Origin of the sequence: Brevibacterium sp. CT2-23B (assembly GCF_013168765.1) — a bacterium.
Classification (GTDB): domain Bacteria; phylum Actinomycetota; class Actinomycetes; order Actinomycetales; family Brevibacteriaceae; genus Brevibacterium; species Brevibacterium sediminis.
This window is the reverse complement of sequence record NZ_JABBYK010000007.1, coordinates 57,425-114,247: the sequence shown is the minus strand read 5'-3', so window position 1 is coordinate 114,247 and position 56,823 is coordinate 57,425. Positions and strand designations below refer to the sequence as shown.

General features: G+C 62.7%; 56 protein-coding genes (2 of these 56 only partly in view). 19 read left to right on the top strand and 37 right to left on the bottom strand.

Features of this window, described 5'->3' with window-relative positions:
• Positions 1–1,016, top strand: partial view of an amino acid permease gene (locus HIM68_RS17235; RefSeq protein ID WP_172174566.1) — the 3' portion only. Its footprint begins 511 nt before the window's first position; the window shows 1,016 of its 1,527 coding nt (coding positions 512–1,527); its start codon lies off the left edge, out of view; the stop codon is at positions 1,014–1,016.
• A 51-nt stretch (positions 1,017–1,067) separates the two neighbouring features.
• Here HIM68_RS17235 and HIM68_RS17230 read toward each other — a convergent pair whose 3' ends face one another.
• Entirely contained in the window at positions 1,068–3,083 is a 2,016-nt protein-coding gene (locus tag HIM68_RS17230; protein WP_172174563.1) for an AarF/UbiB family protein, read from the bottom strand.
• Between the two features lie 157 nt (positions 3,084–3,240).
• The gene (locus tag HIM68_RS17225) at positions 3,241–4,080 is read right to left on the bottom strand and encodes a sugar-binding transcriptional regulator (RefSeq protein WP_172174560.1); all 840 of its coding nucleotides are present in this window, start codon (positions 4,078–4,080) and stop codon (positions 3,241–3,243) included.
• Between the two features lie 234 nt (positions 4,081–4,314).
• Here HIM68_RS17225 and HIM68_RS17220 point away from each other — a divergent pair, with 234 nt between their 5' ends.
• The 4 genes from HIM68_RS17220 to HIM68_RS17205 are packed head-to-tail and all read left to right on the top strand — an operon-like array spanning position 4,315 to position 8,915.
• Complete coding sequence (locus tag HIM68_RS17220; protein ID WP_172174557.1) at positions 4,315–5,649, top strand: MFS transporter; 1,335 nt, start codon at positions 4,315–4,317, stop codon at positions 5,647–5,649.
• A 5-nt stretch (positions 5,650–5,654) separates the two neighbouring features.
• The gene (locus HIM68_RS17215) at positions 5,655–7,202 is read left to right on the top strand and encodes an FGGY-family carbohydrate kinase (RefSeq protein WP_172174554.1); all 1,548 of its coding nucleotides are present in this window, start codon (positions 5,655–5,657) and stop codon (positions 7,200–7,202) included.
• A 41-nt stretch (positions 7,203–7,243) separates the two neighbouring features.
• The gene (locus tag HIM68_RS17210; RefSeq protein WP_172174551.1) at positions 7,244–8,242 is read left to right on the top strand and encodes an NAD(P)-dependent oxidoreductase; all 999 of its coding nucleotides are present in this window, start codon (positions 7,244–7,246) and stop codon (positions 8,240–8,242) included.
• A 37-nt stretch (positions 8,243–8,279) separates the two neighbouring features.
• Positions 8,280–8,915 carry a class II aldolase/adducin family protein gene (locus tag HIM68_RS17205; RefSeq protein WP_172174548.1) on the top strand — a complete coding sequence of 212 codons (636 nt, stop codon included), beginning with the start codon at positions 8,280–8,282 and terminating at the stop codon, positions 8,913–8,915.
• Between the two features lie 112 nt (positions 8,916–9,027).
• Here HIM68_RS17205 and dctP read toward each other — a convergent pair whose 3' ends face one another.
• The 4 genes from dctP to HIM68_RS17185 form a co-directional block, all read right to left on the bottom strand.
• On the bottom strand, positions 9,028–10,305 hold the full coding sequence (dctP, locus tag HIM68_RS17200) for a TRAP transporter substrate-binding protein DctP (RefSeq protein ID WP_172174545.1): 1,278 nt from the start codon (positions 10,303–10,305) through the stop codon (positions 9,028–9,030).
• A 141-nt stretch (positions 10,306–10,446) separates the two neighbouring features.
• Positions 10,447–12,054: a TRAP transporter large permease gene (locus HIM68_RS17195; RefSeq protein ID WP_172174542.1), complete on the bottom strand. Its 1,608-nt coding sequence runs from the start codon at positions 12,052–12,054 to the stop codon at positions 10,447–10,449.
• Positions 12,051–12,545 (bottom strand): TRAP transporter small permease, encoded by a 495-nt coding sequence (locus tag HIM68_RS17190; RefSeq protein WP_172174540.1) that lies wholly within the window; start codon positions 12,543–12,545, stop codon positions 12,051–12,053. Before HIM68_RS17190 ends, HIM68_RS17195 begins: the two co-directional genes overlap by 4 nt.
• Entirely contained in the window at positions 12,545–13,483 is a 939-nt protein-coding gene (locus HIM68_RS17185) for a LysR family transcriptional regulator (RefSeq protein WP_172174537.1), read from the bottom strand. The genes HIM68_RS17190 and HIM68_RS17185 overlap by 1 nt, the downstream gene beginning before the upstream one ends.
• A gap of 110 nt (positions 13,484–13,593) precedes the next feature.
• Between HIM68_RS17185 and HIM68_RS17180 the strand changes: the two genes are divergently transcribed.
• Complete coding sequence (locus HIM68_RS17180; RefSeq protein WP_172174534.1) at positions 13,594–14,307, top strand: aspartate/glutamate racemase family protein; 714 nt, start codon at positions 13,594–13,596, stop codon at positions 14,305–14,307.
• A 107-nt stretch (positions 14,308–14,414) separates the two neighbouring features.
• Positions 14,415–14,783: a hypothetical protein gene (locus tag HIM68_RS17175; protein ID WP_172174531.1), complete on the top strand. Its 369-nt coding sequence runs from the start codon at positions 14,415–14,417 to the stop codon at positions 14,781–14,783.
• On the opposite strand, the gene HIM68_RS17170 is transcribed toward HIM68_RS17175, so the two are convergent.
• From HIM68_RS17170 to pabB, 3 genes are all read right to left on the bottom strand, one after another.
• Positions 14,767–15,552, bottom strand: coding sequence for a hypothetical protein (locus HIM68_RS17170; RefSeq protein ID WP_172174528.1), 786 nt, complete (start codon positions 15,550–15,552; stop codon positions 14,767–14,769). The genes HIM68_RS17175 and HIM68_RS17170 overlap by 17 nt on opposite strands.
• A 61-nt stretch (positions 15,553–15,613) precedes the next feature.
• Positions 15,614–16,393, bottom strand: a complete 780-nt coding sequence (locus tag HIM68_RS17165; protein ID WP_253904042.1) for an aminotransferase class IV — start codon at positions 16,391–16,393, stop codon at positions 15,614–15,616.
• A gap of 71 nt (positions 16,394–16,464) precedes the next feature.
• A complete protein-coding gene (gene pabB / locus HIM68_RS17160; RefSeq protein WP_367647574.1) occupies positions 16,465–18,891 on the bottom strand; it encodes an aminodeoxychorismate synthase component I in 2,427 nt (808 codons plus the stop codon).
• Between the two features lie 149 nt (positions 18,892–19,040).
• Here pabB and HIM68_RS17155 point away from each other — a divergent pair, with 149 nt between their 5' ends.
• Positions 19,041–19,223, top strand: a complete 183-nt coding sequence (locus HIM68_RS17155) for a hypothetical protein (RefSeq protein ID WP_172174522.1) — start codon at positions 19,041–19,043, stop codon at positions 19,221–19,223.
• Between the two features lie 75 nt (positions 19,224–19,298).
• On the opposite strand, the gene HIM68_RS17150 is transcribed toward HIM68_RS17155, so the two are convergent.
• The 3 genes from HIM68_RS17150 to pheS all read right to left on the bottom strand — a co-directional run bounded on the left by HIM68_RS17150 (position 19,299) and on the right by pheS (position 23,990).
• Complete coding sequence (locus tag HIM68_RS17150) at positions 19,299–20,180, bottom strand: SDR family oxidoreductase (protein ID WP_172174519.1); 882 nt, start codon at positions 20,178–20,180, stop codon at positions 19,299–19,301.
• A gap of 179 nt (positions 20,181–20,359) precedes the next feature.
• Positions 20,360–22,945 (bottom strand): phenylalanine--tRNA ligase subunit beta, encoded by a 2,586-nt coding sequence (gene pheT, locus HIM68_RS17145; RefSeq protein WP_172174516.1) that lies wholly within the window; start codon positions 22,943–22,945, stop codon positions 20,360–20,362.
• Position 22,946: 1 nt separating this feature from the next.
• Complete coding sequence (gene pheS, locus HIM68_RS17140; protein WP_172174513.1) at positions 22,947–23,990, bottom strand: phenylalanine--tRNA ligase subunit alpha; 1,044 nt, start codon at positions 23,988–23,990, stop codon at positions 22,947–22,949.
• Between the two features lie 473 nt (positions 23,991–24,463).
• Here pheS and HIM68_RS17135 point away from each other — a divergent pair, with 473 nt between their 5' ends.
• The 5 genes from HIM68_RS17135 to HIM68_RS17115 all read left to right on the top strand — a co-directional run bounded on the left by HIM68_RS17135 (position 24,464) and on the right by HIM68_RS17115 (position 30,651).
• Positions 24,464–25,813 carry a lyase family protein gene (locus tag HIM68_RS17135; RefSeq protein ID WP_172174510.1) on the top strand — a complete coding sequence of 450 codons (1,350 nt, stop codon included), beginning with the start codon at positions 24,464–24,466 and terminating at the stop codon, positions 25,811–25,813.
• 2 nt (positions 25,814–25,815) lie between these two features.
• On the top strand, positions 25,816–27,372 hold the full coding sequence (locus HIM68_RS17130; protein ID WP_172174507.1) for a DASS family sodium-coupled anion symporter: 1,557 nt from the start codon (positions 25,816–25,818) through the stop codon (positions 27,370–27,372).
• A 65-nt stretch (positions 27,373–27,437) separates the two neighbouring features.
• On the top strand, positions 27,438–28,454 hold the full coding sequence (locus HIM68_RS17125) for a LacI family DNA-binding transcriptional regulator (protein WP_172174487.1): 1,017 nt from the start codon (positions 27,438–27,440) through the stop codon (positions 28,452–28,454).
• Between the two features lie 102 nt (positions 28,455–28,556).
• Entirely contained in the window at positions 28,557–30,188 is a 1,632-nt protein-coding gene (locus HIM68_RS17120; RefSeq protein ID WP_172174484.1) for an acetolactate synthase large subunit, read from the top strand.
• A gap of 46 nt (positions 30,189–30,234) precedes the next feature.
• The gene (locus tag HIM68_RS17115; RefSeq protein ID WP_172174481.1) at positions 30,235–30,651 is read left to right on the top strand and encodes a hypothetical protein; all 417 of its coding nucleotides are present in this window, start codon (positions 30,235–30,237) and stop codon (positions 30,649–30,651) included.
• Here HIM68_RS17115 and HIM68_RS17110 read toward each other — a convergent pair.
• From HIM68_RS17110 to HIM68_RS17100, 3 genes are all read right to left on the bottom strand, one after another.
• Complete coding sequence (locus HIM68_RS17110) at positions 30,648–31,397, bottom strand: DUF429 domain-containing protein (protein WP_172174478.1); 750 nt, start codon at positions 31,395–31,397, stop codon at positions 30,648–30,650. The genes HIM68_RS17115 and HIM68_RS17110 overlap by 4 nt on opposite strands.
• Positions 31,398–31,485: 88 nt before the next feature.
• Positions 31,486–32,388 (bottom strand): polysaccharide deacetylase, encoded by a 903-nt coding sequence (locus HIM68_RS17105; RefSeq protein ID WP_172174475.1) that lies wholly within the window; start codon positions 32,386–32,388, stop codon positions 31,486–31,488.
• A 151-nt stretch (positions 32,389–32,539) separates the two neighbouring features.
• Positions 32,540–33,199: a pentapeptide repeat-containing protein gene (locus HIM68_RS17100; RefSeq protein WP_172174472.1), complete on the bottom strand. Its 660-nt coding sequence runs from the start codon at positions 33,197–33,199 to the stop codon at positions 32,540–32,542.
• Between the two features lie 84 nt (positions 33,200–33,283).
• Between HIM68_RS17100 and HIM68_RS17095 the strand changes: the two genes are divergently transcribed.
• On the top strand, positions 33,284–33,655 hold the full coding sequence (locus HIM68_RS17095; RefSeq protein WP_172174469.1) for a hypothetical protein: 372 nt from the start codon (positions 33,284–33,286) through the stop codon (positions 33,653–33,655).
• A 38-nt stretch (positions 33,656–33,693) separates the two neighbouring features.
• On the top strand, positions 33,694–34,113 hold the full coding sequence (locus HIM68_RS17090) for a VOC family protein (RefSeq protein WP_172174466.1): 420 nt from the start codon (positions 33,694–33,696) through the stop codon (positions 34,111–34,113).
• Positions 34,114–34,180: 67 nt separating this feature from the next.
• Here the strand turns inward: HIM68_RS17090 and HIM68_RS17085 are convergent, their stop codons facing one another.
• The 5 genes from HIM68_RS17085 to infC form a co-directional block, all read right to left on the bottom strand.
• The gene (locus HIM68_RS17085) at positions 34,181–34,468 is read right to left on the bottom strand and encodes a hypothetical protein (protein WP_172174463.1); all 288 of its coding nucleotides are present in this window, start codon (positions 34,466–34,468) and stop codon (positions 34,181–34,183) included.
• A gap of 148 nt (positions 34,469–34,616) precedes the next feature.
• A complete protein-coding gene (locus tag HIM68_RS17080) occupies positions 34,617–35,438 on the bottom strand; it encodes an RNA methyltransferase (RefSeq protein WP_172174460.1) in 822 nt (273 codons plus the stop codon).
• Between the two features lie 190 nt (positions 35,439–35,628).
• The gene (gene rplT, locus HIM68_RS17075) at positions 35,629–36,018 is read right to left on the bottom strand and encodes a 50S ribosomal protein L20 (protein WP_025779787.1); all 390 of its coding nucleotides are present in this window, start codon (positions 36,016–36,018) and stop codon (positions 35,629–35,631) included.
• A gap of 128 nt (positions 36,019–36,146) precedes the next feature.
• Positions 36,147–36,353, bottom strand: coding sequence for a 50S ribosomal protein L35 (gene rpmI, locus HIM68_RS17070; RefSeq protein ID WP_039206667.1), 207 nt, complete (start codon positions 36,351–36,353; stop codon positions 36,147–36,149).
• 100 nt (positions 36,354–36,453) lie between these two features.
• Entirely contained in the window at positions 36,454–37,068 is a 615-nt protein-coding gene (infC, locus tag HIM68_RS17065) for a translation initiation factor IF-3 (protein ID WP_367647576.1), read from the bottom strand.
• 315 nt (positions 37,069–37,383) lie between these two features.
• Here infC and HIM68_RS17060 point away from each other — a divergent pair, with 315 nt between their 5' ends.
• Positions 37,384–37,755: a DUF1844 domain-containing protein gene (locus HIM68_RS17060; RefSeq protein ID WP_039206663.1), complete on the top strand. Its 372-nt coding sequence runs from the start codon at positions 37,384–37,386 to the stop codon at positions 37,753–37,755.
• A 110-nt stretch (positions 37,756–37,865) separates the two neighbouring features.
• Here HIM68_RS17060 and HIM68_RS17055 read toward each other — a convergent pair whose 3' ends face one another.
• Positions 37,866–38,546, bottom strand: coding sequence for a TetR/AcrR family transcriptional regulator (locus tag HIM68_RS17055; RefSeq protein WP_172174457.1), 681 nt, complete (start codon positions 38,544–38,546; stop codon positions 37,866–37,868).
• Between the two features lie 135 nt (positions 38,547–38,681).
• Between HIM68_RS17055 and HIM68_RS17050 the strand changes: the two genes are divergently transcribed.
• Positions 38,682–39,689 (top strand): NAD-dependent epimerase/dehydratase family protein, encoded by a 1,008-nt coding sequence (locus HIM68_RS17050; protein ID WP_172174454.1) that lies wholly within the window; start codon positions 38,682–38,684, stop codon positions 39,687–39,689.
• Positions 39,690–39,761: 72 nt separating this feature from the next.
• Here HIM68_RS17050 and HIM68_RS17045 read toward each other — a convergent pair whose 3' ends face one another.
• From HIM68_RS17045 to HIM68_RS17000, 10 genes are all read right to left on the bottom strand, one after another.
• The gene (locus HIM68_RS17045; protein ID WP_172174451.1) at positions 39,762–40,136 is read right to left on the bottom strand and encodes a VOC family protein; all 375 of its coding nucleotides are present in this window, start codon (positions 40,134–40,136) and stop codon (positions 39,762–39,764) included.
• Between the two features lie 13 nt (positions 40,137–40,149).
• Positions 40,150–41,799, bottom strand: a complete 1,650-nt coding sequence (locus tag HIM68_RS17040; protein ID WP_172174448.1) for an AbgT family transporter — start codon at positions 41,797–41,799, stop codon at positions 40,150–40,152.
• A gap of 49 nt (positions 41,800–41,848) precedes the next feature.
• The gene (locus HIM68_RS17035; RefSeq protein ID WP_172174445.1) at positions 41,849–43,195 is read right to left on the bottom strand and encodes a M20 family metallopeptidase; all 1,347 of its coding nucleotides are present in this window, start codon (positions 43,193–43,195) and stop codon (positions 41,849–41,851) included.
• A 46-nt stretch (positions 43,196–43,241) separates the two neighbouring features.
• Complete coding sequence (locus HIM68_RS17030) at positions 43,242–44,078, bottom strand: SseB family protein (protein WP_172174442.1); 837 nt, start codon at positions 44,076–44,078, stop codon at positions 43,242–43,244.
• 4 nt (positions 44,079–44,082) lie between these two features.
• A complete protein-coding gene (priA, locus tag HIM68_RS17025) occupies positions 44,083–44,820 on the bottom strand; it encodes a bifunctional 1-(5-phosphoribosyl)-5-((5-phosphoribosylamino)methylideneamino)imidazole-4-carboxamide isomerase/phosphoribosylanthranilate isomerase PriA (RefSeq protein WP_139470134.1) in 738 nt (245 codons plus the stop codon).
• Between the two features lie 58 nt (positions 44,821–44,878).
• The gene (gene hisH / locus HIM68_RS17020) at positions 44,879–45,553 is read right to left on the bottom strand and encodes an imidazole glycerol phosphate synthase subunit HisH (protein ID WP_172174439.1); all 675 of its coding nucleotides are present in this window, start codon (positions 45,551–45,553) and stop codon (positions 44,879–44,881) included.
• The gene (locus HIM68_RS17015; protein WP_139470129.1) at positions 45,550–46,152 is read right to left on the bottom strand and encodes a hypothetical protein; all 603 of its coding nucleotides are present in this window, start codon (positions 46,150–46,152) and stop codon (positions 45,550–45,552) included. Before HIM68_RS17015 ends, hisH begins: the two co-directional genes overlap by 4 nt.
• Positions 46,149–46,745, bottom strand: coding sequence for an imidazoleglycerol-phosphate dehydratase HisB (hisB, locus tag HIM68_RS17010; protein WP_172174436.1), 597 nt, complete (start codon positions 46,743–46,745; stop codon positions 46,149–46,151). Before hisB ends, HIM68_RS17015 begins: the two co-directional genes overlap by 4 nt.
• Complete coding sequence (locus tag HIM68_RS17005) at positions 46,742–47,920, bottom strand: histidinol-phosphate transaminase (protein WP_367647573.1); 1,179 nt, start codon at positions 47,918–47,920, stop codon at positions 46,742–46,744. The genes hisB and HIM68_RS17005 overlap by 4 nt, the downstream gene beginning before the upstream one ends.
• Before the next feature lie 138 nt (positions 47,921–48,058).
• Positions 48,059–48,397 (bottom strand): LysM peptidoglycan-binding domain-containing protein, encoded by a 339-nt coding sequence (locus tag HIM68_RS17000; RefSeq protein WP_062244074.1) that lies wholly within the window; start codon positions 48,395–48,397, stop codon positions 48,059–48,061.
• A gap of 234 nt (positions 48,398–48,631) precedes the next feature.
• Here HIM68_RS17000 and lexA point away from each other — a divergent pair, with 234 nt between their 5' ends.
• Entirely contained in the window at positions 48,632–49,387 is a 756-nt protein-coding gene (gene lexA / locus HIM68_RS16995; protein WP_092012603.1) for a transcriptional repressor LexA, read from the top strand.
• Between the two features lie 66 nt (positions 49,388–49,453).
• On the opposite strand, the gene HIM68_RS16990 is transcribed toward lexA, so the two are convergent.
• Complete coding sequence (locus HIM68_RS16990) at positions 49,454–51,424, bottom strand: ATP-dependent DNA helicase (protein ID WP_172174430.1); 1,971 nt, start codon at positions 51,422–51,424, stop codon at positions 49,454–49,456.
• The gene (gene hflX / locus HIM68_RS16985; protein ID WP_172174427.1) at positions 51,421–52,893 is read right to left on the bottom strand and encodes a GTPase HflX; all 1,473 of its coding nucleotides are present in this window, start codon (positions 52,891–52,893) and stop codon (positions 51,421–51,423) included. The genes HIM68_RS16990 and hflX overlap by 4 nt, the downstream gene beginning before the upstream one ends.
• 129 nt (positions 52,894–53,022) lie before the next feature.
• Between hflX and HIM68_RS16980 the strand changes: the two genes are divergently transcribed.
• Positions 53,023–53,637, top strand: a complete 615-nt coding sequence (locus HIM68_RS16980; RefSeq protein ID WP_172174424.1) for a methyltransferase — start codon at positions 53,023–53,025, stop codon at positions 53,635–53,637.
• Between the two features lie 2 nt (positions 53,638–53,639).
• Here the strand turns inward: HIM68_RS16980 and dapF are convergent, their stop codons facing one another.
• From dapF to miaB, 4 genes are all read right to left on the bottom strand, one after another.
• Entirely contained in the window at positions 53,640–54,629 is a 990-nt protein-coding gene (gene dapF, locus HIM68_RS16975) for a diaminopimelate epimerase (protein ID WP_172174422.1), read from the bottom strand.
• 75 nt (positions 54,630–54,704) lie between these two features.
• Positions 54,705–55,625 (bottom strand): tRNA (adenosine(37)-N6)-dimethylallyltransferase MiaA, encoded by a 921-nt coding sequence (miaA, locus tag HIM68_RS16970; RefSeq protein WP_172174420.1) that lies wholly within the window; start codon positions 55,623–55,625, stop codon positions 54,705–54,707.
• 6 nt (positions 55,626–55,631) lie between these two features.
• A complete protein-coding gene (locus HIM68_RS16965) occupies positions 55,632–56,297 on the bottom strand; it encodes a hypothetical protein (protein ID WP_172174417.1) in 666 nt (221 codons plus the stop codon).
• A gap of 1 nt (position 56,298) precedes the next feature.
• On the bottom strand, positions 56,299–56,823 hold the end of the coding sequence (gene miaB / locus HIM68_RS16960) for a tRNA (N6-isopentenyl adenosine(37)-C2)-methylthiotransferase MiaB (protein WP_172174414.1). Its footprint extends 972 nt past the window's final position; only the last 525 of its 1,497 coding nucleotides appear in the window; the start codon falls outside the window, past its right edge; the stop codon is at positions 56,299–56,301.

The window sequence follows — 56,823 nt, the reverse complement described above, 5'->3', positions numbered from 1 at the left end:
AATACTGGTTCGCGATGATCAAGGTCGTTGCGATCACCGCGTTCATCCTCGTTGCTGTCATCTACATCTCGGGGCTGATCAACGGTGCCGACGGCCGACCCTTCGCCGATGGACTCGCGAACTGGACGGCCGGTGCCGATGGCGAACATGGAGGCGGCTGGGCCGGCTTCGCACCGCTGGGCATCATCGGCATGCTCATCGCGGTGGTGCCCGCCACCGGCTTCTTCTCCGGAGCCGAGATTGCGACGATGGCTGCAGCAGAGGCCGAGGATCCTGAGAACTCGGTCAGGAAGTCCACGCGGTCGGTGATCTACCGCGTGCTGCTGTTCTATGTCGGTTCCATGCTCGTCATCCTCACGATCACTCCATGGTCGAAGAAGACCGAGATCGCGGGCAATATCGTCGGCTGGCTCTCGGCCGATGCGCACGGCCCCTACGCCGGGACTCTGATCACGATGGGGATCACATGGGCCGGGATCGCGATCAATATCCTCGCCATCGTCGCTGTGCTCTCATCGATCAACTCGGCACTCTATGTCACCGGTCGGACGATGTTCGCCCTGACTCGCCAAGGCCATGCGCCGAAGGCGCTGACGACACTGTCGAAGACCGGTGTGCCGCGCCGCGCCGTCCTGCTGGCAACGGTGCTCGGGTATCTCGCCGTCCTCATCGATCATCTCGTCGGGGGCGGAGTCGTCCTCGATATCCTGCTGCATTCCTATGGGGCGCTTGCTCTCGTCGTCTATGCGTTCATCGCCGCATCGCAGATTCGCATGCGTCGGCGGATGGAGAAGAAGGGCGAAGTCATCAAGATGAAGATGTGGCTCTTCCCATATGCTTCGTACTTCGCACTGTTTGCGATGATCGCCGTCATTCTCGCGATGGCGATCCTGCCCAGCACCCGGCTCGACTTCACATACTCGATGGGCTCGCTCGCCGTCATCGCGATCGCCTACGAGTTCAATAAGCGGTATCGCAAGAAGCACGGAGTGCGCGAGCACCAGGTCGACATCTGATGAGGTCGAATGGGCCGGCCCACCCGGCTCACTCTGTGAGTCGGTGGCCGACTACCCCAAGCCTTCCCACGTCATCCTCTGCCGAAGCGCTGGGGCGAGGACCAGGGCGGCGATAACGCTGCCGGCCAGCAACATCCACGCCCCGAAGTACGTGAAGAGCTTGAGTTCGGGAGCCAGAGGCGGACCGAAGTCCGCGGCCATGAGGATCACTCCGCCAAGGATTAGTGCAGTCGAGACGATCACTTGGATGAACTGCTCGACAGTGGAGACAAGCAGATTCTTGATGGTCGCAATATTCAGGCCGCTCGTGCCGACGTCGAGCGTGCCGTCCTGCAGATGCCCGGCAATGCGAGAAATCTGCCCGGGCAGTTCGGCGATCTGTGGTGCAGTTGCCGCTGCGTAGAGGGCCATTTCGTGTCGGTCGACTCCCAGTCCCCCGACCTCGCGCAGCAGTGTCTTGCCGTTCTGAGTCACCAGCGCCAGCAGGTTGAGTTCGGGCACCAGCCGGGTGATTGATCCTTCGAGGGTGCTGATGGCACGGAATGCCGTCGCCACGGAGGCCGGCATAGGGAATCCGAAATCGACGACGAAATCGATGAGTTCGCCGAACAGCGCCGCCGACGTCGAGCCAGGTGCCCCGTCTCCGTACTTGAGCATAATCTGCCCGATCTCACGCTGCAGCTCCCGCAGGTTCACCTCGCTCGGCGTACCGAGCAACTCGAGGATTGCGGCAGTTGCCGCTTGCGAGTTCTGCGAGTCGAAGGCCATGAGCAGCAAAGCGATTGCTCGGCGGTCGCGTTTATCGATGCGGCCAACGGCACCGAAGTCGACGAGGCCGGCACGACCCGCGCTCGAAACGACGATGTTTCCGGGATGGAGGTCAGCGTGGAAGATGCCCTTACCGAGCACCTGACGGACGACCATGAGGAAGAGGTCCTGGGCGATCTCTCTGCGCGCGATCTCGGAGAGGTGGTCGACCACCTCGGCGCCGTGCGACAGAGGGGAACCCTCAACGAGATCCATGACAATGACGAACTCGCCGGAGAGTTCCTTGTACACGTGAGGGATGTGAACGACCGAGTCGGTCTTCGTCGTCGACCGGCCGGTCTCATCCGCGAGGCGAAGAGCCTCGATGTGCGCGAGCTCCCCACGGTAGTCGAGCTCGCCCTGCAGGGAATCGACGAAGCTGCGGGCGAGCTTCGCGATGCCGATCTTCTTCGCCCAGTCGGTAGTGCGATCGAGACGGTCGGCCAGGGTGAGAACGATATCGCAGTCGGCGCGGACCTGTTTGCGGATCTTCGGCCGCTGCACCTTGACCGCGACGACGCGGCCCTCCCAGGTCACGGCGCGGTGGACCTGTGCGACGGAGGCACCTGCGAAGGGCCTCTCATCGAACTCGGCGAACACCTCGGCGACGGGACGGCCCCATTCAGCTTCGAGTTGGTCTTTCACCTCGGCGAAGGGAACGGGCTTCACCCCGGCTTGGAGGGTGGAGAACTCCTCGACGAATTCGTGCGGGATCATGTCACCGCGGGTGGCGATGAACTGGCCGAGCTTGATGAATGTGACCCCCGAGGCGGCCAGGGCGTCACGGGTAGTGGCGGCGATCTCGCGGAGGGAGACGCGCAGGGTCGGGATTCGGGGTCGGAGGTAGCGGGAAAGGCCGAATTTGATGAGGATCTTCTGGATCTGAGCCAAGCGGTTGACACGGCGGTACCAGGTGGGGATCTTTGGTGCGTTGCGGATGAGTGAGCTCAGGGTGCCCGAGGGCATGATGAGTTCGATCGCGAGCAGGACGAACATCTGGATGACGATGAACCAGGCGAAGAGCAGCAGGAAGACCATGATGGCGGGGAAGCTCATCGACAGGTTCGGGTATTGGTCGGATTCGGAGATGCCGAGGAGTTTGTATGCCTGGAGGGTGATGGGCCAGATGGAGAGGCCCATGATGAGGGAGACGATGGTGTTGCGTGCGGCTCCGGTGCCGGTGAGCATCATCCGCCGGACGAGGAATCCGACGATGAGCGCGCTGAGGACACCCAGTCCGATGGTGTAGAGGATCGTCACCCGTCAGCCCTTCCCACTTGCGATACGTTCCGCGACCAGCCTAGTTGAACCGCTGCTTCAGACCCACGATATGCTCAGACTCAAGGCGTTCTGTCATCTATACCTGCTGCCCGGCTCTCGAGTGCGTCGGCCAATCTGTCCCTTTCACGACTGCCGCTCAGTCCGACTTTTCGAGAAGTGCCTGTGCACACGATAGGTCGGTCACAAGATAATTGACCATTCCTGAGACCAAGACAGCGCGAACGGCTGCCACTTTTGCTTGGCCTCCTGCAATTGCCAGTCGATTTGAAATTCTCCTCATTTGCGCAAGAGACAGCCCAATCACCCGACTGTCTAAGTCTTCGACGGCCGGCTCCCCCGAGGAGTCAAAGAAGCGGGCAGAAATATCACCTACTGCACTAGACCGTGCGATCTCCTCGAGATCGGGTTCACTGGTCTGCTGACGGAACACTGGTGCGACCTGATCAGCAGAACCCACGCCTACAATCAACAGATCAGCTCGCGCCGCCTCGTCAAGAACGTCTGCACACCCTGCTCTGTCCATAAGCGCCCCGTAGACTCTAGAGTCTGCGGCGATCAGCGGTGCTGGCAATTGATAACCTTGACCTCCTGTCGCGGTCGCAACAGTTGCCACCAACTCCTGCGGGTTGGATCCACTGGCGCGGCCAGCTCGACCGCCAGCCAAAGGGAAAATCTCAAGTTCTGGAGCCGAAAACTTTGGCAGTTGCTCTGCGCTCGCGCTCACCGCTGCGCTCAGTCCAATTACCACTCGTCTAGCTCGACTGAGTAGCAATTGCATTGCTTCCGCCCCAGTGACCCCTAGCACTTTTCCGTCAAATGCCTGTCCAGGCGCGTCGACACTATCCACCGGCGGTGAAACCCAAACTCCTTTCAGCCCAAATTTGCTAACAATTGCCCTCTCGACTTCAAAAAACGGTCGCTCTTCAGAGTTGACAGTGATCTTCACGATGCCCAAATGCTTTGCTTCCGCCAGCATTCGCGTGACTTTCACTCTCGAGAGATTGAAGAGCTTTGCAATGTCTTGATGTGTCAAGCCGCTCTCGTAATGGAGCCGAGCTACTCTCCCGAGCATTCGCCTATCACTCATCAACACCCCACCCTTTCGTGACAAACCATTACGGGTTCCTCTTGACTTCGCCCTCGCAATGCTTATCCTACCTTTACGATTGTTCACTTGGGTGAACAAATGTTCACGCTCAAAGGAGAGACGATGTCCGATCTCACTGCCGCACCACAGCCGAGCGGCTTCTCTCGATTCCTCACCAGCCAAGGAATCTCGTCGAAACTCGCATGGGGCTTCCTGGCTCTGATGCTTTTCATGGTGGGCGACGGAATCGAGCTAAGTTTCTTGTCCAACTACTTGACCGACCAAGGGTTTGGCGCAGGCAGTATTGCCACACTGTTCTCCGTCTACGGCCTGATCGTTGCTATCGCCGCATGGCTCGCTGGAGCTCTAGCTGAATCGTGGGGTCCTCGGCGAGTGATGATCATCGGAGGCGCGATCTGGATTGTCCTCGAAATGGTGTTCCTCGTCGGAGGAGTAATTCCGGGCAATTACACGATCATGCTCATCGCATACGCGATCAGAGCTATCGGGTATCCCTTTTTTGCTTATGGGTTCCTTGTCTGGGTCACGATGGAAACGCCCAATGAGGTCATGGGCAAAGCAGTTGGATGGTACTGGTTCTTCAACGCGATGGGGCTCGGAGTTATCAGCGGCTACTTCGTATCGGCAGTAGTCGAGCCATTCGGAGCGCTCGGTACTTTGTGGTCTGCAATCGTCTTCGTTATTATCGCGACCGCGATGGTGGCTGTACTCGTCAAAGCCCCGAAGAACGACCGCCGGCCGACCAAGAAGGAAACCATTGACGGCCTGGTCAAATCTGTCACGATCATGGCGGAGAAACCTAAAGTTGCAGTCGGCGGAATCCTGCGACTTATCAACACCATGTCCTACTACTCGTTTGCAGTCTTTCTCAACGTCTACATGGTGCAGACAATTGGTTTCAGCCAGTCCGAGTGGTCCTCAATTTGGGGCACAATGCTTTTCGCGAATGTCCTCGCCAACCTTGTCTCGGGCTACGCATCTGACATCTTCGGACGCCTGAACGTAATTGCCTGGGGTGGAGGCCTTGCCACCGCGATCACCGTGCTCGGTTTCTACTATGTGCCCCAAGCCGTCGGCGCCAACTACTTTGTCGTCATGTTCCTCGGAATCATTTACGGTCTCGCTCTCGGCATGTATGTTCCGCTATCTGCGGTGGTCCCCCTGCTTGCTAAGGAGCACAAGGCCGCTGCCGTCGCCGTGCTCAACCTTGGTGCGGGCGCGTCGAACTTCGTTGGGCCCGTGATTGCAGGGCTCGTTCCTCTCATGGGCGTAGCACCGGTGATTTGGGTGCTCGCAGCGATCTACATTATTGGCCTGTTCCTTACATACCTACTCCGCGCACCAGGAATTGAACCTGAGAAGATCGAGGCTCGAAGGGCTTCACGTGCCAAACGACGAACTGAACTCAGCGGTGCGACAAAGGCTGCGGAAGGCTGACCGAAGTGACCACAGAGGCAATTCTGGGCATCGACGCAGGTACCACAGCCGTAAAATCCGTAGTCATCTCGACCGCAGGTGAAGTATTAGGGTCTTCGCGGACTGAAACGGAGATCAGTCGGCCGACGCATACTCAGGCCGAGCAGGACATGTTGGGAGTCTGGGACGCTGTTTGCTTCACAACCAACAAGGCACTTGCGCAAGCCCCGTCGGCAAAGATTCTTGCCGTCTCAGTCACTGGGCAAGGAGACGGAGCATGGCTGATTGACAGCAACGGCAATCCAACCGGACCAGCTGTGCTGTGGTTGGATGGTCGGGCAGGCGATCGTGTCGATGCCTGGCAGTCAGATGGTCGTGCAGACGCTGTCCGTCGTATCACCGGATCCGCCCTATTCTCAGGAGCGCTACCAGTCCTTCTCGAAGAGCTTGAAGCCTCGGATCCCGAGAGACTTGAGGCATCGGCGCATCATCTCAATTGCAAGGATTGGATTCGTTTTCGACTAACTGGAGAGATCGCTACTGACCCCACCGAAGCGAGTCGAACCTACATTGATGTAGATACCGGACAGTACTCTGATGAACTCTTCACAAGATTAGGTCAGGAACGATTTCGACGGCTTCTCGCTCCCATAAAGTCGTCAACTAGCCTCGCTGGATCAATCACTTCTGCGGCCGCGAAAGCAACAGGACTACCTTCTGGGCTTCCTGTGGTCACAGGCATGGTTGATACTCCGGTCGGCGGCATTGGGCTTGGTGCCGCAAAGCCTGGGCAGGCATATGCAATCATGGGAACGACTAGCTTCGTCGGTGCAGTACATAGCCAAAAGACTGCCGCGACCGACCTACCGGTCATCACTTTGTCATTTGATGGTGAGGGACAGGTCCTCGAGTGTTTTGCACCGATGAACGGAACTCCTAACCTCGACTGGGCGCGAGATTCTCTCGGGCTGTCCGAACTCAGCTGGAAAGAGATTGAGTCACTTGCAGACACTTCTGGACCAGGCGCCGGTGGAGTCATCTATCTTCCCTATACCAGCACCAGCGGCGAACGAGCCCCTTTTGTAGATACTGCGGCATCAGCCGGTTGGGCGAATCTCTCTGTAAGTACGAAAACGTCTGACATGGTCCGCGCAGTCTACGAGGGATTGGCACAATCCCTTCGTGAGTGCATGGACACCCTCGGCATCGATTCGACCACCACGATTCGCCTAAGTGGCGGTGGCGCACAGTCGGATATGATCTGCCAGATCATTGCTGACGTATCTGGTCGAACGATTGAGAGATCAGACGACTCTGAACTCGGAGCTCGCGGCTGCGCCGCGCTTGCTCTGGTCGCCACAAGACATGCAGACAGCGTCCACAACGCAATGGATGTGTTGATGACTCCAGTGCGACGCTTCGAACCAACCCCGGATGTTCAGCAAATCTATAAAGTTCAGTCGCAAGCATTCCGGCAAGTTCGCGACGCCATACAACCCACTTGGAAAACCCTGCGTCAGTTACGGGCAGACGCTCACCAGATCAAGGACGCAACCTTGATTCAGGCACCGTAACGGCACTGACAAAACTACTCACTGTTTCAGAAAGGACCCTCATGACCTCAAAACCCAATCTGGTCATCACCGCAGCCTTCGATCCGGCCAAAGCTGAGAAGCTCAGCGAGCATTTCACCGTTCACTCAGTTGAACCTTCTATCGCCGGGGAATCGCTGAGTTCACGAGGAATCGACGAACTACTGTCCACCGCAGAGGTGGTCATCACAGAACTTGATCGTGTCGATGAAGCTTCGCTGGCCAAATCACCACGGCTACGCGCCGTTGTCTCATGCCGAGCTAATCCCGTGAACGTCGACATTCCGTCATGCACTGACCGTGGAATCCCAGTGCTTGCCACTCCAGCAAGAAATGCAGAAGTCACAGCAGATCTTGCCTTCGCTCTTCTGCTCATGACTGTTAGGCACACGAGTCAGGCGGAGCGCTGGTTGCGCGGCGGCAATTGGACACAAGACGATGTCTTCGAACCATATTCACTCTTTCGGGGAATCCAGCTTTCGGGCCGGACGCTAGGCATCCTTGGCGGAGGTGCCGTAGGAAGGGGTGTGCTTCGGCGTGCGCTCGGATTCGGTATGGATGTCATCGTCTACGACCCGTTCCTTCCGGAAGATGCCTTTGGTGGGGATGCCCGCGTGGCGCCACTAGACGAAGTCCTCGCTACCTCGGACATTATTACCCTCCACGTCCCACTCATGGAGTCCACAGTCGGACTTCTCGGTGCTCGAGAACTGTCACTCGTTCAACCGAATGCATACCTGATCAATGCCGCTCGAGCGGCATTGATCGATGAAGAAGCCCTCGTCCAAGCAGTTACTGAACGACGGTTGGCAGGTGTTGGGCTTGATGTCTTTTGGCACGAACCGACGGCTACAGATCACCCACTTTTCTCATCAGATATCGTCACCATGACCCCGCACATTGCAGGCGCTTCAGACGATGTCATCCGCGAGCATTCCAGGATCGCAGTCGACGGACTTCTGGAGTGGACCCGCAACCAAAAACCTAAGACTGTGAAGAATCCCGAAGTCTTTTCAGACTGACCCTGACGCGATTCATTTCTAACAAGAAAGTACACCTATGAACGAACAGCTGTTCGAACTCGTCACCGAACTCAGCCAAGTCGGTCTGAACGCGGTCCAGAAAGGACTCGCACTTGCGAGCGGTGGCAATCTCTCGGTTCGAGTGCCCGGCGCCGACGAATTCGCAGTCACCGGCGCAGGAACCTTCCTCGACAAACTGACTGTCGACTCGTATGCAACCGTTGACTTAGCGGGGAATCCCACTGGCAGAGAGTCCGCGGTGCGACCGTCTTCTGAGTGGAAACTTCACCAAAGAACTTACGAAGCACGGCCAGATGTCAATTGCATAATCCATCTTCACCCACAGTATGCGGTGCTGCTAGATGCTCTTGGGCACAAGGTCCGACTATTCACACTCGACCACGCCTTCTATGTGAAGTCGATAGGTAGAACTGACTTCTATCCGAACGGGTCAGATGAGCTAGCAGACACCGCCGCAGAACAGGCAGGCACCCACAATTGCATCATTATGGGAAATCACGGTTCGTCGGCGATTGGACCCGACATCGAGATGGCGTACCGCAGGGCCGTCAATATGGAGCAGGCTGCGGAGGCGACCTATCGCGCACTACTCCTCGGAGATACCGAAACTGAATTTCCACGAGACCAGTGGGAAATGTTGCACCACGCATGACCTGTGGCCGCACTCAACCATGATTCGAAGCAGACTGAAAACTAAGCCATCGAATACGAACCGGCCCGGCTCAAACTCATGAACCGGGCCGTCGAACTCTAGTCTCTACAGATCATTCCGGCCGGTGCTCGGCCATAACCTCTTCGAACAGTTCGTCACCGAGCTTGTCGTAGTTCGCATCCTCCGGGTACCACTCGTCGAGTGAGGCGAAGTCGCCCTTGTCGTCATAGCCGAGTTCGGACACGGACTTCGCCCATTCGGTTCCAGCGGTGCCCAGCGTCTTCGGCGCATCGGTGACGCCAGCTTTCTCAGCGGTCTTGTCCGACAGATCCTTCGCGTACTTCGCCATCTGCTTCTGTACGTCATCATCAAACGGCTGAACTGAACCGTCGTTGTCCTTCGCCTGCTCGACGGCCTGCGCCTTGGCTCCGATGACGACCTCCATCATCGTGGAGAACGTCGTGGACATCGAGTCGAAGATGACCTGCTGGTAAGCCACCGGCAGCTCCGAATACTTCTTACCTGCCGTGATCGCACCGGCCGAACGAGCAATGCCCGCGTCCGAGGCCACACCGATGTTCGGGGCCACCTCGAAGGTGCCCGCCTCGACGTTCGGCGCGAGCTGTCCGAGATCGCAGTCGACGGTTCCGCGCTGCAGCGCCTCATAGGTCTCAGGGAACGACAGGGACACCGGAGTCGCACCGAGATCCGTCACCTGCTTGCCTGCGGCGGCCGAACCGACGCGAACCTGCTTGCCTTTCCAGTCATCAAGTGAGGTCATCGGCTTCGAGCACATCGTCGAATACCCACCGGCGGCAAGCATCGGAATGAGCGGAACGAGGTTCTTCTTCTCAAACTCTTCGAGCACTTCGGGTGTCTCCCACGCGGCCTGGACTCCGGCCGCGTTCGCCGCCAGATCACTGGCCACCGGCGAGGACGGCAGCGTCGACATGGCCGTGCCGATCGCGTCGAAGGCCGGGTACTCGGCCGGGGTGTACGACGGCAGAGTGAATGCGAGGTCGACGCGGCCATCGGCCAGAGCGTCATCGACGTCTTCGTAGCTGGCGATCGCCTGACCCCAGACGATGTCGACGGAGATCTTTCCGCCCGAGCGTTCCTCGATGGCCTTCTTCACGTCGAGGCCGTTGGGTGCGAGGATCGACTTCTCCGACATCGCCGAAGGCTGGAACTTGATCGTCACTGGGTCTAGGTCGGCGAGAGCCTCATCGATCTCGTCTTGGGAGGCGTCATAGGCGAAGCCCTCCCCCGCGGAGTCTCCGGAACCTGATCCGTCGCCGCCGACGGATCCGGCGCATCCGGCCAGCAGTGCCAGCGATGCGACCGCCGCGATCGCCTGAGCGGGGCGGGCTGCCGTGCGGATGCGCTTCATGGGACTCCTTTGAACGAAGGCTGAGAATTCCCTCCAATCATATGCCTGAATGAGGTCACCCTAACCATGAGTCCGCTCACACCGTGCGGCAGCCATTCGAACGACACAGGGCACGGATGGGCAGGGCCACCTCGGCGAGGATTACCCGGACATTCCCCCGCTGGTGCGGCTGATGAGGTCGGGCAGCCATTCGGTCATTCCGGGCACGGCGACCATGAGGATGAGGAAGATGACGACGACGGGCAGGAACCACAGCAGGGAGATGAAGATGTCGCGCAGCGTGACCGTGGCACCGAGGTTGACCTCGGGGTTCTTCGCGATCGAGTGGACGATGTAGGGGATGATGCCGACCGGCGGGGTGACCATGGCGAACTCGCCGAGGAGGACGACGAAGACTCCGAACCACAGCGGGCTCACGCCCATTGTCTCGAGGGTGGGCAGGAGGATTGGGATGGTCAGCAGCATCATCGACAGGGTGTCGAAGAACATGCCCATGACGATGTAGAGGACGATGAGGACGAGCAGGAATCCGATCGTTGAGAGCCCGAGGTCCGTGATGAGGCCGGTGAGGATGGGGGCGAGTCCGGTGATGGCGAGCAGGCTGGTGAGCATGGTCGCGCCGATCATGATGAAGAAGATCGCCGAGGTGGCCGCCACCGTATCCATGGCCGAATCCGCGACCTTTCGCCACGGTTGTTCGCCCCGTTTTTCCCATAGGCACAGCAGGAGTGAGCAGAGTGCGGCGGCGGCTCCGGCCTCGGTAGGGGTGAAGATGCCGGAGAACATTCCGCCGAAGAGAACGACGAGGATGACGGCGAAGCCCCAGACTGCGGTCAGCGAGGTGAAACGGTCGCGCCAGGTGGTTGTGGGGCGGGTGGCGTCAGTTGTGGTTGCATTATTGGCTGCTGGGGTGTGGGCGTTCTGGCCGCGGCCGACGAGTTTCGGGGCGATGATGCCGATGGCGAAGATGAAGGCGGCGAAGCAGACGGCGAGCAGGATTCCGGGAACGGCTCCGGCCATGAGGGCGGGGCCGACGGGCACGGAAGCGATGCCGGCGTAGACGACCATGAGGATCGAGGGTGGGATGAGGTTGCCGGTCATGCCGGAGACCATGATCGTGCCGACGGCCATGCGGCGGTCGTAGCCGGCTTTGAGCATTTCGGGGATGCCGGCTCGGCCCAGGGCGTAGGTCATGCCGATGGTCGATCCGGTGACGGCGGAGAGTCCTGCCCCGGCGAAGGTGGTGCCGATGCCGATTCCGCCGGGCAGCCAGGAGAACCAGTGGTCGGCGACGCGGTAGACCTTGCCGGAGAGTCCGGATTGGGTGAGCAGCATGCCCATGAAGATGAACATGGGGAGCACGCTCATCGACCAGTCGGAAACGGCGCTGAACGGGGCGGTGGAGAGGATGTTCATCGTAGCCGGGATACCGGACACGGCGTAGACGCCGATGATCGACGGCACGGACAAAGCGATGGCCACCGGGACTGACAAGAAGAGGAGGACGAGCATCATGCCGATGCACCAGGCGCCTCCGGTGGCCGCGGATGGGCTGGTGAAGAGGCCGATGAGGCAGACGGCGACGAGTCCGAAGCCGATGGTCAGGGCGAGTGTGCCGGGCCGTTCGCGGCGGGAGCCATTCGGGAAGAGTGCTGTGGTGGGTTTCTGGGTGGTGGCGCCGGTGATGGTCGCGCTGTTTGAATCTTCTGGCGGCAAGGGTGCGCCGGTAAGGTCGGTGTTCGCGTTCACTGCTCCTCCCCTGCCTGGTTGCGGCGGCAGAGGATGGCGATGGCGTCGAGGATATAGAGCACGGCAAGGAGCACGAACACGATCGGCACGAGGTAATACACGGGCCAGGTGATGACGGCGGAGACGTCGGCAGTCGATCCGATCGCCGTGTTCTCCAGCGCCTTCATCAGCCCGAACCAGGCGAAGGCGACGGACACGAGCGCGCCAAGGACGCATGCGAACATCGTGAACACCGCGGCGGTGGCGGGCTTCGCCCGCTCGATGGCCATTGTCACGGTGATGTGTTCCTTCTGCAGCTGCGCGGCCGGGATTCCGAGGAGGGCGACGATGGGCAGGTACCAGTATTCGACGATCTCGTTGGTGCCGTAGAGCGGGGCGTGGAAGATCGACCGGGCCAGGGCGTGGGTGACGATGTGGAGCATCATCACGATGATCGCCGCGGCCGTGGTGACGGTCAGCCACTTGTCGAGAACTTTGGTGAACGTGCTCATCAGGAGTCACCAACTTGGAGAGCGTCGAGGAGGTCGACGACTTCGGAGGCTTCTGCCAGTCCGTCGGGGATCATCGCTGTGACGCGGCGGGCGCCGGCCTCAGCAAGGGCGATCGGGTCGATGCCGGGGATCTGGGAGTAGCGGCGGGCGCTTCGAGGCAGCAGTGCGACGCCGAGTCCGTTGGAGACGAGTGATTGGATGGCGCCGGGGTTGTCGGTGATGTGGCGGGTGCGGGGTTCGAAGCCAGCGGTGCGGCAGAGACGTTCGGCGGTCGACCGGCAGCGCATGCATCCCATGATCCACGGCAGTTCGGCGACATCGTTGAGGTGTTGGATCTGCCCGGCACGATTCCAGCGTTCGGGCACGAGCAGGTCCAGGTGGTCGGCACCGAGATCGACGGTCATGTGTCCGGCCAGCTCGGGCGGGGCTTCGTCTTCGTGATGGAAGAGGAAGGCGATATCGATGGCCCCGTCGTCGAGCAGGCGAAGCGCTTCGGGCGGTTCAGCTTCGGAGACTTCGTACGAATGGTGAAGAGGTGAGTCAGTCTGTGTGCCCGCGTTTGCCTCTAACCGGCCGAGCGCTGCGGCCAGTGGGCCGATGACGAAACTGGGGAATCCGGCAAGCCGGACATTGCGTCCGCCGAGGCCGAATGCTTTCGCAAGGTCACTGCGCAATCCCGTCACCGAGGCGGCCACTTCGTTGGCGCGGATGCGGGCGAGCTGGCCGGCGGTCGTCAGTCTGATACCGCGTGGGGTGCGGTCGAAGAGGGTGACGCCGAGGTCCTTTTCCAGCGCGGTCATGTGTTGGGACAGTGCTGGTTGGGACCAGCCGAGGACACGTGCGGCGGCACCGATGCTGCCGGATTCGGCGATGGCGCCGAAGATCAGGAGGCGTTTGGGCTCGCCAAGGTCGAGAGCCTGTTCGAAGACAGTAGCCATAAGTCCAGCTTATGTCAGAGTAGAGGGAACTGGGTCTACCGAAGGCAGATGATACGCACCACACTGGAAGTAGTCGCGTTAAAGTCATTGCCGAGTTGAGGAGTTCGAGTATGCGCAGGATCGGTCTGCTGGGTGGAATGAGCTGGCATTCGAGCATCGAGTACTACACGAAGATCAATGATGCCGTGGCGAAACAGCTCGGTGGTCACCATTCGGCGCAGATCCTCCTCGACTCATGCGACTTCGCAGATATCCGGGAGCTACAGGAAGCCAACGATTGGGCGGGCAATGACGCGTCGCTCGTGGCGACGGCACAGCGTTTGGTCGACGGCGGCGCCGAGGCCGTTGCAATTGCCACGAACCTCATGCATAAATGCGCTCCGGCGATCGAGGTCTCAGTCGATGCGCCTCTCATTCACATGGTCGATTCGATCGCGACTATGGCGAAGCGCCAGGGCTATTCGACGCTGGCGGTTCTGGGCACCCGATGGACGATGCTCGAAGACTTCTATACCGGCCGGCTCGAAGCCCAGGGCATCAAGACTCTGGTACCGGATGAGGCAACGTGCCTCGAGGTCGATCAGATCATCTGGGACGAACTCACCCAAGGAGTCTTCACTGACAATTCGCGGGCCCGGTACGTCGAAATCATGAACGACCTCAAAGATCGCGGAGCTGACGCAGTTGCACTGTCGTGCACAGAGATCGGCCTCCTCGTCCCCCCGGAGACCGCTCCCCTACCCGCGATCGACTCCGTCGACGCGCACGTCGCTGCGATCGTGGAGTGGATGATGGCGGAGGAACCCGCACTCGCTCAAGCGTAATTGCTGCCTAGGTCTGGGCTGTCGTCCAAGTCTACCTTCCTGAAAGTCCCCAACTGCTGATTCTCTAGGGGTTACCGCAGGGAGCCTGTCCGAACTACAGTCAGCACATGACAACTCAGGTCTCGCCGAAAGCGGGAATCGATCGGTGGGGCCCACTACTGATCATCTTCGGCGTGTGGTTCGTTGCTTTCGTCATCTTCTTCATCACGTGGCTGCTGGCGTCCGACACTGCGGTCGGCAATCCCTGTCAAGGTGCGGGCTTCGGCTGCTTTGAAACCGAACGACAAGGAATTGAGTTCCTCGGGTTCCTCATCGGCCTGCCGGTGACTTTCGGGTGGCTCGTCCTCGGTCTGGTCGTGACGTCGCTGGTCGGCCTGATCAAAAACTTGCGCTGGTGGTGGAAGGGCTTACTCTCACTTGGCATCTGCCTCGCCCTTGCCACCGCCATCGTCGCCATCACTATTCAGGTTCGCTAGATCCCGCTGATTCCGGCATCCGAGCCTCTTCAATCTTCTTCTGACGGCGTTTGAGATTACTGCGACTTGCGAAATAGGCCAGCAGGACAAGCAACCCAATACGTAAGGTGGTCGTCACCCAGTCCGGGACTCCCAGGGATATGTCCGGGATCCACCCGAACAGCAGATTGAACAGCAACTCGAAAAACTCACCGACCGGAGCCAGCACCGACTGCAACCAGTGAGCGATCGGCTCAAACCACGGCCACAAATGGTTCTTCATCCATCGTGCAATCGGATCTAACAACCAAGCAAGCAAGGCGCCCAGCCCAAGCAACGGGAGAAGCAACCGCACCAGCATCGTCAGCCCCGAGAACAGGGCGTATCTCTCCGGATGCGCCGCACGTCGACGCTCACGCGCCTCTGAACGACTGCCGGCCTCGGGCAGCAAGGGCACAACATCGAGATCTTTCCGGACCTCGACCTCACCGGCACCGCCCATCGCCGCACTCGTCACGAGAATTTCTTCCCGCGGAGGCATCGATCCAATGTCGGTCCGCCGATGAACTTTGAGCCGAGTCTTCAGCCATCCACTCGCTCGGACGGCTACCTCAGGCTCGTCCTCGGTGCCTGCCGAAGATCGCCGACCGATTGGATACTCGACATCGTCGATAGAGACCGCTGTGACCGTCGTCTTCCAGGGAGTATGTTTCGCCGTTACCGAATACTCACGATCGAACGCGCTTCCGGAATAGCTGGTGGTCGCGACAAACCTCGAACCTCCGGTCACAGAACTCCCTCACACAGCAAACAAACTTGTCAGTCGGAAAGACAGACTAGCTTGTCAGTTTTCACATGCCCGGAGCGACCTTAATCGTTTCCAACCATTCACGCCAACGACCGAGTCGGACCGCATCCGCACGGGGCCCGCTTCTACGCTTAGTCCAAGCCTGATTCGGCTCGCCGCCGCGCTGCGCACTGTCGTGAAAGTCACGCCCATCAACGAATTCACGCACTCGCCGAATCCCATGGAGCGCGTTGACGAGCCATACCTCGTGCCCGAAAAGTTCCTCGGGCCGCAACCGCCGAAACTCGACCGGTACCGACCGAGCGCGAGCCTCCTCGAGGATCACCGCCGAGGTGACTCCCGGCAGCGCTCCCAACTCCGGATCCGGTGCGCAGAGGGTCTCTTCGTCCCACCACAGCAGGCTCGTCGTTGCTCCCTCGATGACGTACCCGTCCCCATTGATGAGCAATACCTCGTCACAGCCATACTGCTCACGGGCATCCGTCCGCAGCCCCTCAAGCAATGCGATATCCGGACCTTTGCGGCACGGAGTAGTGCGCGGGTCGGAATGTGACGGGACGAGAACCCGCAACTCACGAGTCCGAGGCGGTGCCGGTCGCAATCGGAATGCCAACTCACGATCGGCGTCAGGCGAAACCTCGAGGACGTCCACACGTGGGAACCACTCCCCCGTCTCCGGGATCTCCTCGACCACTGCCGCCCAGAAATCATCGGTGACCGTCTCACCGATTCCCATCTCGGAAGCCGCACTAGCGAACCGTGCCCGATGGCGTTCGAGCGCTCGTACCCGCCCGTCTTCAACAAACCACGAATCGGCAGCCATCAGCGTCGAGGAACTGATGTCAGCCGGTGGCTCCTCGAAGCGGCGATCCTGTTGATTCCACAGCCACACGTTCATCGCTCAACTCCACCCGAGTGTTCGGCCACAGCGGTATCGGTCGGTCCGGCCTCCTCGGCGGGAATCATGGTGTGGAAGCCAACATCGCCAATCTGCTCAGTCGAATGGTTATGTGTCCTCAGTTCGGACGGATCGTCCGCATGAACGACCACCTCGCCGGGGAACTCCGTTCCACCGAGCAACCTCAGCACCGGAGCCGCCTTTACCACGGACTCCTCGTACTCCTCCTCGGAATCTGAGAGTGCGACGATCGCTCCGCCGACCCCATACCTCAACTTCTCACCCTGGACGACGAGCGTGCGGATGACGACGCTGAGATCGACGGCACCGCCGAGCGAGAAATACCCGACCGCGCCGCTGTACACCCCACGCGGGCCGGCCTCGAGCTCATCGATGATCGCCATCGTCCGCAGCTTCGGCGCCCCGGTCATCGACCCCGGTGGGAACGCCGCCCGCACACACGCCACCGGACTGGCGTCCTCGGCCAGGCGTGAACTCACCGTCGAAACCATCTGATGCACCGTCGCATAGGATTCGATCCCGAACAGCGTGTCCACCTGCACCGACCCCAGTTCGGCCGTGCGCCCGAGGTCGTGCCGGACGAGATCGACGATCATGAGGTTCTCCGACCGATCCTTCACCGAGGCGGCCAGCTCAGCCTTGATCGCCTCGTCCTCGTCCGGGTTCGCTCCCCTGGGCCGAGTGCCCTTGATCGGCTTCGACTCCACCCGACCGCCGGCACCGATGCGCAGGAAACGCTCAGGCGAGGTACTGAGAATCGATGCCTCTCGCGTCCGAATGAACGCCCCGAACGGCGTCGGGTTGTCCGCGCGCAGCCGCAGGTACATCTCCAGCGGAGTCTCGTGCGGGTCGGCGGTGCCTTCGAGCATGTTCGTCAGGCAGACTTCGTAGGTCTCGCCATCGGTGATCTTCTCTTGCACTTGGTCGATGAGGTCGAGGTACTCGTGCCGACTGTGCCGTGCCTCGAGGGTTGGATTGCGCCGTTCCTCTGGGGTTGCGGTGTCGGCCTTCGCCGAGGTGGCCCGGCGTTGGTCAGCATCGCTGACTTCCTCGGCGGGGACCGATGCGATCCGTACGCGTGAGTGGTCAAACCAGTCCTGGTTTGCTGCGTGGCCAGTTGGGTCGTCGGCCCGACACAGTGCCAGAAGGTGAATGCTATTGGTGTCGTGGTCGATGACCAATGCGCGATCAAGGAACATCATGACGGCGTCAGGCAGGTCGGAATCGTGCAGGTTCGGCGAGCCGACCTCGGTCTTGAGCTCGTAGCCGAGGTATCCGACCCACCCGAGTCGGAATTCGAACGGCAGGTCGTGGTTGTCCGCACGTATGTCGGGGGTTTCGGATCCTGCGCTGGGCGGTTCATCCCCTGTGCCTGACACTGAGACAGCCGTGCCAGCGAGCTCGACATCGAGCCAGTCGAAGAATCCGGACGACTGAATGAAGCTCTTTGATTCGCCACCGGCTGAGCGGACTTCGACAGTCCCTTCCGACACAGAGGCAGTCGCTACTTTGCTCAGCGGACCGGACGGCGCACCCATGATTGAAAACCGTGACGAGTCATTGTCAGGTAGGTTGCCGTCGAGCCAGACGGCCTCGGGTTCATCACCGAAGAGCTCGGCGAAGAGACGTTCGTTGGAGACCTTTTGTGGGAGCACATCGGAGTCGAGAATGTAATGGTGTCGAGGGTTAGAAAGACTGGTGGTCCTTTGGGACGGATCGAGTACTCCGCACGTCCCCGCGGGGACGTCGGAACCGGAGGCCAAATCCTTGCCAACCCAATCCTCCGTAGCCGGCAGGTCATTCTCGTGCTGACCGCGGCGGTTCCACGCCTCAGTCAACTCAGCGAAGTTCTTCAGCAGCGTCCGTGCCTGATCGGACGCGATCGATTCTGGGTGGAACTGGACTCCCCATTGTGGCCTGGACCGATGCCGCAGCGCCTGGATGACTCCGTCTTCGGACCACGCTGTTGTCTCCAAACTATCGGGCAAGTCGGTCACTGCGAGGGAGTGGTAACGCACCGCCGAAAACGGCGAGGGGATACCGGCGAACAGCTCGTTGCCGGTGTGACTGATCTGAGAGACCCGACCGTGTCGAGGCTCCGGAGCGTGCACCACGCCTCCCCCGTGCACATGAGCGATCCCCTGATGGCCGAGGCACACGCCGAGCACCGGGATCGGGGAATGTTCGATCACCTCGGCGCAGATGCCGAAGTCGGCCGGCCGTTCCGAAGTTCCCGGTCCCGGGGAGATGACGACATTGTCGAACTCGTCGAGCACGCTCAGCTCGAATTCTTCCCAGTCGTTGGGCACGAGCGTCGGCGCACACTCGTTTACCTCGGCAAGGAGGTGAAAGAGGTTGAGCGTGAACGAATCAGCATTGTCGATGAGCAGAGTGCGGATCACGCCTGCCTCCTCATACGCAGCGGTGTGGCACCTCAACGAATCCAATCGTCCGTGCGTCGTGGAAGTGAGGCAGGAACAATCGTATTCGACAGACAAGCGCAGCTGGTAGCGTCGCTCACGATCACACTCAATGAGACAGGAGGACGTCGGTGTTCACAGCGTTGAAATTGACTGCGTGGATTCTTGTCGGCATCGGGCTGATCGTGAACTTGGCATTCCTTGCGGATTCGAACAGCGGTCCGTACCCGCTGTGGGCACTGCTGCTCATCATCGGCGCACTCGTTCTGATGATTCCGATTCTCCGCAACCGCCAGAGGCGGGACCGACGATGAACGGGCTTTGATGAGCACGCGGCTCAATCGAGATCCTCGCTTGAGTCGCGTGCTCGTCAGCACCTTGCGACGTGGTCAGCCAAGTACGAGCCGGCGGGTCGAATCTTCTAATCCACCGGCCGCCTCGGCGATCAGGGACTCCTCCGAGTCCGCGCCCGCACGGACGTACCGCCCGGTGAACGCATCTAGTGTCCCCGAGGCCAGAGCCAAGGCGAGACCCGTGACCTGTTCGGGCGAGGTCCAGTCATCGCCCTGACGGAAGTCGTGGACAGGCATTGACTTCGTCATCGCGGTCTCGACGACACCGGGTGCCATTTCGAAGATGCGCAGCCCCTTGTCGTGACCAAAGTGAACAACCGAATCGGCGATGCGGAACAGTGCCGCTTTCGACGCCGAATACACGGCGTACGCGGGAGTCCCCTGCGCTCCCGATCCCGAGTTGAGGTCGATGATCCTGCTGGGACGTCCGGTCGCCTCGGCGCCCGCCATCAGAACGGGTGCAAAGACATTAATCATGAGCGCAACCCCGGTGACGTTAGCGTCGACGACGCCCTTGAGGCTCTCCGGATCGGCATCCCACAGTGGCCCTTCGGTCGACTCGATGCGCCCGGCATTATTGATGAGCACCTGCAGACGCTTCCCCGTCGATTTCTCGAGTTCAGCGACAGAGTCACGCAGCTGGTTCACCACAGTGATGTCATCAGTGCGCAGACCGACACCGGTCACCGTTCCCCCGGTCGATTCAGCGATCTCTTCAGCCGCAGCTTCCGCCTTCTCCGCCGAGGTGGCCGTGACGATCACGTCATACCCGGCCTTCGCGAACGCCTCCGACAGGTGACGCCCGATTCCGCGGGCACCGCCGGTGATGAGCGCGATCGTCTCGGACGGAACCGCTGTCGCTTCAGAGGCTCCGCCGTTCGTGGGCATGTTGGTTCCGTAGGGCAGCTTCTCGGACATGATCGGGACTCCTCGGTGTTGGTCGGGTGCGGGTGGTCAGTTGTCCAGGTGCGCGGAACAGGTGCTCACGCCCGCGCGTTCGGTTGCTCGCGTGCTCGCTGCTGCGATGCTCGGAGCGAATACAACAGAACCCGGTCGAACCACTGTAACGGTCGACCGGGCTCTGTTACGCACTGTTCTCAGCTGCGGACTTCAGCGCCGTGACGCTCGGCGGCCAATTTCGTCGCCGCTTCACGCATCGCCGAGGCCTCATCTGCCTTGAGCGTGCGATCCGGAGCGCGGAAGGTCAGGCGGAACGCCAGCGACTTCTTGCCCTCGGGCAGCTGGTCGCCGGTGTAGAGGTCGAAGGTCTCGAGCAGCTCGAGCTCCTCCCCCGCACCTTCGCGCAGCGTCGCGGCCAGAGTCTGTGTCGGCAGCTCGGCATCGACAATCAGGGCGACATCCTGACGCGAGACCGGGTACGTCGACAGCGCACCATCCCAGGCTCGCAGGTCATCCTGAGCCAGCAGCGCATCGAGATCGATCTCGAATCCGACGGTCCGGGCCGGCAGGCCGAGGTTCTCGCACACCTTCGGGTGCAGTTCACCGGCATGGCCGAGAGTCTGCCCATCGGCGAGGATGAACTTCGCAGCCCGTCCCGGATGCCAGGGAGCGATCTGGTCGGCCTCGACAGTGACCTCGAGGCCGTTCGTTTCAGCGATCCGACGGACGGTGTCGATGACGTCGGTGGCCTCAGCCTTGCGGCCCTTGCCCCAGACACCGGGCATCTCCGCGTTGCCAGAGATGATGCCCGCGTAGTGGTAGGGCTGGTGCGGCACCGAGGCGTAGATCTTCTTCAGCTCGTCATCGCTCGGGTGGTATCCGGGCAGGTGACGCGGTCCTGACCCCTCAGGCAGACCCGCCGAGGTGGAAACGAGCCCAGCCTCGAACAGAGCGACGTCCTTCGCCCCGCGGCCCTGGTTGCGAACCACGAGGTCGACGAGTGTCGAGAGCAGGTTGGTGCGCATGAGCGGCAGGTCTTCGGACATCGGGTTGGCCAAGCGAACGTGCTTGCGACGCACATCATCGGCCTCGAGCCGCAGCTGGTCATCGCGCTTGTCGTTCGTGAACGGGTACGACAGCACCTCGGTAAACCCGTCGGCGGCCAACAGGTTTGAGATCCGACGGCGCGTCTTCTGCGCGACTGTCAGACCGCTGCCGGCCCGAGCAGCAGGCTGGACCGAAGGAATCCGGTCATAGCCTCCGGTGCGGGCGACTTCCTCAATGAGGTCGACGTCGTCGGTGATGTCCGTGCGCCAGCTGGGCACGGTCACCGACACCGTCTCATCGTCCTTAGTCGACACGGTTGCGCCGATGCCCTCGAGCAGTGAGGTCACCTCGGCGACTGAGTAATCGATACCGACCAGCGAAGCGACACGGGCGACCTTGAGGTCGAGCACCGTCGGCTCAGGAGCCTGACCGACCTGCGTGGTGGCAGTGCTGAGCGTGCCGCCGCCGAGTTCGACGAGCAGATCCGCGCAGCGACGAGCCGCTACTGGAGCGAGCTTCGGATCGACTCCGCGTTCGAAACGGCGCGAGGCCTCCGAGGACAGCTTGTGGCGACGGGAGGTGCGAGCGATCGAGATCGGGTCGAAGTGAGCGGCCTCGATGACGATGTCGGTCGTCTGGTCGTTGACCTCAACATCGGCGCCGCCCATGACGCCGGCCAGGCCGATGATCTTCCCGCCCTTTCCGCTGGGCCCGTCCCCGCGGTCGGTGATGAGCAGATCCTCGGGATCGAGCTTGCGTTCGACATCGTCGAGAGTCGTGAACTTCTCCCCCGCACTCGCACGGCGCACGACGATCTCGTCGCCGAGCAGCGAAGTGTCGTAGGCGTGCAGAGGCTGGCCGAGTTCGAGCATGACGTAGTTCGTGACATCCACGGTCAGGCTGATCGGACGCATTCCCGCCTGCTGCAGGCGACGCTGCATCCAGAACGGGGTCTTCGCCTGAGGATCAAGCCCGGTGACCTGCAGCGCGGTGAACTGGTCACAGCCGGCCACCTCATTGATGGGGTTCGCATCCTCAACCGACACCGGGAATCCATCGTCGGTGGCAGCGTTGGTGGGAGCCACCTCGGCGGATCCGATATCGGTGAAAGTCTGGCCCTTCATCTGCGCGTATTCGCGTCCGATGCCGCGCATCGACAGCTGGTAGCCGCGGTCGGGGGTGACGTTGACGTCGAGGGTGACCTGGTCGAGGCCGAGCAGCTTGATCGCGTCGTCGCCGGGCTCACCGGTCAGCCCAAGGTCGGAAAGGACGATGATGCCGGAGTGATCCTCGCCGAGGCCGAGCTCCTTGGCCGAGCAGATCATGCCGTCGGACTTGTGACCGTAGGTCTTGCGCGCGGCGATGGCGAAGTCGCCGGGCAGGACGGCTCCGGGCAGGCAGGCGACGATGAGGTCGCCGGGCACGAAGTTGTGCGCACCGCAGATGATGCCGCGGCTGGGCACCTCGGGTCCGGGCTGCGGGTCCTTCGGGTCGTCGAGGTCCTCGTTGTGTTCGGGGCCGACGTCGACGCGGCACCAGTTGACGGTCTTGCCGTTCGAGTGCTCTTCCTTGACGAGTTCGAGCACCCGTCCAACGACGAGGGGGCCGGTGATCTCGGGTCCGAAGAAGTCCTCTTCCTCGAGTCCGACGGCCGCGAATTCGGCGGCGAGGGCATGGGGATCGGTCTCGGCTGGGAGATCGACATAGTCGGCCAGCCAGTTCAGTGGGACGCGCATATCAAGCCTTCATTCCGAAACGGGCCGAGAAGCGCACATCGCCTTCGACCATGTCATGCATATCGTTGATTCCCTCGCGCAGCATCAGGGTGCGCTCGATGCCCATGCCGAAGGCGAAGCCCTGGTAAACGTCGGGGTCGATGCCGGCGGCGCGCAGCACGTTGGGGTGGACCATTCCGCAGCCGCCCCATTCGATCCAGCCGGGGCCGCCGACCTTGTTGGGGAACCAGAAGTCCATCTCGGCGCTCGGTTCGGTGAAGGGGAAGAAGCTCGGGCGCAGGCGGGTCTTCGACTCCGGGCCGAACATTTCGCGGGCGAAGCCGTCGAGGGTGCCCTGCAGGTTGGCCATGGTCAGACCCTTGTCGATGGCGATGCCTTCGATCTGGTGGAACACCGGAGTGTGGGTGGCGTCGAGCTCATCGGTGCGGAAGGTCTTGCCCGGGCACACGACGTAGAGCGGCACGCCGCGCTGCAGCAGGGAGCGTGACTGCACCGGTGAGGTATGGGTGCGCAGGACGAGTCCGGCGTCAGCGGGGTCGACGAAGAACGTGTCCTGCATCTGACGGGCCGGATGGTCAGGGCCGAAGTTGAGCGCATCGAAGTTCAGCCACTCGGATTCGATCTCGGGGCCTTCGGCGACCTCCCAGCCGAGGCCGACGAAGTAGTCCGCGGCCTGTTCCTGGATGAGGGACAGCGGGTGGCGAGCGCCGAGGCGGCGACGATCGGTGGGCAGGGTGACGTCGATTGCCTCTTCGATGAGCACGGCCGCATCGCGTTCGGCTTCGAGCTCGTTAAGGCGTGCGTCGTGGGCCTGCTTGACCTGTCCCCTGGACTTGCCGACGATCTTGCCGGCGGCGGCCTTATCGGCCTTGTCGAGTGAGCCGATGGCTCGGTTGGCGAGCGCCAGCGGGGCTTTGTCACCGGTGTGGTCGATCTTCGCCTGCTTGAGCTCGTCGAGAGTCGTCGCATCCGTGAAAGCCTTGAGCGCCGCGTCGACGGCCTGCTTCACGGCCGACTCGTCCAAGGGGTCGAGTTGGTCTGTCATCAATGTCCTTTGCACAAGGTCCGAAGGGATGTTGAAAGGCGTGGTTTCCAATGAGCCAGTGTATCGGTTCCCTGCTCGCGGGCGCAGATCAGTCCCAGCCGAGGGATTGTCCGCGGGCGAGTCGGTGGGATTGTGCAGATGGTGTGCACGAGAGTGCAGGTGATCGGTCAGGTCGTCATGCGACATGAGAAAGCCTCCTTGAGGAAAACGGTGTGAGGGTTCTTCGTTGTTCCCCCCGGCCGCTCCTGCGGAGACCCGTCTGCTAAAGGCGCACGTCGAGAACCCCGCGGCCATGTCCCGGCCGGGGGTGTTGAAATCGCTGCTGCCTGTGCATGTGTCCAGGCTACACGAGGTGGGAGCCCGTCATAGGGATCAGATCAAGAACTCGGTTCGGGTATTGACAACCGCCGACGCGGTCGATCATGCTTGTTCAATCGTTTGAATCATTCAATCGATTGAACAAAGGAGTCACTATGAGCAATGACGCATCACCTTTCAGCCTCTTGCTGGAGCTCTACCCCGCACCTCAGATGTCCCAGGCGCTGTCCAAGGACCGACTGGTCGAACATTGGACAGCATTCGAGCATGCACTTGCCGGCGCTCAGGCACGACTGGGAATCATCAGCCCAGCCGATGCCGAGCAGATCCGCTCGATCTCGGCAGAATCGATCAACCAGGAGGACCTGTGGGAGACATCGAAGAACGTCGGCTACCCGATCCTCTCCCTCGTCCGGCAGATCGCCGGCCAGCTCCCCGACGGCCCTGACGGCCGCGTCCATTTCGGCACAACTACCCAAGACGTCATGGACACCGCTCAGGCACTGCAGTTGCGGGATGCCCGCGACATTCTCGCCGCACAGGTCAGCAGGATCGGCGATGGGCTGACCCGTCTGGTGGCGAAGCACTCAAAGACAGCCATGCCGGGGCGAACCCATGGCCAGCAGGCTGTGCCGACCACGTTCGGCGCGCATCTGGCGCCCCTGCTGGGAGAACTCAGCCGGACTCGCTCTCGACTGCACGTCTGCCGCGAGGCGGCTGCGACCGTTTCGCTGTACGGAGCCGGCGGCACATCTGCCGCGCTCGGCAGTCAGGTCCGTGAGATCCGCTCCCTCATGGCCGAGGAGCTGGGACTCCACTCCGACGACGTCTCATGGCACACCGCTCGCGACCGCGTGGTGGAGGTCGCTCAGGTCTGCATGATTCTGGCCGGCACCTGTGCTCGCCTTGCCCGCAATGTCATCGACCTGTCACGGTCGGAGATCGCAGAGGTCTTCGAAGCAGCCGGAAACCATCGCGGCGCCTCATCGACAATGCCGCAGAAGGCGAATCCGATTCTCTCCGAAGGCATCATCGGCATGTCCGCTATCATCGGTCCGCTGACAGCATCACTGGGCCGCACCATGGAAATGCCCCAAGAACGATCCGCCGGAGAATGGCAGATCGAATGGCACGTCATCCCCCAGGTGCTTCAGCTCACCTCCAGCACAATGGCGGCCGCCGAAGAGCTGCTCGACGGAATCCGCATCGACGATCAGGCGATGGCGAAGAACCTCACCGTCGACGGCGGCCTGATCATGGCCGAAGCCTCGATGATTGGACTCGCTGACGAGCTCGGCCGCGAACACGCACACGACATCGTCTATGCCGCGGCACAGGCCGTTCGGTCGACGGGCACCGATCTGGCCACGGCTATCGGCGCGCAGCTCGAAGCGAGCGGAAACGCCGGTCGGGTCACGATTCCCGGACCAGAGGACTACCTCGGCGAAGCTGCGCAGATGTGCGAATCCGCCATCGGTGCGTGGGCGGAGACCGGAGGGGCATGACCATGACAATCTCACAGCCATCAACGGCGATTGCTGACTCACCGGAGAGCCGTTTCGACAGAATCAGGACGACCTTCGGATTCATCGCCGCACCAGGTGCGATGATCATTCTCCTGCTGGTTCCGCTTCCGATCACCAACCACCAACAGATGCTGACAGCCCTTATGGCCTTCGTCTTCATCGCGTGGATCACTGAACCGATCTCCATCCCCGTGACCTCGCTGCTGGCACTGGGTCTGGCAGTACTCCTCGGAATCCCCGAGGTGGACGCCTCGGCCGGTGAGAGTGTTGAGAAGTTCGTTTACTCCGCATTTTCGTCATCGACGATCTTCCTCGTCATCGGCGGCTTCATCCTGGCACGAGCGATGACCGTGCATGGGTTGGACAAACGATTCGCGCTCTTCGTCTTGTCCATCCCCGGCGTCGCACGGTCGACTCTGCGCGTCGCTATCGCCTTCGGTCTGATCGCAGCGCTGATCTCCGCGTTCGTCTCGAATTCCGCAGCCGCGGCGATGCTGCTGCCGATCGGCGTCGGCATCGTTCGGGCGCTCGGCCCGGAGCTAAAAGAACTCACTGGGATCGAGAATCCAGGGCGGACACGGTTCGCCACAATGGTCATGCTCATGATCGCCTACGGCGCGAGTGTCGGCGGTCTGCTTACTCCGATCGGCAGTACCGCCAATGTCGTCGGCCTCGGGTTTCTCGAACAGCAGGTCGGAGTCTCCGTCGGGTTCGTTGACTGGTTCCTCATGACTGCTCCGCTGTCAGCCGCACTGTTTGTCCTCATGTGTGCAGTCCTCTACCTCTTCAACCGGCCGGAGACGCGGAAACTCCCCGGCGCTCATGCCTATATCCGTGAGCAGAAGGCTCAGCTTGGCGCCATGAGCAAGGGCGAGGCCAACACCGTCATCGCGTTCGGCCTTGGCGTCGTCCTGTGGATCGGGCCGAGCATCCTGGCTGAGTCGACACTCGGGAAAGGCCCGCTCGCGTGGTTCACATCGATCGACATCGGAACCGCCGCAATCCTCGCTGCGAGCTTGCTGTTCGTGCTCCCTGTATCGTGGCAGAACCGCGAATTCACCCTGTCCTGGCAACAGGCGGTGAAGATCGACTGGGGCACCATCATCCTCGTCGGTACCGGACTTGTCCTCGGCGCGCTCATGGACAACACCGGGCTCGCCGAAGTCGTCGGCGTCGCGGTGGTCGATGGCCTCGGCCTGCAGGGGACGATCTCGGTGACGATTCTGTCGGTCGTCCTTGCCATCGTCATCTCGGAGATGGCGTCGAACACTGCTGCAGTGGGGGTCGTCGCTCCGATCATCATTCCCATTGCTACTGCAGTTGGAATGGACCCGACGCTGCCTGTGCTCGCCGCGATCTTCGGAGCCTCGTGCGGTTTCATGCTGCCCGTGTCGACTCCGCCGAATGCGATCGTCTACGGCTCAGGGATGGTGCCCATCCTCAGAATGTTCCGCACGGGTATCGTCTTCGACATCGTCGCTTCGTTCGTCATCGCGGGCGGCGTCCTCATCACTGTCAATTTCAGTACACTGAGCTGAGGGCAGCGAACACGGAATCAGTTCTCCCCTGGACCACAGCAGAACGATTTCGAGGAGAGAACCCAGTGGGTCGAAAGCGAGTCACGATCGCCGACGTCGCGGCCAAGGCCGGCGTGGATCCGGGACTGGTCTCGAAGGTCCTCAATAACCGTCCGGGGTTCAGCATCCGTGAGACAACTCGCAAACGCGTCCATGATGCCGCTCATGAGCTCGACTATCGACCCAGCATGGCTGCCCGAAGTCTGCGCACATCGAAGACGGGGGCGATTGGCGTTCTCCTCCCTGCTTTCACAAATCCGATCTGGTCGGAGATCCTCGACGCTGCAGAGTCGGAGGCCGATCGGCGGGAGTACACACTCTTGGCCGGTATAGCGGGAACTGATCCCCAGACAGGCGACCGGAGGCCCTCACGATTTCTCGATCTCGCCCGATCGGGATCCGTCGATGGGCTTCTGGTCGCCTCGACTCTGCAGGATTCAGACCTGAAGGCCGGCTTCGAGGGCATTCCCTGGCTGCATATCAACCGACGTCCCGATGTCAGCCGCCGGCACCTGGTCCTCGATGACGCTGCCGGCGTGGCCACTGCAGCCGAGCATCTCATCGATCTCGGTCATACCAAGATCGGATATCTCAGCGGTCCGCTCGACACCGATTCCGGACGGCGGCGACTTAAAGGCTTCGAGCAGGCGATGACGTCAAGAGGCCTTTCACACCATGCCTTCGCCGAATCGACGTATGAATTGAGTTCCGGGGCCCAGGCCATGAACTCGCTCGTCGACCGCTCCCCGGATCTGACCGGAATCGTCTGCGCAAGCTTCGCCACCGCGGCGGGTGCTGTCGCAGCGGCTCAAGTACGCGGCATAAGCATCCCGGAACAACTGTCGATCATCTCAGTCCACGACATCGAGATGGCGGCCGCTTTCGGGCCTCCGCTGACGACCGTTCGCATGCCGTTGGAAGAACTCGGTCGCCGTGGAGTCGAGCTCCTGCTCGACAATGATGCAAATGTCGAGATCGACGAGATGATCACCTCACCCATCGCTGTTGTCGAGCGTCGGTCGACTGCTCCCCCACCTCGGTGACGTGATGGTCCGCTTCTCATAGGAACGGACGTGTCCACCTCGGTGCCGGTGGTGTGGGGCCGGTCATAGGGACTCAACGGAGAAAAGCGTAGGGTCGGGAACATGACGACACAACGTGCATCAGATGTCATGGTCAGAGCCCTGGAGAACGAGGGCGTCGAGCGGATCTTCGGCATTCCCGGTGAGGAGAACCTCGACTTCGTCGACTCCCTGCGGAGCTCATCGATCGAACTCATCCTCACTCGCCACGAGCAGGCGGCCGCGTTCATGGCCGCCACCTACGGCCGGCTGACGGGCAAGCCCGGTGTGGTGCTCACGACCTTGGGTCCGGGCGCACTCAACCTGGCGACCGGGGCTGCGTACGCCCACCTCGGCGGGATGCCGGTCATCATGATCACCGGCCAGAAGGGCATCCGCACGGCCGAGCAGGCGGCGTTCCAGATGGTCAATACGGTGGCGACGATGGATCCGCTGACGAAGGTGAGCAAGCAGATCACCTCGGCGGCGATGATCCCGACGATGGTCCGGGAGGCGTTCCGCGCCGCTCAGGCCGAGCGTCCCGGACCGGTGCACCTCGAGCTGCCCGAGGACATCGCCGGGATGCCGGTCGACGGGTTCGAGCTCATCGAACCACATACGAACACTCGGCCCGTCGCCGGGGATACGGCGATTGCGAACGCCGCGAACGTCATCAAGGAGGCGAAGAACCCGCTGCTCATGCTCGGTGCGGATGCCTCCCGGGCCTCGTGCAGTGAGGCGCTGTCGCGTTTTGTCGCCCAGATGCGCATCCCCTACGTCACCACGCAGATGGGCAAGGGGTCGGTGACGGGCGCGTCGGATCTGTACATGGGCACGGCGGCGCTGACGTCCGGTGACTACGTCCACGACGCGATCGATGCCGCCGATGTCATCGTCACCATCGGTCACGATACGACGGAGAAGCCGCCGTTCACGATGGACGAGACCGGGCCGACCGTCGTGCACATCGGGTACCGTCCCGCCATCGTCGAGCAGGTGTATTTCCCGCAGTTCGAGGTCATCGGTGACCTGGGTCCGTCCTTGGATAAGCTCGCCGAGGCGCTCGGTGGTCCCGTGCCCACCGCCGAGGCGCTCCTGCCGATGCGTGATGAGATCCTCATCAAGATCCACGAGGGAGCCGATGAGGATCGGTTCATCCCACAGCGGATCGTCCAGGAGGTCCGAGACGTCGTGCCGACCGATGGGATCGTGGCCCTCGACAACGGGATGTACAAGATCTGGTTCGCCCGTAACTACCGCACGACCAGGGCGAACACACTGCTGCTCGACAATGCTCTGGCGACGATGGGCGCCGGGCTGCCGTCGGCCATCGGGGCGAAGCTGACCTACCCGGAGCGTCGTGTCATGGCCGTGGTCGGCGACGGCGGGTTCATGATGAACAGCCAGGAGATGGAGACCGCGGTCAGGCTCGGTCTGGACCTCGTCGTGGTCATACTCGAGGACAACGCCTACGGCATGATCCGTTGGAAGCAGGCCGCGGACGGATTCCCCGACTACGGGCTGACCTACGGCAACCCGGACTTCGTGAAGTACGCGGAGTCCTATGGGGCCGCCGGCACCCGCGTCGAGGATGTCGACGGCATCAGCGATGCCCTGGAGAACGCGTTCGAGGTCGGCGGAGTGCACGTCGTGGTCGTGCCCGTCGACTACTCGGAGAATAAGCGCGTGCTCATCGACGAGTTGGGCAAGCGGTGAAGCGCTGTCTTTTGGTGCTTCCGACCTTAATCCGGCAGCTGGCTAATTGATACGGTCACGTATCTTCACGATTCTGCTGGGGGCCTCCGCGCTGTGTGCGTGGGGATCCCTCGGCGAGATCGTCAAGGAATTCCTGCGGGACCGGCCGATCGATTCACTGCTCTGGTTCATGCTTGGGGTGGCGGCAGCCTCGGCGATCGTGGTCTGGTCTGTGTTTCGGGCGAGTCGTGTCAGGCTCGAGGTCAGGAGCTTCATCGGCAGCGTTCCGTTGGGAGTTGTGCTCCTGTGCTCGCTGGTGGGCGGGTTCGTTCTGCCGTCGCTGCTCGTCGGCGGAACAAATGTCATCGACGTGGCAGTCACCGCGATCGTCATCGCCGCGGTCTGCGGTGGTGCGATGCTCTACCTGCGAAAGGCCTACTTCACTCCCCCGGATAGTCCCGAGGGGTTAGCGAACGAAGACTAGTCAGGTCCGTCATTTCGAGGAACCCAGATCCACCCCTCTCGCAGCGCACTCGACTTCAAGTCAGCAGGAGCCGGTTCGCATCTGCCCAAATAGGCTTCCAGTGCGATGATGGCGGCGAGCACTGCGTCCAGCGCATTGTCATCAGCGACGCAGAGGTCTCTGTGCCCGTTCCACTCCAAGTTGGGAAACGTCTTGGACAGTTCGTCGACCAACTGGTGCCGGACTTCAGAATTCTTCTGTCCTTTGTAACCACGATGTTGCAGGCCCCACGCTTTCAACGCTGCCGCAGGATAGACCTCATAGACAACACCTGACCCGTCTCGGGCAGTTGAGACGCCCTCTGCCCTCAGGTGTGCCTCGATACCTGCCCAGCGCATTGCCGCATAGGCAATCCGCTCAGTGGCGACGCTCAATGGCCAGACACCAATTGCGCGTTGGACGTACCGGTCAGTTTCCCGTAGCGCCAGGCCCCGTCGCCATTCGCGGTCGGTGGACTCCGGAGCAGACAATTCTCCACTTGCGTGGTCGGACACGAATTCGACGAACTTCTGTGGCCAGCCAAGAGGCACGTCAACACCTGTCCGACCTGCCTGAGTTATTGCATTCCGAATCGCATGGTCATCAGCGCCGAGGAGAAGTTCGTCAATCGTCATTTGCGCATTGAGTGATTCCCGCTCACCGACGTTGAGGATGGCGAGGCCAGTGCGGTCCGCCTCGGCTGCGAGGTCGACTCCGGCAATTCTCATCCAGACCATCTTTCCGTGTGCATCCGCTAGGCCATCGGCCCACTCCACTGAGGTGCCGAGTTTGGACGCCGTGTACTGTCCAGTGTCCTCAGTATGCCGGTGGGCGTTCAGAGGACTCGAACGGATAGCGTGCCCGGAAGTCATCAGCGATCTCCCCCATGGTCACGATCTTCACACCGTCGTGCCCGCCGATGTAGTCCAGCAGACGTTCGAGCATGAGCAGCACCTGCGGACGGCCGGATACATCCGGGTGGATCGTGATCGGGAAGATCGCATAGTCGAGTTCGCGGTAGACCCAATCGAACTGGTCGCGCCACAAGGTCTCGATATCGCGGGGATTGACGAAGCCGTGGCTGTTCGGGCTGCTCTTCACGAACAGCATCGGCGGCAAGTCATCGACGTACCAGTTCGCAGCGATCTCGACGAGGTCGATCTCCTTGCCGTGTTTGAGCGGCTTCATCCACGTTTCCGGCGTCTGCGAGTAGTCGATCGGCGTCCATTCGTCGCCGGCGATGGAGTAGTACGGTACGAAATCCTTGTGGCTCTGGCTGTGGTCGTATTCGAAACCGAACTTCTTCAGCAGCTCAGGCGTGTATGCGCTCAGCTCCCACCATGGGGCGACGTAGCCGCGTGGCTGGCTGCCTGTGAGGTTCGTGATGAGCTCGACGGACTTCTCCATGACGATGTCTTCCTGACGGTTCGTCATTGCGACGGGATTCTCGTGGCTATAGCCGTGGGCGCCGATCTCATGTCCGTCGTCGTGCACCATCTTGCATTGGTCAGGGAAGGTCTCGAGCGAATGTCCGGGTATGAACCAGCTTGCCTTGAGGTCGCGGCGTTTGAGCATCTTCAGGAGCCGGGGAACTCCAATCTCGCCGGCGAAGATGCCCCGCTGAATGTCTGAGGGAGAGTCCTCCCCACCGTAGGAACCGAGCCAGCCTGACACTGCGTCGATGTCGATACCGAGTGAAACGAAAATCTCTTTGGCCATCTTGCGCATCCTCCGTCCATTCGAAAGTGAGAACGCGGACTCGCTGCGGGCGAATGCCGCGATGCTGTGAGTCTTTCACCGAAGAGTGATCTGCGCAATAGGTTTCTCACCAGGTCAGAGACCGTACTTTTCCGTTAGGAGCTTCCCGTGCTCACTCCACGGTGATGCCGAGTTCCGAGGCGAAGAGCTCCGCAAAGAGCATAAGCTGGGTGTCGTCGATGGTCGCTCCGCGCAGTGAGTGCACGCCGGAGATCTTATGCGGTTCCAGCCCCCGGATGTCGACGTTGCCGAGGGTGGCGCCTTCGCACTGGAAGACTCCGACGCTGCTTCCCGGAAATGCGGCCCGGCTGACCTTCGCCCGGTCGAGGTCGATCTCGTCGATCTTGCAGTCGCGGAACTCGACATCGGTAAGCTTCGACCCGCGCAGGTTGAGGTAGGCGATACGGCAATTGGTGAATCGCACCTTCTCCCACACGCTGTCATAGACAACGCCGGCACCGATCCGTGTTCCAGAGATCGCTGTGTGCAGTAGGTTTCCACGGGACATAGTCCACGTGTCGGCGCGGCAGTCCGTAATCTCCGTGCCGGAGATCCTGGCCCCGGTGAGATCGACCGGCACGTCGACATCGCCGAAATTGACGTTCGACCATCGACAGTCGAGGAACGTCGCTTGGGTGGCGTCCACCTCGGCGAGGTCGAGATCGGTGAATTCCATGCCCTCGAGGAATTCCTCGGGATCGATATCCCCGAGGTAACCCTGGGCAAGCTCTCCAAGGGTGATCTTCGGTGGTCGCGGCGTCTCCGTGGTCATGCGCCCACCCTAATCGCTGTCGGTGACATACCCCGTCGTTGCGAGTTCACCCGAACGAAAACCCAACTTGTTATCGTCGGGAGCATGGATACGCGGCCACGCTCGCCCAATGACCGCAGTGCACCCTACGCGATTGCGTTCGCAGCCGGCGGCGTGCTCGCGGTTGTCTACCTCGTGGTCCGTTACCTGCACGCTCAGTACATCGGCTGCGGTGGAGCCGGCTTCCAGTGTGGCGGGGCCATCAATGACCTGTTCCTCGGGTACGGAAGCTGGTTTCTTGGATTTCTTATCGTCCTTGGCTGGGTGGCCACGGCGGTGATTGCACCGTCGATGCTGAATCAGCTCCGACCGCACACGTCATGGTGGAGACGCGGACTCATCGCCACTGGATTCTGTTTGGCCGTGACCGTTGTGATCATGGTGGTCTACGGCGGAATAGTGACGTATTCGGAATAAGGCTGAGCGATCGACGTCTCCCCCACTAGACTGCAGGCATGAAGCCACTGACAACGATCCTGTCATTGCCCGTCGCCGACCCGCAGGCCACCGCAAACTTCTACGCCGATGGACTCGGCCTCGAAACCGACGGTGTGGAGGACGGCATCGTCGCCTTCGAGCTGCCGAACCTCTCCATCTTCTTCATCACCGCCGACGAATACGGTCAGTACCTCGAGCTCTCTGGCCAGCCCGGTTCGAAGAATCCGGTTCCCGGCGCCAGCATCATCTCGTGTGCATTCGCCACGCGTGCTGAGATCGACGAGGTACTTGACCGTGCTGTCGCCGCCGGTGGATCAGCCGATCCTGGTCAAGATGTCGATGGCTCGTACATGGGCTACTTCGCTGACCTCGACGGCTACATCTGGGAGCTCGTCGCCAATGAGCAGACCGCGAAGGCCGCAACTGCGGCGGAATAGTTTTTACGTACCTGCCGGACGGTCGCGGAGGGCATTCGCGCACGATGAGCGCACAGTCGTCCGCGTCTCAGCGGCCGCGGGAAGCTGAGACTCCTGCCGTCGCCGTTTTCGGGACATCGACGAAACCGAGTCTCTTCACCGCCGAGGTGTAGACGACATACTCTTTGATGAGTGCAACAGGCACCGTCACCGTGAACAGCAGTTGCGGTACCGACGGAGAGGCCCCCGTACCGAAATCGAGTACCCAGAAAATACACGCAACAGCCGAGAAGACGACCACTGTCTCGATCGCTTCCTTGAGATGATGGCTCCGCAGCGTCGCCAGAGACTTCGGCGCATCGGCAATATCAACCACGCTCGTCTCACCGCCCTGACTGCTGCTGTTAATCGACTAGGTTACTTGTCGCCACAGTAGCGCAGATCACCGCAGAATTGAACCACGCCCGCAGATCAGCGAGCCGGTCGTGAGCACCGTCCTCAACCAACCGAGGCCGCCCAGCCCCTCACATCCGTTGGTTGCGAGCACTTTCGTAGATGCACACTCCGGCGGCGGTGCCGAGGTTGAGGCTTTCGGCTGAGCCGTAGATCGGGACGGCGACGGATGAGTCGCACAGCTCCAGATCCTCGGCGCTCATCCCCCAGGCTTCGTTGCCGAAGACCCACGCGGTCCGTGCGGTGAGATCCAGACCCGTCTCCCATGGATGGTGCAGATCGTGGGCTTCGTCGTTCGCGTCGGCGGCGAGCACCTGCAGGCCGCGCGCGCGGGCCAGTTCGGTCACCTCGGACAGTCCGACTCCAATGACGACAGGGATGTGGAAGAGCGAGCCGGCGGTCGACCTCACGGTCTTGTCGTTGTAGACATCCACCGACGACGAGGTCAGCACCACGGCATCGGCGCCCGCGGCATCGGCCAGCCGGATGATCGTGCCGGCATTGCCCGGGTCGCGCACTTGCGACAGGACGACGACGAGCTGCGCTTCCTTGTCGAGCACCGAGGTCAGCTCCACGTCGAGCGCCCTGCACACGGCCACGACGCCTTGTGAGTTCACGGTCGAGGCGAGCTCGGTGAGCACCTCGGGGGTGACGATGCTGCACTGCATACGCCCGTGCTTGGCCGTGGAGACGAACGAGGGATGCTCCTCGGCGGCCTCCTCGGTGATGAAGAGCTCGACGATGGAGCCCATGCGCGCCAGAGCCTCACGGACGGCCTGCGGGCCCTCGACGAGGAACTGCCCCGTGGCCTTGCGATCACGACGCTTGAGCAGCTTCGCGGCGTTCTTGATCCGCTTCGACTGAGGTGAGGAGATGACGTCAGGGAGTTTCATGAAACCGTGTTCTCGATCCGTTGAATGCTGAAGTGGAAGAGGTGCGAGCTGAAGGGGCAGGAGCCGATTGAGGGACCAGGCAGGCCCCAGCAGAAAGACCGACGGCCCCGAACCTGGAGTTCGGGGCCGTCGTCGATCACCGAGGCGATCGGTCAGTCACTGTGTGACCGGAGTTTAGATAAGACGCTGCTCAGGCGGCGTCGGTCTTCGCTGCGTTGACGTCAGCAGGAAGAGCATCCTTGGCGACCTTGACCAGGTGCGCGAAGGTAGCCGAGTCGTTCACGGCGAGCTCGGCGAGCATGCGACGGTCGACCTCGACTCCTGCGGCCTTGAGGCCCTGGATGAAACGGTTGTAGGTCATACCGTTGGCGCGGGCGCCGGCGTTGATGCGCTGGATCCAGAGACGACGGAAGTCGCCCTTGCGCTTGCGACGGTCACGGTAGCTGTAGACCAGCGAGTGGATGACCTGTTCTTTGGCCTTGCGGTACAGGCGCGAGCGCTGTCCGCGGTAGCCGCTTGCCCGGTCGAGGATGACCCGGCGCTTCTTGTGAGCGTTGACCGCTCTCTTCACACGTGCCACGTGTTACTCCTTTAGAAAGTTCGTATCTGCCGGCGATGCCGGACTCTGGTTCAAGCTGTGGGAGCCGCTTTCGACTGCCCGTGGGAGATCCCGGAGACTGTCCGGGAAGGAAAGACCCGAAAGGGGTCTCACCTGCCCTTGAGCTTGCCCAGAAGCTTGCGGGCCATGGCGCGGTCGCCGCCGGTGAGTTCCTGGTCGGTGGACACGCGGCGCTTACGAGCCGAGGACTTGCCCTCGAACTTGTGCTGGTTGTTCACGCCTTCACGCATGATCTTGCCACTGCCAGTCACGCGCATACGCTTCTTGGCGCTGCTGTTCGTCTTCTGCTTCGGCATAGTGCCGTTCTCCTTTGCAATTCGTTGCCCGCGTCAACCGCTGGCAACTACTTCACACGCACAGACCAGGACGGACCTGGAACGCGACGTACTTAATTTCTCACGCGTCCGGGCGAACTGCGTTCTTCTCTGCAGCGACCCGATCGCGACGGGACTTCACCTCAGCGGACTTGCCCTTGGCATCTGCCGATGCCTTCCGGGCCTCCGCCTTGGCGTCAGACTTTGACTTGTGCGGGGCGATGACCATCACCATGTTGCGTCCGTCGACTCGCGGTGAGGATTCGACGGAGCCAAGATCGGACACATCTTCGGCCAAGCGGTTGAGCAGCTTGATGCCCATCTCGGGACGGGACTGCTCACGTCCGCGGAACATGATCATGACCTTGACCTTGTCGCCGCCTTCGAGGAAGCGGGTGACGTGGCCCTTCTTCGTCTCGTAATCGTGTTCGTCGATCTTGAGACGGAAGCGGATCTCCTTCAGCGCAGTGTTCGCCTGGTTCTTCCGGGCTTCTCTGGCTTTCTGGGCAGATTCATATTTGAATTTTCCGTAGTCCATGAGCTTGGCTACGGGTGGCTTCGCCTGTGGGGCTACCTCGACGAGGTCGAGGCCGGCTTCACCGGCGAGATCGAGTGCCTTGCGAATGGCAACGATACCGACCTGTTCACCATTGGGTCCGACCAACCGGACCTCGGGAACCCGAATCCGGTCATTGATGCGCGTCTCGCTGATGTGTTCACTCCTTTTTGCTCAAATGTGGTCGTGACAACGAAAAAGGCTCCCGTTGACACATGCCAAGGGAGCCTGCACACACGAGCAGTACGGTAGACGTACGTTCAGTGAATACACCTCGATCTGGACCCGATCAGACTATGCCTGACGGACAGATCTTTGGACCCGATCGCTCTTCGCGATCAAGGTGGGAGACAGACTCCGCTTCGCACCAGCTACCAGTGTACTACGCTTCATGACTCTTCGCACATCGAGGCCCTGGTGTGATCGCCGCATTGATTTATATGTCAAGCTTATGGCATGAGTTCTGAAGAATCTGTTCCCGCCGAGGCGATCGCCGACGTTACGCGCGACATCGCCGAGGTCCCCGCCGTCGAGGTCATCACCTCCAGCGCCGTCCACCTCATGTCCGCCGCCGCCGTCAAGTGCGGCCTGGCCGAGGACACCGCCGAAGGTCGCGGCGCCGACCTCCAGGACCTCGATGAGGCCCGCAAGCTCATCACCGCACTGGCCGGCTTCGTCACCGGTGCTGCCACCGTGATCGGCGACCACCACGCCCGCCCGCTGCGCGATGGACTGCGCAGCCTGCAGCTGGCCTTCCGCGAGGCTTCGGAATACCCCGACGCCCCCGGCGAAGGTCCCGGAGAGAAGTTCACCGGCCCCGTCCGCTGACACTCCCCCGCTGACCACTCACGCAACGGCCCTCGATCTTCGATCAGGGGCCGTTGTCATATCCTCATCCGCCGAGGCGGTCGTGTCCTTGCCCGCAGACGTTCACCGATTCACGCGCCGAGGCGACCGACCACTCCGGACATGAGATCGTCTTCGACATCGTCGAGTCCCGGCCCGAATTGGCCGAAGCGCAGACCGTTGATCAGCCCGATGACAGCGACCCAGATCGTGATGGTCTCCAGGATCACGGCATCGTCGTAGTCGAGTCCGAGTTCGTCGAGTCCCTGTCGCAGCGGCTCGAGCGTCGCGCTCAGCTCCTGAGCGTCGGCACTCTGGGCCGTGCCAGCTCCGTTGGCCGCCTCGGTGCCGGTCGCTGACTCCGCCACCAAGGACGCCAAGGCCACCATGATGCGTGTTCCCGGAACCACGGTCTCCTCACGGGGAGCCTCATACCCGTCGATCGGAGTGCCGTAGATGAGCGCCCACCGATTCGGATACGTGCGCGACCAGTCAAGCATCGCCAGCGCGAGCACCCGGACGCTCCGCTCCCCGGCCAAAGCCTCATCGACAGCATCGGCGATCTGCGTGAAGGCGTCGCGGATGAGGATCGTCAGCAGTTCATCACGACTCTTCACGTACCGATACACCGCACTGGAGACTACTCCGAGCTCACGGGCGATCGCTCGCAGCGACAGCCCGTCGACGCCTTCGTCATCGATCATGCGATTGCCGATGGCCGTGATCTGCGCTTCCGTTTCGATGCGGGCGCGCTGCCGCGGGGTCTCAGTCATGGCTTCACCTTACGATCCGAGAGCAATGATGACAACAGTGAGCACTGCTCTTGAATTGTCGGCTGCCGAGCCTTACGCTGATTCGAGAGAGCACCGCTCTCGTTTAATCATCGGAGGCATCGGAAGGGATCCGTCATGAAAACAGCACTCGTCATCGGCAATGGTCAGATCGGTTCGGAGATCGCGACTCAGCTCATCGCATCAGGCACAGATGTCCGCATCGCCACCCGCTCCGGCAGAGGTTCGTCCAGCGCCTCGGGCGGAGCGACCAACACCACCGCCCCATCGGAAACGTCGTCAACGTCTGGCACGACGACAGTCAGCGCTCCAACTCACCTCAAGGCCGATGCGAGTGATCGCGCCCAGCTGGCCGAGGCCGCTCAGGGAGTCGATGCGATCTTCGCCTGCGCACACGCTCCCTATGACAGTCGGAAATGGGAGCAGGTCCTCCCCCGCCTCGACGCAGCGATCCTCGACACCGCCGCAGAACTCGGCATCCCCGTCGTCTTCCCAGAGTCCGTCTACGCTTTCGCCGGACTCGACTCCCCAATCACCGAAACCTCACCGTTCGCTCCGGTGGAGGACAAGGGACAAATCCGGCAGCGACTCATCGAAGCCCGTGAGGCTCACTCAGCGACCAGTGCGAGCGTCATCGCAGGGGATCTGCTCGGCAGGACAGCAGAGAAGCGGTCGTCGGTGGTGCGGATGTGCATCACCGAAACGATTTCCGCAGGGCGCAGGGCCATGGTGCCGGCACGGACTGATGTCCCGCACGGAATCACCGTCATCGCCGACCACGCAGCCGCAATGATCCAGGCGGCAGAGGAGCTGAAGGACGTCCCCGCAGGGACGCACCAGCTGCGGATCGCACCGGCATCAAATCCGACACTGGCCGAGATCGCCGACTTCACTGCGGACACTCTTGGGCAGAAGCACAAGCGTCCGCTCTCAGTCCCACGCTGGGCGACCCGTGCCATCGGTGCATTCGAACGCTCCTTCTACGAGCTCAACCAGTTGGCACCGATCTGGTACGAACCCTGCGTCATCGCCTCCAGCGATTTGGCCGAAACAGTCGGAACAACCGACTGGCGCGAGGGCGTACGGCAGATGCTCGGAGGCATAAAGGTCGCGAACGACCTCTGACCGCGGAATTCCGACAGTAATCCGCAGAACTGCATGGTCGTTTCCTGCTTCTGTCACCGATTGGGTTGGGACTCAGCCATGGAAGTCGTCCGGCTCTGCGGGAATGCGCTTCGCCATGAGACAGAACTTGTTGCCGTCCGGATCCGCGAGGACATGCCAGCTTCCGGACGGCACGACATCAGTCTTCGTGGCACCCAAAGCCATAAGTCTTTCGAGTTCGTCCGCCTGGCTGCGGTCAGTCGGACAGAGGTCGAGATGGAGACTGTTGTCCCCAAACGAATCGCTCGAACGCTCGAAGAGAATAGTCGGTGCATTCCACGCCCCGGAGATCGCGACTCCGGTTTCGTCCGTGGCCGTCACTTCGTATCCCAGTGCTTCGCACCAGAATCGGCTCAGCCGAGCCGGGTCCGGGGTTTTGACGATAAGGTCGCTGATTCGACTCACCATGAGCGATCGAACCTCACAGTCGGATCCCGTTGCCCGGGCCCAACGGCAGGTCGAAGAGGAACCAGATGCCCAGCAGCACGGCCCAGGCCAGCCAGAACGGGATGACGAACGGGAACATCCGAGAGATGACCGTGCCCAACCCGGCATTCGGTTCATACCGGCGAACAAGGCCGAGCAGCACGATCATGTACGGGTTGAGCGGAGTGATAACCTGAGTGGCCGAGTCTCCGACGCGGAAACCGGCTTGGATGAATGCCGGTTCGTAGCCGAGCAGGGCGAAGAGTGGGACGAATACGGCGGCCATGAGTGTCCACATCGACGACCCGGACACGATGAACAGGTTGAGCACGCTGGCCAGGAGCATGAAGCCGATGACCGCGGCGAACCCTGTCAGCCCGATCGCCTCGAGCCCAGACGCACCTGCGACGGCGATCCACGAACCGATTCCCGTCCAGTTGAACAGGGCGATGAACTGGCCGAGGATGAACGCGAGAATGAGGAACGACATCATGTCGATGATCGACTGGCTCATCATTCTCACCAGGTCGTTCATCGATCTCACGGTGTGCACGACGATGCCGTAGACGACGCCCATGAGCATGAAGTAGGCGAAGACGATGAACACGATCGACGACAGCAGCGGGGACTCCGGGAGGAATCCGCCGTCCTCGTTCCGCCAGGGTGAACTGGGGAGGAGGAAAGCGAAGAGGAAGACCGCGGTGAGGACGAGACCCGAGATCACCGACCAGATCAGCCCCTTCTTCTCTTCCGGTTCGAGTTCGGCCTTGATCTCTGTGGACGACTCTGCGTCCGAGGATTCAGAGGATCCATCCGAAGTCGCCGAGGCATCTCCGTAGGGGCTGTCGGGTGCCTGGTATTCGCGGGCCAGTCCGCTCGACGAGGCATTCGCGTATTCGCGGGGCACTCCCTTGCGCACCATGTTCGGTTCGATGAGCCGGTCGATGATGAAGCCGGCGATGATCGCGAGCACGATCGACGAGGCGATATTGAAGTAGTAGTTCGATACCGGGTTGACCGCGGTGTAGTCGGTGTTCGGCAGGGTCTCCATCACCGAGGTGGTGATCCCGGCGAACAGAGCGTCGAGGCTCGTGGGGACGATCGAGGTCGAATAGCCGGCACCGGTGGCGGCGAACCCGCCGATGAGACCGGCCATCGGATGCCGTCCTGCCGCTTTGAATACGAGCGCAGCCAGAGGCGGGATGATGACGAACGCCGAGTCGGCCATGATCGACCCGACCACCCCGACGAAGCCGACGGCATAGGGCAGCAGCCACTTGGGACTCTTGCCGAAGGCGATGCGCACGGCCGCGGCGAGCATTCCCGACTTCTCGGCCACTCCGACGGCCAGCAGAATCGGCAGCACCGTGGCCAAGGGCGGGAACCCGATGTAGTTGTCGCCCATCGTCGTGGTCAGCCACGCCAGGCCCTCCCCGGTGAACAGGCCCTTGATTGCGATGGTCTCGTCGCCGCCGGGAATGGCCACGGTGACGTCGGCCATGGCCATCGCCGTGGAGACGAGGCCGGTGATGATGAAGAGCCCGAGGAACAGCGTGAACGGTTCGGGCAGCTTGTTTCCGATGCGTTCGATCCAGTCCAGCGTGCGCTGGCCGAAACCGACTTTCCCATCTGTCGTCGTCGACATGAGCGGTCCTTCTCTTCGATGGCGCGGGTCTGGGTGCGGCGGGACGATCTCAGTCGAAGAAGTGCTCGACGTCGATGGCTCCCCCGTCGCGGGCGAACTCTTCGGTCACCTCGGCGGCGAGGGCATCGTCGACGAGGAAATCCAGGGCGGTGCACGCAAGACCGTAGGCCCCGTCGAGTGCCGCGGATTTGGCGGCAGGGGTCTCGGCGGCTGCGGCGAATTCTCGGGTGTGCAGGGCCACCTCGGCGTCGGCGGTCTTGATGAGCGGATGGATGCCGGGAATCCGGTAGGAGACGTTGCCGAAGTCCGTCGATGCGGCAATCGATTCGTCGAGCACTCCGGCGGGAAGCGGTTGGCGGCCGCGCGTCTGTTCGTGTTCGGCCCAACGGGCGGTCAGCGCCGAATTCGTACGCACGGGCAGCGACGGCGGATGTTCGTCCCAGTCGACGGTGACTCCGGTGCCGGTCATGAGCGCGGCACCCTTCGCCGCGTCCTCGACCCGGTCGGAGAGCTCTTTGAGCGTCTCGGGGAACTTCGAACGGACGTAGCACTGCACGGTGGCCGATTCGGTGATGATCGACGGTCTCGTTCCGCCGTCGGTGATGACCGCGTGCAGACGGGAGATCGGCGGCATCTGCTGCCGCATCAGGCCGAGCCCCTGGTAGAAGAGGTTCGCCGCGTCGAGGGCGTTGCGTCCCATGAAGGGCTGGGCCGAGGCGTGGGCGGCGACCCCTGAGTACGTGACCTTGAGCAGGCGGCGTCCCAGCCACACCTGGTCGGCGCAGTCATAGCCGTATCCGTGGACCATGATGGCCGCGTCGATGCCGTCGAAGGCGCCGGCGCGGGCCATAACCTCTTTGCCCGAATGGCCTTCTTCGGCCGGGGTGCCCAGCAGGACGACGGTGCCCGGCACGGCGTCGGGGTCTTTCTCGTACAAGGCGTGGAGGGCGAGGAAGGCACCGATTCCGGCGGTGGCGATGATGTTGTGTCCGCACGCGTGCCCGATCTCGGGCAGGGCATCGTATTCGGCGAGGATCGCGATCGTGCGACCGTGGCCGGATCCCGTCGTCGCCCGCAATGTGGTCTTCACACCGTAGAGGCCGGTCTCGACGTCGACTCCGTGTTTCTCCAGCACTGAGGCGATCGCGGCGACCGAATCGAACTCTTCGAACGCGGTCTCGGCGAGGTCATGGATGGTGTGGAGCAGACTCGTGAGGTCGCCTTCAGCGGCGTCGAGGCCTGCGGCGATGCCGGACCGGCTCGTCTCGGGGGCACCGGTGAAGTCGGAGACCCACTCGGCGGCCTGCTCGGCCCGGGCCCGGGTCTGTCGAGCCATCTCGTCGAGGTAGTTGTCGTCCGGTGCGGTCGAGTGGCCGAGGTCACGGATTTCGCTCATGGGTCATAAGCATAGGTGCCCTGCCGATCTGACACGCCCGGAATGGTCAGACTTCGACGAGGCGGATGGCCAGGGAGTCGATCTTCGCGACGAGGTCCTCGTCACCGGCGACGGTTTCCTGGAACCGGCGCACTTCTTCCGGCGGCACTTCGGACTCGACGCCGAGTGTGATGCCGAGCTCCGGCCCACCGAGGTGGACGCTGTTGCTGCCGGGGCTCACACCGATCCGAGCCAGCCACGGGAAGGACTCGGCGATGGCACGCAGGCGCTGGGCCACCTCGGCGTCGGCCCAGGACGGAGTCCAGGGCTGGGACTGTACGAACGCGAACATGGCGGGGCGGCGCAGCAGGAATGAGGACTCGGCCCCGGGGTCGAGGACGACGAGCTGGGACTCAGCCTCGATCGCCCCGAGGACGAGCCGTTCGGACTCGATCGGCACGGGACGGGCATCGGAATGCCACGCCGTCAGCGGTGGGATTCCGGAGAATCCGGGGGTGCACTCGCGGCCGTCCTCGGCTTGGAGACGGACCATCGCCATCTCCGAGGAGTTGTCGGCCATGAGACCGTTCTCTCCGACCTCCTGGTCGAGAACCATCGGCACGATCGGGGCATAGAGCCTGGCCCCGGACAGAGCCGTGACGACCTGCTGGTGTGCGGCCGGATCCAAGGGTGCATGAGCGACCTGGGTCAGGGCCTCCAGCAGGGCCGCATCCGCGAGTCCGGTGTCACCGGAGAACGGGTTGGGTTTGAGATCCCGGCCCTCCCACGCCTGCCCGGCGGAATCCGTCGGGGCGTGGGCGTCGCCTGCCTGGGCATCAGACGCGTCGGACCGGGGCTCGCCCGGCCCATGCGGCTGGCCCCGATCGTGTGAGTGCGTGCTCACAGACTCACCGTCCTGCGACGTCGAGGGCTTCTTCCAGAGTGAACTTGCCGGCGTAGAGTGCCTTGCCCACGATCGCCGAGTCGACGCCGAAGGGCACGAGCTCACGGAGGGCTCGCAGGTCGTCGAGGCTCGAGACTCCGCCGGAGGCCACGATCGGAGAGTCGGTCTTCTGCGCGAGATCCTTGAGCAGGTCGACATTGGGTCCCTGCAGGGTGCCGTCCTTGCGCACATCGGTGACGACGTAGCGGGAGCAGCCGGCGGCTTCGAGGGTGGCGAGGACCTCGTAGAGGTCGCCGCCGTCCTTCGTCCAGCCGCGGGCGGCCAGGGTGGTTCCGCGCACGTCGAGGCCGATGGCGACCTGATCGCCGAAACGCGAGATCATCTCGGCCGTCCACTCGGGGTTTTCCAGGGCGGCGGTGCCGATGTTGACGCGCTCGGCTCCCGTGTCGAGTGCGCGTTCGAGGCTTTCGGTGTCACGGATGCCACCGGAGAGTTCGACCTTGATCCCCACGGCCTTGACGACCTGGTTGAGCAGATCCGAGTTCGAACCGCGCCCGAAGGCGGCGTCGAGGTCGACGAGGTGGATCCATTCGGCGCCGCGGCTCTCGAAGTCCTGAGCGGCGTCGATGGGTGAACCGTAGTCGGTTTCGGTTCCGGCTTCGCCCTGGACGAGGCGGACGGCCTTGCCGTCGGCGACGTCGACGGCGGGAAGGAGGACCAGCTTGTTCGAACTGTCTGTCATTGTGACCTTTCTGCCAGGGTGCCACGGGGTTTGAGGCAACCATAGTCGGTGTGCTCGGTCAGGAGCTGAGTGAGTCTGTGGGGTTGGTGCCGGAGCTGCCGGAACCGCTGCCCGGGCTGCTGTCGGCGGCGAACGAGGCGAGCCAGTTGCGCAGGAGCTTAGCGCCCGCCTCGGCGGATTTCTCGGGATGGAACTGTGCTGCCCAGGTGGTTCCGTCTTCGACAGCGGCGATGAAGTCATTGCCGTGGCGGGCGGTCGTAACCGTCGCGTTCGCCGGCGGCTCGGTTGCGGCGTAGGAGTGGACGAAGTAGAAGCGTTCGTCTCCGATTCCGGCGAACATGGCCGAGTCTGCGGGAGCGTTGACCTTCGACCATCCCATATGCGGGATGACCGGTGCCTCGAGGCCGGTGACGGCTCCGGGCCACAGTCCGATGCCCTCGGTCTTGACTCCGTGTTCGACGCCGCGGGCGAAGAACACTTGGAGGCCGACGCAGATGCCGAGCAGCGGTCGACCCTGTTCGTGGCGGGCCCGGATGAGGTCGACTCCCCCGACGTTCTCCAGTCCGGCCATCACGGCCGAAAATGCGCCGACGCCGGGGACCAGCAGTCCGTCGGAGTCGTTGATGACATCGTGATCGGCCGTGAGCGTGACCTCGGCGCCGGCTGCGGCGACCGCACGCACGGCGGAACGGACGTTTCCGGCACCGTAGTCGAGGACGGCCACAGTCGTCATCGCTTCGCCCCCTTGCTCAGCACCGACCAGATCCTCCACAGGGAGAACCCGAGGACGATGGCACCGAGTGCGGCGACGACCCAGGCGATGGTGTTCCCGCCCAGGGCCAGAGCAATGCCGAAGGCCATGACGAGTCCGGCGAGGACGGCGGCGATGATCCACAGCAGTGCCGTGCGTGCCATGGCGGCCCGACCCGGGCTCATCGTGGCCGCACTGGCCTGCAGCTTCGTCATCGACGACGTCGGGATATTGCCTTCGACATCTTCTGCGGCAACGGTTTCGAGCAGCAGACCTTCGAGCACATCGGGCAGGTTCTTCAGCGCCAGCCCGGCCGGCACATCGGACTCCCGGGCGCCGTGGCGGAAATGGCCGGCGTCGATCTGCTCTTCGCTGCGCACGAGGAGGAGGACCTCATGTTTGCCCGCGAGCTTCGAGATCGCTGCGGCCGCCTCGTTGCCGGCTTTGACATCCGTGTCGGCGAGGACGATACCGCTGAACTCGCCGATCGGCACGATGGTGCCGGAGATGTTCGACAGCACGCACGCGGCGGCCAACTGTTGGGCGACCCCGAACGGGGTCACGATGACGGTCGTGCTCACAGGACTCCCTTGGTGCTGGGAACGGAATCGCTGCGCGGATCGGTTTCGACGGCCTCGCGCAGCGCGCGGGCGAAGGCCTTGAACTCGGCTTCGACGATGTGGTGCGGGTCGCGACCGCGCACCAGGTCGAGGTGGACGGTCAGGCCGCCGTTGAAGGCGATCGATTCCAGCGAGTGGGAGGTCATCGAACCGGTGAAGTGACCGCCGATGAGGTGGTACTGCTGGCCCTCGGGCTCGCCTTCGTGGACGAAATAGGGGCGACCGGAGACGTCGACGACGCACTGGGCCAGGGCCTCGTCCAGCGGCACGGCGGCGAAACCGTAGCGGCGGATGCCGACCTTGTCGCCGAGCGCTTCGCGCAGGGTCTGACCGAGCACGATCGAGGTGTCTTCGACGGTGTGGTGGACGTCGATGTGCGTATCGCCGGTGGCGGTGATGTCGAGGTCGATCATCGAGTGCTTCGACAGGGCGGTGAGCATATGGTCGAAGAACGGCACGGAAGTCGAGATGTTCGAGGTGCCGGTGCCGTCGAGGTTGACGGACACGGACACCGTGGACTCGGACGTGGTGCGTGAGTTCTGGGCCTGCCTCATGGAGTGCCTTTCGTCGGGGCGGCTGATGACGTGGTCGGAGACTGCGGACGGTCCGCGAGGACGTCCGGTGATTCGGCGAGGATGTCGTCGATGGCGGTCAGGAACGCTTCGGTCTCTGCCTCGGTGCCGGCGTTGACGCGGGCGTGGCCGGTGATGCCGATATCGCGGATGAGGACTCCCCGGTCGAGCAGCTTCTGCCACAGCTCGGCCGGTGAGGCGATGTTGCCGAAGAGGACGAAGTTCGAATCGCTGTCGTGGACGGTGAAGCCCGCCTCGGCGAGGTGGCTCGACATACGGTTGCGCGAGTCGATGAGACGGTCGACATTGCCCAGCAGCAGTTCGGCATGTTCGAGTGCGGTGCAGGCCAGCACCTGAGTGATCTCGGACAGGTGGTAGGGCAGACGGACGAGGCGGAGGACGTCGATGAGTTCGGGGGCGGCGATGGCGTAGCCCAAGCGCAGTCCGGCACAGGCGAAGGCCTTGCTCATGGTGCGCGAGACGACGAGGCGGGGCCGGCCCTCAAGCAGAGTCATGGCCGAGGACTTGGCGGGGCGGGAGAATTCCGCATATGCCTCGTCGACGATGACTACCCCTGCGCAGTTGTCGTAGGCGGCTTCGATGACGTCGAGGCCGATCGAGGTGCCGGTCGGATTGTTCGGGGTGCACAGGAAGACGATGTCCGGATTCGCACGAGCCACCTCGGCGGCGACCGTCTCGGCATCGAGAGTGAAGTCGTCCTTGCGTTCGACGTGCTGCCATTCGGCACCCGTGCCCGTGGTGATGAGCGGGTGCATCGAATACGAGGGGGTGAAGCCGAGGACCGTGCGGCCCGGGCCACCGAAGGCCTGGACGATATGGCTGAGCACTTCGTTCGAACCATTGGCTGCCCAGATCATGGAGGGGTCGAGGTCGACGGAGTCACCGGCGCGTTCGTTCACACCGTCCAGATAAGTGACGAGGTGTTCGCGCAGTGCGGTGAATTCGCGATCGGGATATCGATTGAGTCCGGCGAAATGATCGTCGACGGCTGCGCGCATGCTGTCGACGACGACGTCCGGAAGCGGATAGGCGTTCTCGTTGACGTTGAGCTGGACCGGCACATTGAGGTGCGGCGCCCCGTACGGCTTGAGGCCGACGAGGTCTGAACGCACTGGCAGAGAGTCGATGTTTCCCACGGCGATCATTCTACCGAGAGGCCCCCGCCGCCCGGGCGGCGGGTCGGGCATCGAGATACGCCGGTCGGCTCACCCGATCGAACGGGTCAGCGCGCTGCCGGTCGGGCCGGCGCCCTGCCGGTCGAGCAGGGTCCGGCCTCAGCGGACGGGGACGTCGAGGGTCTGTCCGGGGTGAACCGTCGGGGTGTCCAGGTGGTTGATCTCGACGATATCGGCAACGACATCGCGGGTGTCGCGGTCGATGCCGAGATTCGAAGCCACGGTCCACAGCGATTCGCCCTCACCGACGACGACTGACTCGGCGTCGATGCCGATGCTCTCCGTCTCCGATTCGGCGACAGCAGCGGCCGAGAACGACTGGGTGGCGAGGAGGACCGCCCCGCCGATGACGACGAGAGCGACGAGCAGGGTCCGGAGAAGGCGCACAGCCTGGCGTCCACGAGGGGTCAGGTGCAGCTCGGTGTTCTGTGCAGACATCGCATTACCTCTTTCATTCGTACGATTCCACCAGTAATCGGTAGAACGTCTGTTCTATTCAACATGCCAATCGAACAAATGTCCAGTCCAACTCGAACATCTATGCGACAATGAGAGGGAACCAGCGTTGTTGATTGATCTGTCAGAACCATCTCAGTCGGCACTGACACGAGAATTTCCGAAGCGGAGATCACGGCGTTCAGCGGCAGGGAATAGAACGAAGGGGAACGAGCAATGGTTCAGAACAAACGAGGCAGAGGCAGGCCTCGCAACGAAGATGTTGCCAGCGAGATCGCTGCCGCTCGCACCGATGACGACGTCGTGCAGATCCCTGAGGGGTCATCCGGTGAGGGAGATTTCCGCCTCACTCCCCGTCAGCGTCTCGTGCTCGAGACCATCGAACGCGCGGTCGTGACCAACGGCTACCCGCCGAGCATGCGCGAGATCGGCAAGGCCGCCGGGCTGGCCTCCCTCTCCAGCGTCGCCCATCAGCTCTCCCAGCTCGAACGCCTCGGCTATGTCCGCCGTGACCCGAAGCGCCCGCGTGCCATCGAAGTGGTCAATCCGTTCGAAGAGGAAGAGGCCGAGCGCGCGAAGTACGAGGAGCTGGCCAACAACACTGTGCAGGTGCCGGTCGTCGGTCGTATCGCCGCCGGTGGCCCGATCCTGGCCGAGCAGGAAGTCGATGATGTCTTCTCCCTGCCGACCCAGGTCGTCGGCTCCGGTGAGATGTTCCTGCTCAAGGTCGTCGGCGATTCGATGATCGAAGCCGCCATCTGCCACGACGACTGGGTGGTCGTGCGCAAGCAGCACACAGCTGACAACGGTCAGATCGTCGCCGCCCTGCTCGACGGCGAGGCCACGGTGAAGACCCTCAAGCGCAAGGCCGGTCAGCAGTGGCTGATGCCGCAGAACGAGAACTACGAACCCATCGACGGAACCTACGCGCAGATCATGGGCCTCGTCGTCGCCGTCATCCGCCGCCTCTGATCTTCCGTCGGCTCTCCGCAGTTTGAACGCAAAGGCCCGCGACCGATTCGGTCGCGGGCCTTTGCGTCATCCTTCGTCGGTTTCGGCCAGCCTCGCCAGGCTCTTGCGAACGAGACCGGAGTTCGTCGTCGGCCACATCCTTGGCATCGAATTGACGAGGAACCCGGCATACCGGGCCGAGCGCAGCCGCGAGTCGAGCACGGCCACCACTCCCCTGTCCTTGGTCGACCGGATGAGGCGTCCGGCGCCCTGAGCCAGACGCAGGGCGGCATGCGTGGCCGACACCGCCATGAATCCGTTGACTCCCCGCTGGTCGGCATCGCGTGCCCGCGCCTGCATGAGCGGGTCGTCCGGACGTGGGAACGGCAGACGATCGATGATGACCAGACGGTTCGTCCGTCCCGGCACATCGACCCCCTGCCACAGTGACATGGTTCCGAACAGGCAGGTCTGGTCGTCGGCCGTGAACTGAGAGACCAGCGCCGGCAAGCCGTCATCGCCTTGGAGCAGGATCGGGAAATCGAACTTCTTCCGCAGGTGTTCGGCCGCCGCGTTTGCGGCCGCCCGGGAGGAGAACAGGCCCAGTGCCCCGCCGTTCGAGGATTCGACGAGTTCCTCGAGTTCGGTCAGCGCTTCCTCGCTCAGTCCGCTGCGTCCGGGCTTGGGCAGGTGGGAGGCGACATAGAGGATTCCCTGTTTGCCGTAGTCGAAGGGTGATCCGACATCGAGGCTGTCCCATTTCGGGGCGTCGGGTCCGAAGAGTCCCAACGAGGCGGCCACCGCGTCGAAGTTCCCACCCAGGGACAGGGTCGCCGAGGTGGCCACGACCGTTGATTCCTCGAAGATGCCGTTGCGCATGGTGCCGGCCACGCTCAAGGGCGCGACGACGAGATTCGTCGTCTCCTTCTCCCGGAAGGTCGAGCGCGAGAGCCAGATGACGTCGTTCTTGCCCGGGTCACAGAAGCGTTCGGCGAGTTCGAAGATCTCCTGGCAGCGTGCCTTGGCCATCTGCCGGCCGGCATCGGCGTCCTCGGTCTTGCCGCCGATGTCGTTGATGATCTGGCGGGCGGAGTCGCGGATCTGTGCCAGGGCCAATCCGAGCGCCTCGCTCATGTGGAGGATGAGTCCCTCGGGCACCGAGGCCTGCGCACGTTCGAGAGCCGCCGCGGCGGAGTCGAGCAGTGACACGACTCCGTCCTGGACGGTGGTGTGTTTGCGTACGGAGCTCGTCGCGGCCGAGAGCATACTCGTGTTGATCTGCCCGGACAGGGCGCTGGTCACCCGGTCCTTGAGTTCGTGGGCCTCGTCGATGATGATGACATCGTGCTCGGGCAGCACGTTCGATTCCCCGAAGGCGTCGATGGCCAGCAGGGCATGGTTCGTCACGACGATATCGGCTTCGGCGGCTTTGTTCCGGGCGATTTCGGCGAAGCATTCGGTGAACAGCGGACAGTTCGAACCGAGGCAGTCGAAGGCGTTGACGGACACCTGTGACCAGGCACGATCGCTGACGCCGGGCAGGAGGTCGTCCCGATCGCCGGTGTCGGTGGTCTTCTCCCAGGTGCGGATCCGCTGGATCTCCTCCCCCAGACCGGAGCGTTCGGTGGGTTTGCGTCCCGCCTCGGCGTCGGCACCGAGGTCGAAGAGCATGCCCTCGCCCTCGTCGGGGTACCCGCCGGCGAGCTTGTGCTTGCACACATAGTTTCGGCGGCCTTTGAGCAGTGCCGCCCGAGGCAGCGGATCGAGGTCCTTCTTCACGGCCTTGAACAGCCGGGGCAGGTCGCGGTGGATGATCTGCGTCTGCAGGGCCAGGGTCGCCGTTGATACGACGACCTTCCCGCCGGTGCGGGTGACGTACTCGGCCGCCGGCACGAGGTAGGCCAGCGATTTGCCGGTGCCGGTTCCCGCCTGCACGAGCAGATGGATTCCCTTGTCCAGCGACGAGGCGACCGCCTGCGCCATCTCCTGCTGACCCTCGCGTGGCGATCCGCCGATGGCGCCGACGGCGGATTCGAGGAGGGTGTCGACAGTCTTCACTCGTCGATGACCAGGTCCGGACGTTGGAATTCGCGCAGTTCGTCGACGAGTTCGGTCGGCACCTTGGCCTGCAGGCTGGTGCCCTCCGTGCCGTGCGATTCGTGTTCGACCGTGCCGAGGGCGTAGATCTTCGACACGAGGTCACCGCGTTCATAGGGAATGAGCACCGTCATGTCGATGTCCGGGACGGGAAGGCGGCCCTCGATGGCCTCGATGAGGTCGTCGATCCCTTCCTTCGAGACGGCGGAGACGAACTGGGCGTCGGGATACTCCGCTCTCAGGCCGGTGATCACGGCCTCCTCGGCGATATCAGCCTTGTTGAACACAAGGAGTTCGGGGATTTCCCCGGTCTCGACATTTTTGAGGACGTCGCGCACGGCCTGGATCTGACCATGCGGATCCGGGTGGGACGCATCGACGACGTGGAGGAGCAGATCCGAACCTGCGGCTTCTTCCAGGGTCGAGCGGAAGGCCTCGACGAGCTGATGGGGCAGGTTGCGGACGAACCCGACGGTGTCCGTGTAGGTGAAGACGAGGCCGTCGGCGGTCTTGGCCTGCCGGACGGTCGGGTCGAGGGTGGCGAACAGGGCGTTCTGCACCATCACCTCGGCGTCGGTGAGCAGGTTGAGCAGGGAGGACTTGCCCGCGTTCGTGTAGCCGACGATCGCGACTGAGGGCACGTGGTGGCGGGCGCGGTTCTTCCGCTTCGTCTCCCGCGAGGGCGCCATGGCGTTGATCTCGCGGCGCAGCTTCGACATGCGCGTACGGATGCGGCGACGATCGAGTTCGATCTTCGTCTCACCGGGTCCGCGGGAGCCGATTCCAGCACCGCCGGCGACACGACCGCCGGCCTGCCGGGACAGCGATTCACCCCAACCGCGCAGTCGCGGCAGCAGGTATTCGAGTTGGGCGAGTTCGACCTGGGCCTTGCCTTCGCGAGATTTCGCGTGCTGGGCGAAGATGTCGAGGATGAGCGCGACGCGGTCGACGACCTTGACCTTGATGACGTCCTCGAGTCCGCGCCTCTGGCTGGGGGCGAGCTCGGAGTCGATGATCACGGTGTCGGCGCCGACGGAGGCGACGACCTCGGCGAGTTCGGCGGCCTTGCCCTTGCCGAGGTAGGTGCCTGGGTCCGGCTTGTCGCGACGCTGGATGAGTGCGTCGAGGACTTCGGATCCGGCGGTTTCGGCGAGTGCGGCGAGTTCGCGGATCGAGTTCTCGGCTTCGGCCTGGGTGGTGTTCCAGATGCCGGCGAGGACGACGCGTTCGAGGCGGACCTGACGGTATTCGACCTCGGTGATGTCTTCGAGCTCGGTGGAGAGTCCGGCGACGCGGGTGAGTGCGGCGCGCTCGGCGAGGTCGAACTGGTCATCGCCCGGGGTGGTGTCGTGATCGTCGAGGGCTTGGGCGCCTCGGGAGAGCACACGGTCGAGCATCGCGTTGCGACGCTCCTTGTCTTCAGACGTCATTCATTCCTTTGTTCTCTGCCGCCCGCACGGGACTTCTCGTGCGGACGTCGTCATGCTTGCCACCGGTCGCGGCGATTCGCACCGACGGTGGTGTCCATCAATTCTCCCACAGCCGTCTAGACTGAAACGGTGTCAGAGCACTATTTCACCGAATCGCCGAGCAGCGAGGCCAAGTCACGGGAACTCAACCTCGATCTGGCCGGCCGCGCCGTCACCGTCGAAACCGTATCCGGCACGTTCTCGCCCACTCGCCTCGACCTCGGCACGGCTGTGCTGCTGCGGCATCTGCCAAAGCCGCCGGCCGGCGATATCCTCGATCTCGGGTGCGGTTGGGGTCCGATCGCCCTGCACACGGCCTTGGATGCCCAGGACGCCGAGGTGGATGTGCGAGTGTGGGCGCTCGATGTCAACTCCCGGTCCCTGGAGACCACCGCGGCGAATGCGCGCAGGCTGGGTCTCGATACGATCAACACCGTCACCGCCGCGGATGTTCCCGCCGACCTGCAGTTCGCAGCGATCCGGTCGAATCCGCCGATCCGCATCGGCAAGGAAGCGCTGCACGAACTCCTGCAGACGTGGCTGCCACGTCTGGCCCCGGGTGGCCGCGCCGATCTCGTCGTGTCGAAGAACCTCGGTGCCGATTCACTGCAGAAGTGGATCGCCGGGATGCTCGGTGACGGTTTCGAGGTCGTGCGCACAGGTTCGTCGAAGGGCTTCCGCGTGCTCACGGTCGAACGCGACTGAGTTCAGCCGATCGTGCCGCTGGCGACGAGGACGGCTGGGCCGGCGAGGCTGACGCGTCCGCTCGTGCCCTCGGCGTCGGGTTCGATCTCGATGCGCAGCTGACCGCCGGGCACGTCGACTCTCCACTGCAGAGGCGACTTCTCGCCGGCCCAGTGGTGGGCTGCGATCGCTGCCGCGCAGGCTCCGGTTCCGCAGGAGCGGGTCTCACCGACGCCGCGTTCGAACACGCGCATGCGCAGGGCGCCTTCTCCCCCGGCCACATCGGATCGGGCCGGTTCCATGACGATGTATTCCACATTGGATCCCTGCGCCGGGACGGGGTCGAGGACGGGTGCATCACGCAGTTCGGCTGCGGCGAGTTCGGCGTTCTCGGCCAGGGCGACGACGGTGTGCGGGTTGCCGGTGGCCACGCGCAGTCCGGGACGGGCGACGTCGATGCCGCCGGTGGTCACGAGTACGCTGCTCGCGGGGTCGAGTGACCATTCGCCCATGTCGATGGTGTACCAGGCGTCGCTGGCGGATCCGGGTCCGGCTGTACCGGTGTCGACGACGTCGTCTCCGGTTTGGACGCCGAGGGCCGGATTGAGGGTGGAGCGCACAGCTTTGATGCCGTCACGGGTGCCGACGAGGATCTCGCGGGCATCGGCAGGGACGCGACCACTGGTCACAAGCGCGTGGGCGAAGACGCGAACTCCGTTGCCGCACATCTCGGAGAGGCTGCCGTCGTTGTTGTAGTAGTCCATGAACCATTCGGCACCGGCGGCGGCCTGTTCGGCAGCTCCCGGGATGCCGCTGGCTGCGGAGCGGACGATGCGGATGATGCCGTCTGCGCCGAGTCCGGCGCGTCGGTCTGCGAGCGTGGCGACGGTCTCGGGATGCATCTCCAGTGTGCTGTCGTCGTCGGAGAGCAAAACGAAGTCGTTCTGGGTGCCGTGCCCCTTGACGAAGCTGACATCGGTCCAGGCGGCGAACGGGGTATCCGAAGTGCTCATGGCTCCATCTTATCGGTGAGCGTCCAGTCGGGTCTTCAGTGCCCGTTCAGGACGTCGAATGCGGCCGCCATGCCGTCAGCGATCGCCCAGCGCATCAAGTGCGGCCGCCAGATTCTGTTCGGCGTCGGCGGCGCTGCCGTCGATCCAGCGAATGCGCGGGTCGCGGCGGAACCAGGTGTCCTGTCGGCGTGCGAACTGCCGGGTGCGAACCGTCGTCTCTTCCTTCGCCTGGGCGGCGGTGAGCTCTCCGGCCAGATGCCGTTGGATCTGTGCGTATCCGATGGCGCGTGATGCCGTCTTGCCGTCGGCCAGCCCTTCGTCGAGCAGCCGCGTCACTTCGTCGACCCATCCCTGGTCCCACATGAGCTCGACTCGGGTGGCGATGCGCTCATGCAGAATCGCTCGGTCCATGCCCAATCCCAGATGGACTGTCGGTTCGATCTCCTGATAGTCCGGCAGTTGGGCGCTGAAGGGACGTCCTGTGAGTTCGATGACTTCGAGCGCTCGTGCAATACGTCGCTGGTCGTTGACGGTGATCTTCTCGGCCGCCTTCGGGTCGAGTTCGCGCAGCTTCTGATGCAGCATCCACCGGTCTGTTGCGACCTCGGCCTCGAGGCGAGCCCGCACCTCGAGGTCGGTGCCGGGAAACTCCATATGATCGACCGCGGCACGAACGTAGAGCCCGGACCCGCCGACGAGGATCGGCCGCAGACCGCGCCCCCGGATGTCGGCAATCGCTGCCCGCGCACGTGCCTGAAAGTCCTGCACGTTCGCCTCTTCGGTGACGTCGAGGATATCGATGAGGTGATGCGGAATCCCCCGACGCTCATCGATCGGCAGCTTCGCCGTGCCGATGTCCATCCCTCGGTAGAACTGCATCGAATCCGTGTTGACGATCTCCCCGCCGAGGCGGTCGGCCAGATCCAGCGCAAGGTCCGATTTCCCGGTGGCGGTGGCTCCGACGACGGTGATGATCGGCGAAGTGTCCTCAGCCATCGGCGATCACTCCCAGAGTCCGGTGCCGCAGAGTGTCCGGACTTCGTGGACACGTTCGTCGATGACCGGTTCCAGAGTCGAGACTCGCGCGCCCTGGTCAACGGCGTGGCGGAAGCCTGCAGCCAGCACACCGAGGTTGGCGGCCATGGCCTCTGCTTGGTCGCAGAGGTCGAGCAGTCTTTCGGTGTCGATCGACGTCCCGGAGGTGAGTGTCTCGCTGACGGCATGATCGAATTCCGCGGCGCCGTCGATCGGGGCCAGGGGTGCGTCCTCTGTTGCGGCTCCGGACAGGTCGATCGGCAGCAGAAGGTTCTCGCTCGATCCGAGCGGTCCGATGTCGACGCCGGCGGCGTGAGCGTGAAGGATCGCGACGATGACGGCGGGGTCGGCCGCCTCGGCGAGTCTGCGTTCATCCGTCGTCAGGGTGTCAACGGTTTCGACCCAGTCGGACCCGGACAGCAGCCGACCGGTGCGAGTATCGACGCCGCGATCGATTCCCCAGCCGCCGAGCCCGGCCACGGGTGGCAGGGTCTCGACGGGCAGGGCCCAATTGGTCCGCGTCTTCACAGTGTCGCGGATGGCGGTCCGCAGTTCGGCCATTCGCGCCGTCTCGCTGCGGTCGATGTTCTCGAGCAGCACGGGAGCTGCCGGGATGATGGCGAAGGCGCCCATCTCAGCCGCGGGGGCGGATGGTCGGCATGCCGAGGTTCGTTGCACCGGCGGCACCCTGTCCGGGGCTCGGTGCGCCACAGCTGTCGGCCTGAGCCCGGTCGTAGGCGTCACCGGCTCGGGACGGGCGTACGGAGAATCCGGAGTCGGCGAGGAGGAAGTAGGGTTTCGCCTCGGTGACGGTGGCGGTGACGAAATCACCAGGCCGCGGCATCTGGGCGCCTTCGGGGATTCCGACGTGGACGAGGCGGTTGTCGGCGGCGCGACCGCTCAGTCGTGGGGAATCGCCATGGGGCAGTTTGGTCACGAGCACCTCGACCTCACGGCCGATTTGGGCTTTGTTCTCGTCCCAGGCGATCTCGTCCTGGAGCGCGGTGAGGCGTTCGAACCGTTCCTGCACGACGTCCTTCGGAACCTGGTTGTCCATCGTGGCCGCCGGTGTGCCGGGGCGGATGGAGTACTGGAAGGTGAAGGCCTGGGAGAAGCGGGCACGGCGGACGATGTCCATCGTGCCTTGGAAGTCCTCTTC

What these genes read in the sequence shown, in the direction of transcription:
- HIM68_RS17190 (WP_172174540.1), bottom strand. Translation starts at nt 12,545, where the DNA reads ATGAGCACGTTCACCAAAGTTCTCGACAAGTGGCTGACCGTCACCACG.
- miaA (WP_172174420.1), bottom strand. Translation starts at nt 55,625, where the DNA reads ATGGCTGAGGACACTTCGCCGATCATCACCGTCGTCGGAGCCACCGCC.
- HIM68_RS17090 (WP_172174466.1), top strand. Translation starts at nt 33,694, where the DNA reads ATGAAGCCACTGACAACGATCCTGTCATTGCCCGTCGCCGACCCGCAG.
- HIM68_RS17205 (WP_172174548.1), top strand. Translation starts at nt 8,280, where the DNA reads ATGAACGAACAGCTGTTCGAACTCGTCACCGAACTCAGCCAAGTCGGT.
- hisB (WP_172174436.1), bottom strand. Translation starts at nt 46,745, where the DNA reads ATGAGGCAGGCCCAGAACTCACGCACCACGTCCGAGTCCACGGTGTCC.
- rpmI (WP_039206667.1), bottom strand. Translation starts at nt 36,353, where the DNA reads ATGCCGAAGCAGAAGACGAACAGCAGCGCCAAGAAGCGTATGCGCGTG.
- HIM68_RS17135 (WP_172174510.1), top strand. Translation starts at nt 24,464, where the DNA reads ATGAGCAATGACGCATCACCTTTCAGCCTCTTGCTGGAGCTCTACCCC.
- priA (WP_139470134.1), bottom strand. Translation starts at nt 44,820, where the DNA reads ATGACAGACAGTTCGAACAAGCTGGTCCTCCTTCCCGCCGTCGACGTC.
- HIM68_RS17045 (WP_172174451.1), bottom strand. Translation starts at nt 40,136, where the DNA reads ATGGTGAGTCGAATCAGCGACCTTATCGTCAAAACCCCGGACCCGGCT.
- HIM68_RS17040 (WP_172174448.1), bottom strand. Translation starts at nt 41,799, where the DNA reads ATGTCGACGACGACAGATGGGAAAGTCGGTTTCGGCCAGCGCACGCTG.
- HIM68_RS17185 (WP_172174537.1), bottom strand. Translation starts at nt 13,483, where the DNA reads ATGGCTACTGTCTTCGAACAGGCTCTCGACCTTGGCGAGCCCAAACGC.
- HIM68_RS17220 (WP_172174557.1), top strand. Translation starts at nt 4,315, where the DNA reads ATGTCCGATCTCACTGCCGCACCACAGCCGAGCGGCTTCTCTCGATTC.
- hisH (WP_172174439.1), bottom strand. Translation starts at nt 45,553, where the DNA reads ATGACGACTGTGGCCGTCCTCGACTACGGTGCCGGAAACGTCCGTTCC.
- hflX (WP_172174427.1), bottom strand. Translation starts at nt 52,893, where the DNA reads ATGACGTCTGAAGACAAGGAGCGTCGCAACGCGATGCTCGACCGTGTG.
- pheT (WP_172174516.1), bottom strand. Translation starts at nt 22,945, where the DNA reads ATGCGCGTCCCACTGAACTGGCTGGCCGACTATGTCGATCTCCCAGCC.
- HIM68_RS17130 (WP_172174507.1), top strand. Translation starts at nt 25,816, where the DNA reads ATGACAATCTCACAGCCATCAACGGCGATTGCTGACTCACCGGAGAGC.
- HIM68_RS17120 (WP_172174484.1), top strand. Translation starts at nt 28,557, where the DNA reads ATGACGACACAACGTGCATCAGATGTCATGGTCAGAGCCCTGGAGAAC.
- HIM68_RS17110 (WP_172174478.1), bottom strand. Translation starts at nt 31,397, where the DNA reads ATGAGAATTGCCGGAGTCGACCTCGCAGCCGAGGCGGACCGCACTGGC.
- HIM68_RS17060 (WP_039206663.1), top strand. Translation starts at nt 37,384, where the DNA reads ATGAGTTCTGAAGAATCTGTTCCCGCCGAGGCGATCGCCGACGTTACG.
- HIM68_RS16965 (WP_172174417.1), bottom strand. Translation starts at nt 56,297, where the DNA reads ATGGGCGCCTTCGCCATCATCCCGGCAGCTCCCGTGCTGCTCGAGAAC.
- pheS (WP_172174513.1), bottom strand. Translation starts at nt 23,990, where the DNA reads ATGACAGACCAACTCGACCCCTTGGACGAGTCGGCCGTGAAGCAGGCC.
- HIM68_RS17210 (WP_172174551.1), top strand. Translation starts at nt 7,244, where the DNA reads ATGACCTCAAAACCCAATCTGGTCATCACCGCAGCCTTCGATCCGGCC.
- HIM68_RS17150 (WP_172174519.1), bottom strand. Translation starts at nt 20,180, where the DNA reads ATGTCCGAGAAGCTGCCCTACGGAACCAACATGCCCACGAACGGCGGA.
- dctP (WP_172174545.1), bottom strand. Translation starts at nt 10,305, where the DNA reads ATGAAGCGCATCCGCACGGCAGCCCGCCCCGCTCAGGCGATCGCGGCG.
- HIM68_RS17180 (WP_172174534.1), top strand. Translation starts at nt 13,594, where the DNA reads ATGCGCAGGATCGGTCTGCTGGGTGGAATGAGCTGGCATTCGAGCATC.
- HIM68_RS17105 (WP_172174475.1), bottom strand. Translation starts at nt 32,388, where the DNA reads ATGGCCAAAGAGATTTTCGTTTCACTCGGTATCGACATCGACGCAGTG.
- HIM68_RS17095 (WP_172174469.1), top strand. Translation starts at nt 33,284, where the DNA reads ATGGATACGCGGCCACGCTCGCCCAATGACCGCAGTGCACCCTACGCG.
- HIM68_RS17080 (WP_172174460.1), bottom strand. Translation starts at nt 35,438, where the DNA reads ATGAAACTCCCTGACGTCATCTCCTCACCTCAGTCGAAGCGGATCAAG.
- HIM68_RS17055 (WP_172174457.1), bottom strand. Translation starts at nt 38,546, where the DNA reads ATGACTGAGACCCCGCGGCAGCGCGCCCGCATCGAAACGGAAGCGCAG.
- HIM68_RS17165 (WP_253904042.1), bottom strand. Translation starts at nt 16,393, where the DNA reads ATGGCTGCCGATTCGTGGTTTGTTGAAGACGGGCGGGTACGAGCGCTC.
- HIM68_RS17050 (WP_172174454.1), top strand. Translation starts at nt 38,682, where the DNA reads ATGAAAACAGCACTCGTCATCGGCAATGGTCAGATCGGTTCGGAGATC.
- HIM68_RS17035 (WP_172174445.1), bottom strand. Translation starts at nt 43,195, where the DNA reads ATGAGCGAAATCCGTGACCTCGGCCACTCGACCGCACCGGACGACAAC.
- lexA (WP_092012603.1), top strand. Translation starts at nt 48,632, where the DNA reads ATGGTTCAGAACAAACGAGGCAGAGGCAGGCCTCGCAACGAAGATGTT.
- HIM68_RS17000 (WP_062244074.1), bottom strand. Translation starts at nt 48,397, where the DNA reads ATGTCTGCACAGAACACCGAGCTGCACCTGACCCCTCGTGGACGCCAG.
- dapF (WP_172174422.1), bottom strand. Translation starts at nt 54,629, where the DNA reads ATGAGCACTTCGGATACCCCGTTCGCCGCCTGGACCGATGTCAGCTTC.
- HIM68_RS17175 (WP_172174531.1), top strand. Translation starts at nt 14,415, where the DNA reads ATGACAACTCAGGTCTCGCCGAAAGCGGGAATCGATCGGTGGGGCCCA.
- HIM68_RS17225 (WP_172174560.1), bottom strand. Translation starts at nt 4,080, where the DNA reads ATGCTGGCGGAAGCAAAGCATTTGGGCATCGTGAAGATCACTGTCAAC.
- HIM68_RS17100 (WP_172174472.1), bottom strand. Translation starts at nt 33,199, where the DNA reads ATGACCACGGAGACGCCGCGACCACCGAAGATCACCCTTGGAGAGCTT.